Below are 57042 nucleotides of genomic sequence, written 5' to 3'. Positions count from 1 at the left end.
CGTATTTTCAGGTAATACACGAGGAATATTTTCCCAGAATCCGCCACCTGTAATATGTGCCACAGCATGGATATCCACATTTTCAATTAATGAAAGTAGTGACTTTACATAAATACGAGTAGGGGCTAATAGGTGATCAGCTAATGATTTATTGCCTAATGATGTGTTTTCAGCTTGTGTATTGCTGACTTCAAGAATTTTTCTGACTAATGAATAACCATTAGAATGAGGACCACTTGATGCTAAAGCGATTAGAGCATCGCCAGCTTTAACTTTGCTGCCATCGATAATTTCTGATTTTTCAACCACGCCGACACAAAAGCCTGCGATATCATAATCATTACCGTGATACATTCCTGGCATTTCAGCAGTTTCACCACCGACTAATGCACAACCAGATTGCTTACAACCTTCTGCAATACCTGTTACTACGCGTGCTGCGGTATCGACATCTAATTTTCCTGTGGCATAGTAGTCAAGGAAGAAAAGGGGTTCTGCACCTTGAACAATTAAATCGTTGACACACATTGCGACTAAATCAATCCCGATGTCATCATGGCGATTTAAATCCATCGCAAGGCGAAGTTTAGTTCCTACGCCATCTGTGCCTGAAACTAAAATAGGTTCGCGGTATTTAGATGGAATTGCACAAAGTGCGCCAAATCCACCTAAACCCCCCATAACTTCAGGACGGCGGGTTTCTTTTACTACACCTTTGATACGATCGACTAAAGCATTACCTGCATCAATATCGACACCGGCATCTTTATAGCTGAGAGAGGATTTGTTAGTCACGTAGAGCCCTCACGGCAAGTTGCTGTTAAGAAAAAATGTGTGCGGGCGCTATTCTAACAGGCAAAGCAAACGTTTGCGAGGATCTTCTTTATAGGTCACAATTATTCATGTTGGTGTAGTTAAAAGCTGTGCGCTTGATCAATATCAATAGAAAAACGATGGAATGTTGGCAAAAAAGCGGTATAATCTCGCGATTTTTTTGTCAGGCTGCGTCGTACATTAGGAGAAATTATGAAGATCGTTGAGGTAAAACACCCACTCATTCAACATAAATTGGGGCTGATGCGAGATCATGATATAAGCACTAAACGCTTTCGTGAACTGGCTTCAGAAGTTTCCAGTCTACTGACGTATGAAGCTACCGCCGATTTAGAAACAGAGACGGTAACAATAGAAGGTTGGTGTGGTTCGGTAGAGATAGAACAGATTAAAGGAAAAAAAATCACAGTAGTTCCTATCCTCCGTGCAGGTATCGGGATGATGGACGGAGTATTAGAAAATATTCCTAGTGCCCGAATCAGTGTAGTTGGCGTTTACCGCGATGAAGAAACATTAAAACCTGTCCCTTACTTCCAGAAATTAGCATCCAATATTGAAGAGCGTATGGCTCTTGTTGTTGACCCTATGTTAGCAACAGGCGGCTCTATGATTGCCACAATTGATTTATTAAAAAATGCGGGTTGTACTTCAATTAAAGTATTAGTACTGGTTGCTGCTCCAGAAGGTATTAAGGCATTAGAAGAAGCTCATCCAGATGTGGAATTATATACTGCATCTATTGATAGCCATCTTAATGAGCACGGGTACATCGTTCCAGGTCTTGGCGATGCTGGTGATAAGATATTTGGTACAAAATAATAATTAAGCCGACTTTGATAGTCGGCTTTTTTTTGAACCTAATTATCTTGTTCTATAGTTAGAAATATACAAACCAATTTCACATTCATATTAAAGAGAGGTCGTAAGCATGACTCGTCGTGCAATCGGGGTAGAAGAGCGCCCACCATTATTACAAACAATCCCGTTGAGTCTTCAGCATCTGTTTGCAATGTTTGGCGCCACCGTACTTGTGCCAATTTTATTTAAAGTTAATCCGGCAACAATATTATTATTTAACGGGATCGGAACCCTGCTTTATCTCTTTATTTGTAAAGGACGCATTCCTGCTTATTTAGGTTCAAGTTTTGCGTTTATCTCACCTGTGCTTTTGTTGTTACCTTTAGGGTATGAATTAGCACTTGGGGGATTCATCGTCTGTGGTGTGTTATTTTGTATCGTTGCTGGTATTGTCAAAATAGCAGGGCGAGGCTGGATTAATGTGATGTTCCCGCCTGCGGCAATGGGCGCAATCGTTGCCGTCATCGGGCTTGAATTAGCAGGAACCGCAGCGGGAATGGCAGGATTATTACCAAGTGCAGATGCACCAGTTGATAGTCAGACACTGCTTATTTCTATGGTGACTTTAGGTGTGACTATCTTAGGCTCTGTGATGTTTAGAGGATTCCTTGCTATTATTCCTATTCTTATTGGGGTATTAGCAGGTTATGCACTCTCTTTCTTCTTGGGCGTTGTTGATATTACACCAATTAAAGAAGCTAACTGGTTTGCACTACCGACATTCTATTCACCGCGTTTTGAATGGAGTGCTATTTTTATTATTCTACCTGCCGCATTAGTTGTTATTGCTGAGCACGTTGGACACCTTGTTGTTACAGCAAATATTGTACAACGCGATTTAATGAAAAACCCAGGTTTACATCGTTCTATGTTCGCAAACGGTTTCTCTACCATTATTTCGGGTTTCTTTGGTTCAACACCTAATACCACTTATGGTGAAAACATTGGTGTTATGGCTATCACTAAGGTTTATAGCTCATGGGTTATTGGTGGTGCGGCAATTCTCGCTATCTTATTATCTTGTGTCGGTAAACTGGCTGCGGCTATCGCTGCTGTACCTGTTCCTGTTATGGGTGGGGTTTCATTACTGCTTTACGGTGTTATTGGTGCATCAGGTATTCGTGTCTTGTTAGATTCAAAAGTGGATTATAATAAACCGCAAAACTTGATATTAACTGCCATTATTCTGATTGTCGGTGTGAGTGGTGCTTCCATTCAAATTGGTGCTGCTGAATTAAAAGGTATGGCATTAGCAACCATCGTGGGTATTGTTTTAAGCTTGATCTTTAAATTAGTGAGTGTTGTTCGCCCTGAAACAGAATTAGTGGATAACACCATTGAATCGGTTAGTGGTACAGCAAACAAAAAGTAATCGATTAAGTAAATCTAAAGCAATATGCTGAAATTAATAAAAAAGGTGGATGATCTCCACCTTTTTTATTGTGTTTTATTTTTATGTCATATTAAAAACTAAGATTTTTGATATTTTAAGTATTAAAAACTTAGAAAAGCATGATTAATTCAATCATGATGTTTATTTAAATAAAATAAATGAGACAATGGGGGTCTGTTCTTATGCGAAATAGGCATTTTATCTGCTATTTAAGTGATATTCGTTTTAAGGTTGGGGTGTTTCAAAAAAGGTATAACGTAATTTATGGAAAAGCTGATTGAAATTTATGATTTCATTACATCAAAGCAGATTTTTACCACAATATTTTTAGTTATTGTGTTGCTGGTGGTGTGGTTTCTCGCCAAAATGATTTTCCGCCGAATAGCAAAGCGTTTACTTTTTTTATTTACTGAGCTTTCAGATGAAGAAACCATAGAAGATATTGCTAAAAAGAGCGCATCTATTGTTGCAGTTACACTTGTTCTCTATATTAATCAGCTACTACCGTCTTTTTCAGCTGAAATGAATATTATCTTTGAAACGGTTGCTCGCGCCTTTATTATCATCAATATCGCTTCATTGCTTAATAACGCTCTTGATATCTTCAATATTAGGCACGCTAAAAAAGCGTGGCATCGAAATAATTCCATCAAAGGCTATATTGAAATTGCCAAAATTGTGGTCTGGATTATCTCTTTTATCCTGATTATTGCGTTATTTACTGAGCAATCACCACTTATTATTATCTCAAGCTTTGGTGCCATTGCTGCGGTGTTAATGTTTGTTTTTCAGCATACACTTATCTCTTTTGTTGCCAATATTCTTATCTCTAACGGAAAAGTATTAAAGCTTTATGATTGGATTGAATTACCCAGTAGTAATATCAGCGGTGAGGTTATTGATATCGCATTACATACGATCACTGTACGTAATTGGGATAATACAATTTCCCGTATTCCAACCAAAGACTTTTTGACCGAAAAATATACTAACTGGCAACCGATGTTTTCATCGGGAGGGCGTCGGATTAAACGTAGTTTTTATATTGACCAATCTTCGATTTCATTTGCAACGCAAGAGTTAGTATTAGAATTAAAAAATACAGCGCCGCTTCGTAAAAGCATAGAAACGATGCTTGAAGGAAAAGAAGAAGAAATTGGCGATATTAATGAGTGGTTAGAAACAAAAGGCGTGACTAACTTACAGTTATTTCGTAAGTACATGCTAAATTGGATAAAAATGCGTGGTGATGTTCGACCTGATATGTATTTAGTGATCAGAACAATGCCACCTACACCAATGGGACTACCTGTAGAGTTATATTGTTTTACTCGTGCAACCACTTGGGTTGAATATGAAGAAACTCAATCTGAAATTTTTGAGTATATAAATGCATCAGCCAAATATTTTAAGCTCGACATTTATCAGCAACCTTCTGGTAATGATGTTGCGAAATTAAAATTCAGATAATAAATTAAAACTAATTAAACACGGAATGCTTTCTGATTTGGCTCTAAATAACTCGAGGTACAGTTAGGAAACCCTTCAATGAGGTGATAGGAGTATATAAAATAGGCTTATCTCGGTGATCTTGCTGTTATCTTAATCAGTGCAATGTGCTTTTTTAATATTGGTTCTGACCTTGTGAGAATTTGTGTTAGAATCACCACGTTTATTAAACTATTCAGGTGAGGTGCTTCTGAATACGCCGTCACAGCTATCATTACCACTATCTCTGCCCGATGATGAGACATTCGATAGCTTTTATGCAGGGGAAAACGCGTCGTTAGTCGCGGCAATTCGAACCGCCATTCATCAATCTCATGGCAGTTATATCTATTTCTGGTCCCGTGACGGAGGTGGAAAGAGCCATCTATTACATGCCGCTTGTGCTGAGCTTTCATTAAAAGGTGATGCTGTTGGGTATGTTCCCCTTGATAAACGTGCCTATTTTGTTCCCGATGTTCTTGAAGGCATGGAACATTTATCCTTAGTTTGTATTGATAATGTTCAGTGTATTGCTGGTGATGAAGAGTGGGAACTCGCCTTATTTAACCTTTATAACCGTGTTTTAGAGCATGGACGAACCTGTTTATTAATTACAGGGGATAGACCGCCTCGCCAAATAGAGTTACAACTTCCTGATTTAGCATCTCGCCTTGATTGGGGGCAAATCTACCGTTTGCAACCTTTAAGTGACGAAGAAAAAATTCAGGCGCTGCAATTAAGAGCAAAACTTCGTGGGTTTGAATTACCTGAAGATGTGGGTCGTTTTGTATTAAAACGTTTAGATAGAAAAATGCGCACCTTATTTGAAATGCTTGATGAACTTGATCACGCTTCTATTGTTGCTCAACGTAAACTGACCATCCCATTTGTGAAAGATATACTCAAACTTTAAATAGCCTCACTCATTTCGTTAGGTGAGGCGAATAATCCCAATCCTACCTCTCTTTTTCAAATTCAACACCCATTGAAGGTAACAAATTTTTGTTATTTATTAAGGGTGAATTTTCTATTTTTGTCTTTTCTAATAAAAACACAAGATAAAAAAACCGCTTGTCTTTATACAAGGCAAGCGGCGAGAGACACAAACAATAAAGGAGGAGGGTTAAATAATTAGTTTGCTTCTACTACTTTGGCTTTCTTCTGAGGAACCAGTAAGAAAATCAGATAAAGTGCAGTGATTGCAACCGTGTAGCCAGTGAAGATTAACCAGAATGATTTCCAATCAACCGCACCATTGGTGGTATATAAATCAATGACCCAGCCACTTAACATTGCACCTAAATAAGTACCAAAACCGTTCACTAAGGTCATAAACATACCTTGTGCTGTTGAACGATATTGTAAAGGGATCTCTTTTTCTAAGAACAGTGAACCAGAGATATTAAAGAAGTCGAATGCACAACCATACACAATCATTGATAACAATAAGACGATTTGACCTAGTGATGTGTAGTCACCGTAGGCAAAGAAGCCGAAACGTAAGATCCAAGCAACCATACTGAATAAAACGATCGTTTCGATTCTTACACGTTTTAATAACAGTGGCAGAAATAGAATAAATACGACTTCTGAAATCTGTGAAATAGATAAGAACACAGAAGGATAACGTGCAAAGAATGAATCATCTGCATTTGGAGATTGTGCGATATCTTGTAGGAATGGCACACCAAAGGTATTGGTAATTTGCAGTACAGATCCTAACAGTGTTGCGAAGAATAAGAAAACAACGACATTTTTCTTTTTAAATACTTGCAAGATATTAGTGATACTAAATGCCACTTCTTCGGCTTTAGTTTCATTTTTGTCAGCTGCTTTAGTTGCAGGTAAGAACATTGCAAATACAGCTAAAACAATAGAAGCGATCGCTGCAACGAAGAGCTGGTGGTAACTATTACCTAAACCTAAGAAGCTAATAACCCACATGGCTGCAATAAAACCAACAGTGCCGTAAACACGAATTTTAGGGAAATAGTTATTAGGCTCTAAATGTTTTTGTTCTAACAGTTCGAAAATGATGCTGTTTGCCATTGAGATACTTGGCATAAAGAACAATAAATGTAATAAAGTTGCAAAAAATAGTGTGGTTACTGTCGTCATTTGCGACATTAACACTAATGCTAATGCAGAAAAAATATGCAGGGTAATAAACACTAATTTGCGGTTGTTTATTTTATCTGCAATAAATCCCATGATGACGGGTGCGATAAGTGAGGCAAGTCCAAGAGCACTGAAAATAAGCCCAACATCACTACCTTTAAAATGCAGCTCTCCAAAGAGATACGAGGCAAATGTTACAAGCCAAGATCCCCATATAAAGAACTGGAGGAATGAGACAAGTTTTAATCTAAGTACGATATTCATCTGTTTTCCTATTAGCCTAGCAATCACCCGACACCAATAATGGCGATTGGTTAGTTTTAATTGCCCATAATGTTGGCTATAACGTTGTTTATTTCATATACATCTACAACTTCGTTTCACACTGACTAATTGTTATCAAGTTAAAAAAACAACAATAAAAGAAGAGATAGAGTAAATAACAAATTGAAAGCTTATTGCTGTGTTGCAGTATTGTTTTAAATGTGTGTTTTTTGTTAATTTCTTTCTTGGATGATAATGAAAAAATATTTTGGCGAGAATTTATTGTTTATCAATTCTGCTATCATATTTTCTGATATCCATGATATGTAGGAATGCATTTGTGTAAAGAGACTTGAGTCACAATATAAATGAAATACATGATTATTTTTTTCTTATAATTGTGAGTTTATACGATGTCGTGTGATCTCGATAGAAGTTTTCAAAAATGGCGATTTCTTACTCATAAAAAATATGAGGTTGAGATGAAAAATTTTGAAAGCATAAAACGATTGGTTTTTTTCTATTGTGGAAATAAGAAACACTTTGCTAATTGTAATGTTTACAATTTAACAACATTTAATAATTTATTTATTAATTGAGAAAAGAGAGTAAACGGTTGCGGGATTAATAGTGAAGTAAATAGAGAGAAGCCCATATATGTAAGAACATAAATATGGGCTTTAAATTTTGAAAATTAAATAAACAGTTCTTTTACTTGCTCTGGTGGACGGCCTAAACGGGCTTTATTACCGACAACCACAATAGGGCGTTCAATAAGTTTAGGGTTTTCATGCATTGCTTGAATTAATGCATCTTGTGATGTTTCATCAGCCAGTTTTAGCGTTTTATAAATTTCTTCTTTTGTGCGCATTAACTCTCTTGCATCATTAAAACCTAATGCTTTGAGCAGTGTTTTAAGCTCCGTTACTGAAGGTGCTGTATCTAGATAGTGAATAACATTAGGCGTTATTTGCATTTCTTCGAGTAAATGTAAGGTTTCACGGCTTTTTGAACAGCGTGGATTATGATAAATCGTCACTTTTTTGGTCATGATTGTCCCTTATTTAAATTGGCTGTCTCTTTGCTGAATTTTTCTTAATTGGTCTATGCGAGCATCAAAGCGAGCTTGATCATTGCTACCCAGCTTAACTTGTCTGCTTGCATCACCTAAGTAACGGATCGCTGTTTCAAAGTCACCTCTGAGTGCTAAATCTTCCGCATAAGCAGCTAATTCATGAGCTCTATCACCTTGTTTGGCTGAATTTTCTGCCATTAATTGCCAGCCGATAGGATCGTTTGGGTTATCAAAGGTATAACGATAAAGTAGGCGATTAGCTTCGTTATATTGCTTATTATGCATATATGAGTTCGCTAAGTTGGCAATAAGGACATTGTTATTGGGCCTTTGCTTTAATGCGAGTTGTAATCTTGCGACCGCATCACCTGCACGGTTTTGTTCTAAATCGATATCTGTCATGGCATCAATAAGCCAAATATTGTTAGGTTCTTTTTCTAACATCGGAGTGAGCAATTTTCTTGCGTCATCAAATTTGCGATCACGAGAATAGAGCAGTATTAGCGCATAATTTGCGGCTGACTTTTCAAGAGCAGTACCTTGCTTAAACTGATCAAGTATCGTTTGTAATGCATTCTCTGATGTTGGGTTTTTCGTCAGCATGGTTAATACACGCATTTTAGCAAACAGAAAGTCAGCTGACTGTGGAACCTGCCGAGCAGGAAATTGACTGGCTCGGCTTCTTGCATCGGATAAACGGCTATCAGGTAAGGGGTGCGTTAATAACATTTCAGGCGGTTTAGAGCTATATCGTACTTGGTCAGCAAGAATTTGCATAAAGTCAGGCATCCCTTTGGGATCAAATCCTGCTCGATAGAGTGTCTGTATTCCGATACGGTCTGCTTCTTGCTCGTTCATTTGTGTAAATGTGATCATATTTTGCTGCATACCCGCCATACTTCCCGTAAAGGTTGCAAGACCTGCATTCGGGTTTGCCATAAATATCAAAATAGAACCTAATACACCTGCAAGAGCAAGAGGTGTTGTTTTAGCCTGATCTTCAAGCATTCTCGCTAGATGTCGTTGAGTAACGTGTGTGATTTCGTGAGCCATAACAGAAGCTAATTCACTTTCTGTTTGGCTATATCGAAAGAGGGCAGAATGCAAAACAATGTTTCCCCCAAAATAAGCAAAGGCGTTAATATTGGGGTTGTTAACTAAGTAGAAGTGAAAAGGGGTTTTGACTGAGCTGGCGTTAGAAACCAGTTTTTGTCCCAAATTATTAATATAGTTAGAGAGTAATGGGTCAAAAACTAATGGTGCACTATTTCGCAGTTGGCGAGTATAGTAATCACCCATAGCAATTTCTTGATTGATGCTTAATGTTGAACCTGCGGTCGTTCCCATATCAGGTAAAGAGTCTTCAATATCAATCGCAGCATTCGCTGGCACTACTGATGTTGATAGCAACGCAGAAACAAGAAGCGCGACTAAGGGTTTTTTAAGTCTGAGTTTCATACAACTGTATCCTGATGGCTATCTTAACGAATAATTAATAATTAATGATGTATGATAGCAAAACCTAACGTAAAATCTGTCAAAAGATTATTGCTTATGTAAATGAATACATATAGCTCTATTGTTCTGATTATTATAAAGGATCTTTATTTTCATGCTGGACTTGCTTGTTCAATGGTACAAACGCCGATTTGCTGATCCACAAGTTATCGCCCTTGTGGTCATTTTGATTGCCGGCTTTTCAATTCTGTATTTTTTCAGTGGCATACTTGCTCCTTTATTGGTGGCAATTGTGCTTGCTTATCTTTTAGAGTGGCCAACTCATTTACTTGAAAAATTAGGATGTGCCCGTATATGGGCAGTATCGATAATTCTGACACTCTTTATCGGTATTAGTGCCATTGTTATTTTGATTTTAGCGCCAACGGTGTGGCAACAAGGGATGACACTGATTTCAGATATCCCAAATATGATCAATAAGTTCAATGCATTTGCACATGAATTACCCGATCGCTTCCCTGCATTAATGGATGCCGGCATCGTTGATATGATGGCAGAAAATTTACGCAGCAAGTTCTCAACGGTGGCTGAATCTGTATTAAAAGTATCTTTAGCTTCGTTAATCGGAATTATTACACTGTCGATTTATCTTATTCTTGTTCCTTTAATGACTTTCTTCTTACTTAAAGATAAGCAACAGATGCTTAATGCGGTTCGTCGTGTTTTGCCGAAAAACAGAATATTGGCAGCACAAGTTTGGATTGAAGTTAATCAGCAAATTACCAATTATATTCGCGGTAAAGTCACTGAAATGATAATTGTGGGTATTTTCACTTATTTTGTATTTGCTTTCTTTGACTTACGCTACTCTGTATTACTTGCTGTTATTGTCGGTGTTTCTGTTTTAGTTCCTTACGTTGGTGCTGTTTTAGCAACGATCCCAGTTATTGTGATTGCATTATCTCAGTGGGGATTAGGCTCTGATTTCTGGGCGTTATTTATCGCTTATCTTGTTGTTCAAGGATTAGATAGTAATTTATTAGTACCAATTCTGTATTCTGAAGCCGTAAATATGCACCCGTTAGTCATTATATTATCAGTGATTATATTCGGTGGAATGTGGGGATTTTGGGGCGTTTTCTTTGCTATTCCATTAGCAACGCTGATAAAAGCAGTATTGCATGCATTACCCGATGAAATTGCGAATGAGCAAAATATAAAGAAAAGCTAAGTACCTCATTGAATATATTAATTAAAAACAGATAAAAAAACAGACAGTGTAAGCTGTCTGTTATCTTATCAATTCGAAGTATTAATTATGGATGTTGAGCGAGATAGTCGAGAACGACTTGATGGTGGTTACTGGTTTTAAAGTTATCAAATACGTGTTCGATAACACCATTTTTATCAATTAAGAATGTTGTACGATGAATACCATCGTAAGTTTTTCCCATAAATTGCTTTTCTCCCCAGATACCAAACTCTTCTGCGATCTTATGATCTTCATCTGAAAGCAACGTAAAATTTAACATCTCTTTTTCAGCGAAACGGGAAAGTTTTTCTGATTTATCTGTACTGATACCTAATACTTCAACTTTGGCTTTTTTTAGTGCATCCATTTCATCACGTAAGCCACAAGCTTGGGTTGTACAACCTGGTGTCATTGCTTTAGGGTAAAAATAAACGAGCACACGTTGGCCAGCGAAATCAGATAAATTAATCGTTTCTCCATCTTGGTCGGGCAGACTGAATTGAGGCGCCTTTTCACCGGCTTTTAATGGGTTCATTAGGTCATTCTCCATTTTTTACTGTTTCATCATCAGACTATTTACGATACTTATTGTGCCTTGAGCGTTCAGCTCTGTACATAATTGATTAAATTTCTCATTAATAACAATACCATGATCATCTAATGGATTATGCGCCGTAATCTGTATTTCTAAACGGGCAGGTGAGCCATCTTCTGATGGATGTGTTTTAGATATTAATTCAGCAAGATTAAAATTATGTTGGCTAAATAGATTAGTAAAGCGTTCTACAATACCGGGCGCATCTTCAATATCAACTTTCGCTGCAATTGTTGAAGGATAGGTAATTGGTGCACCATTGGTCGTTCTTTTCATTACGGTCAATAAATCCAGTTCCGCACTTTTAATGGGCAACAACGCTTCTAACTGTGCAATAGCGTTCCAGCCACCTGAAAGTAGCATGATAAACGTAAACTCTTGACCAAACATCGCAAGTCGGCTGTCCTCGATATTACATCCGCATTGGCTGACTAATTGTGTAATGGTATCAACAATACCAGGACGGTCAGCACCTAATGCAGTAATGACGAGAAAATGTTTATCAGGTATGGGCAAAATAAGGTTCCTTTTGACTTTCAGTTTATTCTTAACAGGTAAACACAAATTTCGATTTCTGCCAAGATCCCTTGCTCACTATCTTCAATTATTATATCTCTTTAATTCATATCAAAGAATATTAGCAAATTTCATTAGAAACCTAGAGTTAAGTAGTTTTCAATAGAGCAATGAATGAGTACCATTGAGTATACGTCTATCTCGGAGCAATGATTATGGTGAATAACGAATTTAATTTTACAGGCAGTATGGTGGCATTGGTGACACCAATGGACGCAAAAGGCAACGTTGACCGGGTTAGTTTACGTAAATTAGTTGATTATCATGTTAAGGCAGGCAGTGCTGCAATTGTTTCTGTCGGTACAACTGGAGAATCTGCAACATTAGGTCATGACGAGCATGTTGATGTCGTTTTAATGACATTAGATATGGCTGATGGGCGTATTCCTGTCATTGCCGGTACGGGCGCTAATGCAACATCTGAAGCAGTCTGGTTTACACAACAGTTTGAAAATAAAGGTATTGCAGGTTGTTTAAGTGTAACGCCATATTATAATAAACCTTCACAAGAAGGGTTATATCAGCACTTTAAAGCGATTTCTGAAAGCACCGAGTTACCACAAATCCTGTATAATGTACCGGGTCGTACTGGATGCGATTTATTGCCTGTAACTGTTGCACGTTTAGCCAAGTTGGATAATATTGTGGCAATTAAAGAGGCGACAGGGAACTTAAGTCGTGTTAGTCAAATCCAAGAGTTGGTTAATGATGATAGTTTTATCTTATTAAGTGGTGATGACGCATCATCATTAGACTTTATGCAACTTGGCGGTCAGGGTGTTATTTCGGTTACTGCTAACGTTGCTGCGTCAGAGATGGTAGAATTATGTCGATTAGCAAATGCGGGTGAGTTTGCGAAAGCACGTGAACTTAACCGACGTCTGATGGACTTACATCATCAGTTATTTGTTGAACCTAATCCAATCCCAGCTAAATGGGCGTGTCAACGTATTGGATTGATTGAAGACGCCACATTGCGCTTACCTATGACTCCGTTGACATCATCAGGTCAGCAAATTGTTGAGAAAGCGCTGTTAACAGCGGGAATACTGTAAAACTTAGGGAATTTTAATGGCAACACTATTGCATAAATCAAAGATTATGAAAGTCGCGGGTCTGTCGCTGGTGGTCTTACTGGCAGCCTGTTCAAGTGATCAGCGCTATAAACGTCAGGTCAGTGGTGATGAGTCTTATTTAGAGACAGCAGGGCTAAAGAATTTAGCGATTCCGGCGGGTATGGTGTTGCCTTTGCAAAATGGGGAATATGACATTCCAACCCCTAAAAGAACTGAACCTGTTGGTTTAGCGCTTGATATTCGTCCACCAACTCAAGCATTGAATCTATTAAGTGGTTCTCGTAGTGAAAATAATGCAGATAACAGCCGTTTGCTATTACCAAACTCACCTGAAAACACAACACTATATGAACAAGTTAGCTCTATCTTAAAAGAGAAAGGTATTGCGATTGTTAAAAGTGATGCTGGACAAAAAGAGCTCCATACTGATTGGATCACATGGTTACGTGCTGATGAAAACGTACCTTTCCAAACACGCCAGCGTTTAGTAATTGCTCAGGCAGGTAATGTTATTTCGTTAACAGTGACTAATGAAGGTTTACGCCAAGGCGAAACTGAAATGACTGATCCGGCTGAAGTGAAGCGTTATAATATTTTAATGCTTAACGAATTGGTTGATGGCTTAAACCGTATGCGTAATTTAAGCGAAAATACGGCAAGCAGCAACATACAAGGTATTATCGATGTCCAAAGCGGCAGTGATAATGCTGGCCTTCCAGTGATCATCGTTCGTGCACCATTTGATGTGGTTTGGGATAGATTACCTATTGCATTAGAAAGTGTTGGTATGAAGATGGGCGATCGCACACGTTCTAAAGGTTCAATTGAAGTAACCTATAAAGGAATGAGCAGTGCAAACTGGAGTGCGTTAGGTGTTGATAGACCAACTGTTGAAGAAGCGGATTATAAATTACAAGTCGGCGATTTAAATAACCGCAGTAGTTTACAATTTATCAGTGATAAAGGTAAACCATTAACACAATCACAAAATGATCAAATGGTTGCTGCACTGAAAGCTGCTTTCAGTAAGCCTGTAAAATAAGTATTCTTCTTTAAAAATATGAGAAGCCGCACAATATATGTTGTGCGGCTTTTTTATGATCTTAACTTAATTGTATTAATTTAAATTAAACATCATTAATTGAATGCTCTTTTAATGATAGGGTTTAATTTAAATTTATTAATAATATTAATCTTAATGCAATACGCTTAATTTTATGCAATATTGCGTCAATTCTTATTCTTAAATAAAAATAACAAAGCATTCTCTGACTATATGAAGGAGTATTTATGAGTGCAGGTGATATGATTATTCACTTGATATTAAGTGGGATACTTATTGTAGGTGTTTATCAATTTTATTTTTTTACTCAACGATATACATTGAGAGAAGTGAAAATTATTAATTCACCGATTGATGAAAAGATCCCTTTCTGGCCATGGTGGTCATGGATCTATAGCTTTTTATATTATCCTGCAATTTTATATCTTAATTGGATCATTCAAGACTCAAGACAATTTATTATGATTGTTTTTAGTTATATTGTTTTGTTAGTTATGCAAATGTTTTTCTTTGTTGTGTTCCCTGTTGCAACCCCAGCACATTGGCGTACCTTAAACCCAGGAAAAACAGCGTCAGAGAAATTTCTTAAGTTTGTTCAGTATTTTGATGATTCCTCAAACTGCTTCCCAAGTATGCACGTTTCTGTTGCAACACTCACAGCGTGTCTTGCTTATGCAACTTTAGGACCATGGGTTTTCTTATTCCCATTATTTATTGCATTATCTTGCATGTTTACAAAACAACATTACTTAATTGATTTACCTGCCGGCGCTTTATTAGGTTGGTTTGCTTATGAGATCTACTGTTTTATTATTTAATTAAGCATTATGTTATTACGAGATAACATGAATTTTTTTAATATAAAAATAGATAAGAGATAAATCATTAAAACTTGTTAATGCTAATATTGATAACCAGATTAATTTTCAATAAAAAGAAATTAATCTGGTTTTTTTATTATTGATTACTCAAAATAGATGTAATCTGAAACACATCTAAGGTCTATTAAGAATATCATCTGAAAATAGAAATAATAAGGTGATATAATCTATAATTATTCTTATTCTGACTTTTTATATTTTATATATCCTAATTTTACTAAACCACTCTTTATATTGATTATGATAACTTTAGTTATTAGCGCAGTTATTCAATAGAATTAATTGAAATATGATTTCTAATTATGGTGTGGTTTTCAACAAAAAAACGTTGTGAGCAATGCGTTGTCGCTGAGATTTTTTAGTGATAGTACTCACGTTTTAAAAGCTTTTTTATCTAATCTAGAGTAGAGTATGGGAAGCAAATTTCTTGTTAAACCTATCACATCTTTGGAGTGTGTCAGATGCAGAAAAAAGCTGAGTTGTATCGTGGAAAAGCCAAAACGGTCTACGCCACTGAATCTTCTGATTTTCTTATCCTTGAATTCAGAAATGATACATCAGCGTTAGATGGCCAACGTATTGAACAGTTTGATCGTAAAGGAATGGTAAATAACAAATTTAACCATTTCATTATGAATAAACTGGAAGAAGCGGGTATCCCAACGCAGATGGAACGTTTGCTTTCTGATAATGAAGTGCTAGTAAAAAAACTCGATATGGTACCTGTTGAATGCGTTATCCGTAATCGTGCAGCGGGATCATTAGTCAAACGTTTAGGTATCGAAGAAGGTACACTTTTAAATCCACCAATCTTTGATTTATTCTTGAAAGATGATGCTCGTCATGATCCTATGGTCAATGAATCTTATTGTGAAACCTTTGGTTGGGTGTCTAAAGAAAACCTCGCAGAAATGAAACGTTTGAGTTATAAAGCAAACGATGTCCTTAGCGAACTCTTTGATAAAGCAGGACTTATTTTAGTCGATTTTAAACTTGAGTTTGGTCTATTTCATGGCAAAGTTGTATTAGGAGATGAATTCTCTCCTGATGGAAGCCGTCTATGGGATAAAAACACCTTAGATAAAATGGATAAAGACCGTTTCCGTCAAAGCTTAGGCGGATTAATTGAAGCATACGAAGAAGTTGCACGTCGAATCGGTGTTTCTTTAGACTAAATACGCAAACGATTACGTCAAGTTAAACAAGATGTAATTAGAAAAGGTCAGCTTAAAAGCTGACCTTTTGTTTTAAATATCACGTTTTAAATGAAAATGTATTAAAGAACATAATTAAGTAACTATGCAGATAGCTTGATTGAATTATGTTTAATAATAAGAAAATTTATCGTAATCCTAAGCTTTCTAATAATTGTTTAATCTCATTATTAAGCGCAAGGCTATCAATATATTGATTAATCAGAGGTGTAGGCTGGATAAGCGCATACTTGCACAAAAATATAAGGAAATAACCCACATAAATATCAGCGGCAGTCAGATTTTTACCACAAAGATAAGGTTTGGCGCTGGCTAAGCCCGTTTCTAAGCAATGAAAAGCGCGTTCAAAAGAACCAAAACCAGATGATTTTTGCTGTTCTTCATTAAGTTCAATACCAAGCTCTTTCACCGTAAATGCAGATTCAATAGGGCCTGCTGTAAAAAAGAACCAACGATAATAAGCAGCACGCTCAGGTGAATTAAGGGCAGGAGCAAATCCTTTTTCAATAAACTTATCTGCTAAATAAGCACAAATTGCCGCCGTCTCTGTAACAACGGTTTCGCCATCGACTAATGCAGGAACTTTTGCCATCGGATTAATAGCAAGATATTCAGGGGTGCGCATTGGTTCGCCATATTCTAATTCAACACGCTGATAAGACACATCTAATATTTTTAAGAAAAGTTCAACGGTGTTACCGCGAGACATTGTATTAGTATAAAGAATAAGTTCACTCATAATGTTTCCTTACTGTGTTGATTAATATGAAGTTGTTTAAACTGAAACTATAGCTAAACAAAGAACAGCGAACAGCAAGGAAGATATTACGCAAACGGTGCGTCAGTTTTTGTCAGGAGCCTCTTTGAGGATCTCTTTTTTCCATCGAGAGAGTAAATAGTTTTTAGGGTAAGGCAAATTCTCACTTAATACTTCATAAGAGATAATTCTATCGAGCCTAAAATGGCGATAGCTTTGGCGTAGTTCACACCATGCAGCAATCACTTGTGAATCTTGAAAGTAACCCACAGCAATAGGCCAAATAATTCGAGTGCTTAATTGTTTTTGAGCATCTTTATAATCTATTTTGGCTTTTTTTTCTTCGCGTAAACTAAAACGCATATCTTTAGCAATGGTATGATCAACTTCAATAATTCGGTTAGTGGGAACAAACAATGTATTTTGTTCAAGCAATGTTTGATGCTGTGTTGTTATTACAGCATTGATTTTATTAATTGCCCGTAACGCCGAGTGACTTAACTCTTTATCTGTATTACTTTCTACCCAACGTAAACCTAAAATAAGTGCTTCAAGTTCATTAATATCAAAGGTTAATGGCGGTAGGAGTAAACCTGATTTTAGCTGATAACCTATACCTGCTTCACCCGTAATTTCAGCACCTTGATTACGTAAAGACTCAATATCACGATAAATAGATCTAACACTAATTTGTAATTTATCTGCTAATACCTCTGCCGTTATCGGATAGCGATTTTCTTTTAAAATCTGCAATAAAGTGAGTAAACGTTGAGTTCGAGTCATTAAATTATCTATTTATTAGTGAAGAAAAAATACAAAGGCAAGAAATAAGAATTCTATTATGAAATCGTTAAAAAAGCAGTTTTAATTCCTTATGATGCTTATTTTTTTCGTTGTGACAACGGGTACTAGCTTACTCTGATAGTCTCTATTATCTTGCTCTTAAAAAATAGGGAATAGAGATTGCAATTATTTGTTATTATCTCAAATCAAGTGATAAATTTGTTCATAATAAATCTAAAGTCGTCTATTTAAAATGTGGGGATAAGTTATGCGTTGGAATGATCGCCGAAGAAGTGACAATGTTGAAGATAGAAGAGGGCAATCTTCTCCCGCATCAGGCGGTGGCAATCTCCCATTAGGATTAATTGCACTTTTGTTACGCACTAAATATGGGTTTGTGGTTATTATTGTTTTAGTGATAGCCAGTTTTATGGGATTTGACTTTAACTCATTAACGGGTGAAACCGACCAATCGCCACAACGCAACGAACAACAAAGTGCCCTTTATAATGAAGCCGCAGATTTTAGTAGCGTCGTTTTAGCCAGTACAGAAGATTTTTGGCAAACTATTTTTGCACAAGCAGGCAAACAATATAGCTATCCTAAACTTGTTTTATATACCAACAGCACCACAACGCAATGCGGTACAGGTACAAAAATAATGGGGCCTTTTTATTGTCCCGCAGATAGAAAGATTTATCTCGATCTCTCTTTTTATAATGAAATGAAACATAGCCTAGGTGGTGGCGGTGAATTTGCTCAAGGTTATGTGATTTCACATGAAGTAGGGCACCATGTTCAGCATTTATTAGGTATCACTAATCAAATGCGTGAAAAACAACAAATGGCGCGTTCAAAAGCAGAGGCAAATCGTTTATCTGTAAAATTAGAGTTGCAAGCAGACTGTTTTGCTGGAATGTGGGGACATTTTATTGCAGGTGAAGGTCGTATTGATGAAAGCGATTTATTAACCGCGATCAAAACGGCGCAAGCGATAGGTGATGACAAGTTACAGAAACAACAGCAAGGTTATGTAGTGCCCGATAGTTTTACACACGGCACAGCAGAACAGCGCAAGACTTGGTTTATGAGAGGCTATAACAGTGGCAGTATTAAATCTTGCGATACATTTGCTTCTTCGTCTTTGAACTAATACCATTTGTCGGTAAATAAAAGATAATTAACGCTATAAAGAGAAAGGCTTAGGAACAAACATGAGTAACGTTGATCCCTCACTATTAATTTTGCTGGTTCTCGCAGGACTTGGCATTATTAGTCATAATATGACTGTAACGTTAGCAATGCTTGCTTTGCTAGTGATTAAAATCACACCTCTAAATCAATATTTTCCTGTTGTTGAAAAATATGGCATGACTATCGGGATCTTAATTTTGACCATTGGGGTAATGACACCCATAGCAACAGGACGTATTTCAGGGCAAGAAGTTCTTAACTCATTTTTAAACTGGAAATCATTACTAGCAATTGCGATAGGTATCGCGGTTTCTTGGTTAGGCGCACGGGGCGTTTCTCTAATGAATAACCAGCCTTCAACGGTTGCTGGCTTATTAGTGGGAACAGTCATTGGTGTCGCACTTTTCCGAGGTGTGCCTGTTGGACCATTAATTGCAGCTGGTATTCTTTCATTGTTAATCGGTAAATCCTAGCTGTGCCATTGTCTCATTTACATCAATATCAGCAAAAATTAGCTCAATTAGGGCAACGCCAGTTACTGCTATTAGCGGGTGAACCAGCATGGCAAACGGCACAGATCCAGCAAATTACTCAATTATGCCAAGGTGATTGGGTCACTATTTCTTCCAATCAACCCCATGCTATTTTACCTGAACAAGCTATTCGCCTATTGGGACGTGAGTTCCTACATGCGGTTTTTGATGCTAATGAAGGATTTAATACTGATGCTTTAGCCATGTTAACGGGCACATTAAAAGCAGGTAGTGTATTGATTTTGTGCTTGCCTGATATTGAACGTTGGGATAGTTATACCGATAACGATAGTCAGCGATGGAATGATGCTCAAGGGGTGCTTTCAACACCAAATTTTATGGCATGGCTAAAAAACATCACTTTAGGTGATGACAAAGCAATTGTCTGGCAACAATCAACGCCATTTCAATTACCCAAATTGATTGAAAAGGCTAAACCTTGGGCACTTCCACAAGGTAAACCAACCGCAGAACAGCAAGTAATTTTAGATAATTTGCTATTATCGACATCGGGTATTTGGAGTGTTATTGCACCAAGAGGCAGAGGAAAGTCAGCGCTGGCGGGAATGTTTATCGATCAATATCAAGGAAATGTACTGGTATGTGCACCTGCTAAAAATAGTATAGATGTTTTATCTTCACACACCAATAAAGCTATTTCATTTTACTCTCCTGATAATTTATTAGCGCTGTGTATAAATAACGAAATCCAAAGTGATTGGCTGATTATTGATGAGGCTGCTTCTTTGCCTATTGCACAACTAGAAGTGCTGTGTGGTTATTTCCCTAATGTCTTAATGACAACTACAGTACAAGGCTATGAAGGAACAGGGCGAGGTTTTATGCTGAAATTAGGAGACAACATTCCTAATTTGCATACCTATCAATTACAAACACCAATTCGTTGGGCTAAAGATTGTCCATTAGAAAATTGGCTTAATCAGTTGTTATTGCTTGATGAGCTTGAGTCTGATTTTGAGCGTCAGAAACAAGGTGGAGTCGATATCCACCAGCTTCAAGGAAATTGGCATAACAATATTTTACAACTACATGATTTTTATCAGTTACTTACCAGTGCGCATTATCGAACAACGCCACTTGATCTACGACGTTTACTTGATGGTCAAAAGCAGCGTTATTGGTCAGCATCAATCAATAAAAAAATCGTGGGTGCTGTGTGGTGTATCGAAGAAGGAGGATTACCTTTCGAACTTGCTTATGATGTCTGGCTAGGTACTCGTAGGCCAAGAGGTAATCTGGTTGCTCAATCATTAGTAACTTATGGTTTAACACCCGATGCAATGTGTTTGAACTCATTGCGTATTAGCCGCATTGCTGTTTTACCTCAATATCGACGCCAAAAAATTGCCGCAACTTTAATTGCTAATATTGTAAAAGAGAGTCAAAAACAGACTATTGATTATCTTTCGGTGAGCTTTGGTTATACCGAAGTGTTAGCACAGTTTTGGATGCAATGTGGCTTTCAAATAGTGCGCTTAGGGGTACATAAAGAGGCAAGCAGTGGATGCTACGCTGCAATGGCAATTTATCCACTAACAGAAAAAGGCGAACAGTTATTACGCTCGTCTTTACGTGCTTTTGCTTTGCAATATCCGCAGATAGAACAGCAAACCAAGCTCTGCTTAGCGGATAATTTAATACCAAATCATATCGCTACATCACAAGACCGTTGGTTAGTGATGGCGGGTTTTGCATTTGCTCATCGTCCAGCACTGACTGTTTATGAGAGTGTTGCTAATTTTTTAGCAGGTTATGAGCAACACTACCCGTTATTAGTGGCTTTTTTTGTAGACAATAAGTCAGTCGAGCAGTGTGTGGCTGAGTTTTCTTTATCAGGAAAAAAAATCTTAACTAAGCAATTAAGAGAGCAATGTGCGCAATTAATGGCTGAAAAAGATCCTCAATTAACATCGCGTTATCAACAGTGGTTAGCTACTTATTCTCATCCTTCTTGTTTTGATTTTGTTTAGGCCAATCATCTTCATCATCCCATTTATCATTAAAATCACGATGTGGAGGCAACTTTCGCTTATTTTTAAGAAATTGCTTGGGATCGATTTTGTTCATATCTTTAATAGCGTTAATGATAATTCCTACTAAAAGAATTAAAATTACCCACCAATAGTCAGCAATCCAGTGCATAAATAAGCCTTATATTTTAAAATTGTTGTTGAGAATGAGGATCTTTTTTATTTACTCTATAAAATAACACAATAAAGCATAGGTTGGAAAAGCACAGCATGAAACGGATATTATTGATTATAGCAGGTTGGTTATGTGTTGGATTAGCTACATTAGGTGTTATTTTGCCTGTGTTACCCACTACACCTTTCTTATTGCTTGCTGCATGGTGTTTTTCTCGTTCATCGAAGCGCTTCCATTATTGGTTACTTTATCGCTCTTGGTTTGGTCCTTATTTACGATATTGGCAAACTTATCACGCTATGCCTAAAGGGGCGAAACCTAAAGCTATCTTAGTGATCTTAATTACCTTTGCGATTTCACTGTGGCTAGTGTCTATGCTTTGGGTCAGAATATTATTGCTGATAATCTTAGTGTGTTTGTTGATATTTATGTGGAGACTTCCTGTTAATGATCAACAAGAAGTCCCATGTGAAAAATAACGTTATTCAGGCAAAACAATGTAACGTGCAAATATTTCGTCAAGATTAGCTAATAGCCACTGTTTACCATAAATATTCTCTTCTTCTAACACAGATTTTAGAATATCAGGTGTATAAGCAAGAGAAGCTTCATGGGAAAGAGGCCAATAACTGATATGCCATGGCTCGTAAGCAATATCGCTCTCTTTATGAGTAAAAGGGCGATAAAAGTCATACGCTGACATATTCTCTGTTAACCATTCATTAAGCTCTGCAAAATAGCCACCATCTTCGTATTCCCAAGGTTCTAATTGTAATGATTGCCCTTCAGGTAAACGAAAAGGATCGTAAATATCAATCTCAGTGCCCCAATGGTGGCGACTTGCACCAGGCAATGCTGACCATTTTAAAATAGCGATACAGCGCTTACCATCTGATAATGCATGAATATCTATTGGCTGGCTTTGTGCATCTAAAACAGGACGAGTACCTTCAAACTTTCCATTCCATATAGCTAATTGGCGATTAAAATCACGAAAAGAGCTGGCTGGCATTAATTTAAAGCCTGCTTTTGTGGCTTGTTGTTGTAATGCTAAAAAAGCTTTAGTGGCATTAAATTGTAAGCGATGCTGACCAGATAAAGTGACTAAATGATCAGTAGAACGGCCAGTTAGCATTAAAGGCGTTATCATAAAATAAGTTGCTCCATAACCCGCTGATAAATTCGGCTAAGCTGTTGTAAATCTGCCGCATTAACACACTCATTAACTTTATGAATTGTTGCATTAACAGGGCCTAATTCGACAACTTGCGCGCCCATTTGGGCAATAAATCGACCATCAGAAGTGCCTCCACTGGTGGAAAGCTCTGGCTCTAAATTGGTGTAATGCTTAACGGAGTAACGGACAGCTTCAAGTAATTTACCTTGCCCAGTAATAAAAGGCTGACCAGATAAAGACCATTCCAACTGATAGCGAAGTTGATGCTTTTGTAATAACGCTTCTGTACGTTGGCGAATTTCTTCATCTGTAATGGCAGTACTAAAGCGGAAATTAAATTGAATAAGCAGCTCACCGGGGATCACATTATTGCTGCCTGTACCTGCATGGATATTAGCAATTTGCATTGTGGTTGCTGGGAAAAACTCGTTACCTTCATCCCAAACAGTATTAACGAGCTCTTGGATAAAAGGGGAGGCAAGATGAATAGGATTTTCTGCAAGGTGAGGGTAAGCGACATGACCTTGCACACCTTGAATAATTAAATTTGCTGTTATTGAGCCTCGACGACCATTTTTTACCATATCGCCTAAATGATGTTGGCTTGAAGGCTCACCCACAAGGCAATAGTCGAGACGTTCGCCACGTGACATTAACGATTGTACGACTTTAACCGTGCCGTCTGTGGCTTTGGCTTCTTCATCCGATGTAATTAAAAAGGCTAGTCGTCCACGGTGATCAGGATAAGAGCGAACAAAACGTTCAGCAGCGACAATCATGGCGGCAAGCGAGCCTTTCATATCCGCCGCACCGCGTCCATATAACATACCATCACGAATAGATGGTTCAAAAGGCGGGTTATCCCACAAATCAAGATCACCTGTTGGTACAACATCAGTATGACCAGCAAAAGCTAGTGTTTCGCCTTCACCACCACGACAAGCCCAGAGATTTTCAGTTTCACCAAAAGGCATTCTTTCAATCGTAAAACCAAGAGGGGCAAGCCTATCGATAATCAGTTGCTGACAACCTTGATCATCAGGGCTGATTGAGGGACGCGAAATCAGTTGTTGTGCAAGCTCAATAACAGGACAGGACATAAAAATTAGGCTCCTGTAAAGGACGAATAATCATTGACATCAAAACCAACAACAAAGCGGTTGTCTGATGACACAAGAATAGGGCGTTTAATGATCGCGGGTTTATCTAACATAAGTGAGATTGCAGAGGTAACATCAGTGATTGCGTTTTTTTCTTCATCAGATAATTGACGCCAAGTTGTTCCTCTTTTATTCACAAGTGTCTGCCAATCTAAATTTTCTGTAAAGGTGCGTAATAATGCTTCCGTCAAACCCTCTTTGCGGTAATCATGAAACGTGTAGGGAACATGATTATCATCTAGCCATTTACGTGCTTTTTTGATTGTATCGCAATTTTTTATGCCGTACATGGTATATGTCAGGTTTGTCGTGGACATGATATTTTCCTTATATGACAATACGTAATATTAGTATTGATGAGAATGAGTGTTATACAATTCCAAAATAACAGCTTTTGTTGTAGTGAAAAATCCTATTTACATTATAAAATATATCGGATATTAAACTGTCACGTTAGTGTAACGAATTGTGTAGCGTAGAGTAATACAAATACGAATAAAGATTTCCGTTGGTAAAAGAGAATATGAAAAGTATTTCACTGAGTCTTATATTGCTTTTACTTTCTTCTTTTAGCTGGGCAGATGAAGAAAATGACAGTCAAAAAGTTGATGAGTATAAAATAGCCTTAGAGGCTTTTTTTAACAGTGATTATTTATTGTGTTTGGGCGAAGGGAAATGGCCTGTGTACAGCAATGAAGATGATGCACCTTGGGTGCTAGAAAGAATGCATGCATTAGTTGAGGCAGGATTGATTGAACAAACCGCAAATGGAGAAGAATGGGTGTTCAATCTCAGTGAAAAAGGGCGTAGAGCATGGCAACCTTATCAAGACTTCTGTTATGGTCACCTGTTCATTAGCCAAATTAAAGAGATCCAACCGATAGGATCAGGCAAAAGTAAAATTTATTTTTATTATGGTGTAAAAGGTATTCCTTCATGGGCAACCAATGAAGAAATACAATCCGCTTTTAGCGAACTTGATATTGTGATTAATGGAATAAATCGAGAGCTGTATCAGTTAAATATCGAAAAATTACCAGATAACCATTTTAAAGTATTAAGTTATCCAGTTCCTATTGAGTAGAGATGATTTAATATAGCACTAAGCAGAATATTCAATAATAGCTCTGATTACCCCGACCCTGTGTCGGGGTAAAGCGTTTAGTACTGATGCTTAATAAGAATAAGACTGGCAGCTAAACGAGAAGTGACTTGCAGTTTCTTTAAAATATTACGAATGTGGACTTTCACTGTTTCTTCAGAAATAAATAAATTCTCAGCAATTTGTTTATTTTTCATTCCAGCAGACACTTCATGAAGAACATCCAACTCTCTTTTAGTCAATGCTGAAAGTGGATCAGAATAGTTTTGCCTAAGCTGAATATATTGCCACACTCGCTCACTATAAACAGGATGCCCAACAGCTGCTTTGCGTAGGCTAAGTAATAGCATGTCTAACTCACACTCTTTTAAAAGATAACCGTTTGCGCCAGCATCCAACGCAGCGTAAACATCATTACGTGAATCAGAAACGGATAAAACAAGAACATAAGATGTTAAACCAGAGCGGCGAAGTGTTCGAATAATATCGATACCTGAACGCCCTTGTAGATTTAAATCCATCATAATTAAGTCTGGATTTAACTGTTTTGCAGCGGTTACAGCCTCTTGAGCATTGCCACTTTCGCTTACTACGACAAAGTCCTTGTCTTTTTCTAACAATAGCCGTAATCCATATCTCATGATAGGGTGATCATCCACTATCATAATTGAGTAGCTAGGCATAACCCCTCTCCCTAAAAAAAAATAATAATGTGCGTAATCTTTCCAATAGCAGAAAATAAAAAAGTAAATTCCAAATGAGGAATAAAAATTAGAATCAGACATCTTATTAAAATAATAAGAAAATAAAATTGACGGTTCGCAATATTACACCAATTATTGTTACGGGTAAAAAAGAAAATAACCAAAACGACTAACAAAAAATCTAATTCTATAAAATCTTTATAGTTACAATGAGTTGTGCAGAGATAAGGCTATTTAAAAAATAATCAAAAAGTGAAAATAGTTATTGTTTTTTTAAACAATATAAAAAAATTAATTATTTTAAATGTTAATTTAATATCTGGTAAATAATAAACAAATATTGTCTTTTTTCTGTTCGAGTTTATTACACCGGTGAAATTAAATAGTGTTAATAATATACCTATAACTAGGTATTAATTGTTTATAATAAATCTTGTTTACTAATTTGAAAAAAGTGTCGGAGCCGTCATGATTTAACGCTCCATTACCATTATACTAACGAAGCCCTTACCCTATTGATACAAAGGATATGAAGATGGAAGACAAATTAAAACAAAGCGCTCTAGATTTTCATGAATTTCCCGTACCTGGCAAAATCACAGTAACACCAACAAAACCACTCATAACCCAACGTGATTTAGCATTAGCTTATTCACCAGGCGTCGCCGCTCCTTGTTTAGAAATTGCAGCAGATCCTCTTGCTGCTTATCGCTACACAGCCAAAGGTAACCTTGTCGCGGTGATTTCAAATGGTACTGCGGTACTTGGACTTGGAAATATCGGTGCCTTAGCAGGTAAGCCTGTGATGGAAGGTAAAGGCGTTTTGTTTAAGAAGTTTTCTGGCGTTGATGTTTTTGACATTGAAGTTAATGAGACAGATCCTGACAAACTCGTTGATATTATCGCATCATTAGAGCCAACATTTGGTGGTATTAACCTCGAAGATATTAAAGCACCAGAGTGTTTCTATATTGAGAAAAAACTGCGTGAGAAAATGAACATTCCTGTATTCCATGATGATCAGCATGGTACAGCGATTATCTCTACAGCCGCAATTCTCAATGGCTTGCGTATTATTAAAAAAGAAATTAGTAAAGTAAAATTAGTGGTATCAGGAGCAGGTGCCGCGTCTATTGCTTGTATGAACTTATTAGTTGCTTTAGGGCTAACACGCGAAAACATCACTGTATGTGACTCTAAAGGGGTTATCTACCGTGGACGTGAAGCTAATATGGCAGAAACCAAAGCTGCTTATGCAATCGAAGATAACGGTACTCGTACATTAGATGACGTTATTAATAATGCTGATATTTTCTTAGGTTGCTCAGGGCCTGGCGTATTAACGCAAGAAATGGTCAAGAAAATGGCTCGCGATCCACTTATTCTCGCGCTTGCAAACCCAGAACCTGAAATTTTACCGCCGTTAGTAAAAGCTGTACGTTCAGATGCGATTATCTGTACAGGGCGTTCTGACTACCCAAATCAGGTTAATAACGTATTGTGTTTCCCATTCATCTTCCGTGGCGCATTAGACGTTGGTGCGACAGCAATTAATGAAGAGATGAAACTCGCTTGTGTTCATGCTATTGCAGAATTAGCACTCGCGGAACAAAACGAAGAAGTTGCTTCTGCCTATGGTGATCAGGAACTCTCTTTTGGTCCTGAATACATTATTCCGAAACCGTTTGATCCACGTTTGATTGTGAAAATTGCGCCAGCAGTTGCAAAAGCGGCGATGGATTCAGGTGTTGCAACTCGTCCAATTGAAGATTTTTCTGCTTATATTGAACACCTTAATGAGTTTGTTTATAAAACGAACTTATTTATGAAACCTATTTTCTCGCAAGCGAAAAAAGAGAAAAAACGCATTGTGTTAGCAGAAGGGGAAGAAAACCGCGTACTGCATGCAACACAAGAATTAGTAACATTAGGATTAGCCACTCCAATTTTAATTGGTCGTCCTAGTGTGATTGAAATGCGTATTCAGAAATTGGGTTTACACATTAAAGCTGGTAAAGACTTTGAGGTGGTGAATAATGAAAACGACCCACGTTTCAAAGAGTATTGGCAAGAATATCACCAAATCATGAAACGTCGCGGTGTATCACAAGAGCAAGCTCGCCGTGCAATGATTGGCAATCCAACACTTATTGGTGCCATTATGGTTCGCCGAGGTGAAGCAGATGGCCTGATTTGTGGTACTGTGGGTAGCTATTCTGAACATTTTGAAATCTACAAAAATGTGTTTGGCTTACGTGAAGGAATGGAAACCGCAGGAGCAATGAATGCTCTGCTATTGCCAAGTGGTAACACCTTTATTACAGACACTTACGTTAATGAAGATCCGACCGCAGAACAACTAGCCGATATTACGATTATGGCTGCTGATACTATTCGTCGCTTTGGTATCGAGCCAAAAGCAGCGCTGGTTTCTCGTTCAAGTTTCGGCTCATTTGATAGCCCATCTTCAATCAAACTCAGAAAAGCGTTAGAGATAATCAAGCAACGTGCACCTGAATTAGAGATTGATGGTGAAATGCATGCAGATGCAGCATTAGTAGAATCTATTCGCCGTGATGTGATGCCAGATAGTCCATTAAAAGGCGCTGCAAACCTATTAGTTATGCCAACAATGGAAGCTGCACGTATTAGCTATAACTTGCTGCGTGTGACAAGCTCTGATGGTGTGACAGTAGGACCAGTATTAATGGGTGTTGCTAAACCTGCCCACATCTTGACGCCAATTGCATCAGTACGTCGTATCGTGAATATGGTGGCATTAGCTGTTGTGGAAGCTCAGGCACAATCTCAAAATTAATTGTTACTAATTAAATAATTCCATTCATAAAGCGCCTTTTATTGAAGTGACCCCCGATAGTTGGACAACCGATTATCGGGGGTTTTTTATGCTCATCAAATCAGTACAAATAATATTAAATACAAATTAATATAAGAATGATATTGATAATTATTAGCAACAATATTAACCTATGCGTCTAACTAAAGTAAGTATATATAACTAATAGGATGATTATGTTTTTCTCAATATCAAAAAGGATCTTACTACTAGTTTCATTAATAAGTCTTTCAGCATGTCATTCAATAGAAAAACAACCTGTATCAACCGTAGATCTGGCAATTATTCAGTCAGCAAACATCATTGATACTCAGACTGGGCAATCCATCACAGCAGACACACTGTTAACACGATTAGCAAGTCAATCACATGTGATTATTGGTGAAAAACATGACAATGCTTATCATCATGATATTGAATATTGGTTAATGACAGAGCTACCTAAAAAACGCCCTCAAGGAGCGGTTTTACTTGAGATGCTAACGCCAAGCCAGCAATCATTAGTGGATAACACAAAGAAACGTTATTCAGGCTCTGAATATCTACGAGATGAGCGACTAATGGCTGCATTAAAATGGAATTCAGGTTGGCCTTGGAAATGGTATGGCAATATAGTTAAAGCAGGGCTAAGCGCTGATTATCCTTTATTAGCGGCAAATATTGATCGCAGTGAAATATCTAGTGCGTATAAAAATCCTCCTATTATTGATGGTGTGCATTCAACTGATACATCTGTTCGCCAACTTATTCAAAAAACAATTGAGCTTTCTCATGGCGGTGAGCTTGATAAAACACAAGCAGAAAAAATGACGGTTATTCAGCAATTGCGTGATCGTGCAATGGCTAAAAGTTTATTAGATGCTCCGACACCCGCACTGTTAATTGCTGGCTCTTTTCATGCCACAAAAGTAATGGGTGTACCTTTACACGTTGCTGATCTAGCGCCGAATGAAAAAGTAACTGTGGTGATAATGACGGAAGAGGGAAGTGATGTGACTTCCGTTCATGCCGATTATCTTTGGATAACACCTGTCGCCTTACCTTAATTTATTGATAACACGAATATGCTTATTTCTTCTTGTATGGATCAAATGCCAAAATTTCAGCTTTGTAGTTCTAAAGCATTTATTTTGGCTCTCGGTGTACATGCTATTTTTGTCATGGCTTATTTTTATTTCAATAAAGAGAATACGGTACTTATACAAGAGCCAGAATTAGCTGTAATGATGAGCTTAAGTGAAAACGTACAAGCACTCAGTGATGAAAAACAGGTTGTAGGCGTCGATCAACAATTGGCGGTAGCAAGTCAAAAAAAGGTAGAGCAAGATATTGCTGAAAAACAGCCTGATCTGATTGTGAATGAAAATGCAGATATTTTGCTCGAAAAACCTAAAAAAAGAGTCAATGTAGAGCAAACAGCTAAAGTGACACCTATAACCTCTCCGGTAAAGCCCGCGCCTACTATTAGCGAAAATGTGTCTAGCCAATCAGCACCATCAAGCAGTCGCTCTGCGGCGAAACAGCAATCTAATGATGTTAGTGCAAATTATGATAGCGATTCAGATAGCAGGGAAAGCGCATTAGCATTATGGCAAGCTAAAACAAAAGGGCATCTTAATCGCTATAAAGCCTATCCCGAAGAAGCTAAAAGTAAAGGTAGAACAGGGATTTCTAAAGTACGCTTTATTGTTGATGAACAAGGTTATGTCATATCGAGTGAATTAATTCTTAGTAGTGGCGTGCGTTCTTTAGACAGAGAAGCACAACGAGTACTCAAACGTGCAGAGCCCTTACCGATACCGCCAATTGAGTTATTGTCGAAAGGTAAAATAATGGTTGAAATGCCAATTGAGTTTTCTACACTAACGTTCTAACAACAGGTCAAAAAGGAAATAAAACGTTATGCTAGTCGCAACAAAAAAACGGATGACGTTGCAATTAACGAGTGTGATCATGGCATTGTTAATTTCAGCAACACCTGCATTGGCTCAAAATCAGAAGGACTCCCTAGTGATGCCACCAAAAGCGAATAAAGTGCCTCATGTGATGACAGAACATGGAGACACGCGCACCGATAATTACTATTGGCTAAGAGATGATTCACGTAAAGATCCTAACGTGCTTGATTATCTGAATGCTGAAAATGCCTATACTGAATCAGTGATGAAAGAAGGCAAGGCGCTCGAAGAAACGCTCTTTAATGAAATGGTGAGCCGTATGGCTCAAAACGATGAATCAGTGCCTTATATTTATAATGGCTATACTTATCGTACTATTTATCAAGAAGGTAAAGATTTCCCTATTTATCAGCGTAAACCAGTAAATAGCGAAGGTGAATGGGAAGTTCTCGTTGATGGAAACGAACGTGCTAAAGGGCACGAATTCTATCAATTAGGTGATTTGACAATCAGCCCAGATAACAAACGTATCGCTATTGCAGAAGATAAAGAAGGGCGCAGAAACTATAATGTTGCCTATAAAGATTTATCGGATAATACATGGAAAGAGAATGTGTTAACCAATATCTCAGCAAATCTTGTGTGGGCAAACGACAGCAAAACACTATTTTATGTTGATAAAGATCCGCAAACCTTACTGCCTTATCAAATCTATCGCCATCAATATGGCACTGATCGTAAACAAGATGTCAAAATCTTCGAAGAAAACGACGATCGCTTTTATACATGGATGGGTAAAAGTAAATCTGAAGATTACATTCTTGTCTCTATTGAAAGCTCAACAACCTCAGAATCTCGTTTAATTGATGCGAATGCGCCAGAAAAACCAATGGTAATATTCTCTGCGCGTCAAGAAGGGCGTGAATATGATATCGACCATTTTAATGGTGAATTCTATATTCGTTCGAATCATGAGAGTGAATTGTTTGGTCTTTATAAAACGGCATCAATCGATAAGCCTTGGGAAACCGTCATTGCACCACAAAAAGAGGTCGATTTAGAAGGTTTTGATCTCTTTAATCGCTGGTTAGTTGTGGAAGAAAGAAAACAAGGACTAGTGTCATTACGTCAAATTGATTGGAAAACAGGTCAATCGACAAATGTGACCTTTGACGATCCTGTTTATATGGCATGGCTAGGTTTTAACCCTCAAGCAGATAGCGAAGAGCTTCGCTTTGGTTATACTTCCATGACAACGCCTTCTTCAACTTATCAATGGAATATGCAAACGCATCAAAAGCAATTGCTTAAACAGCAAGAAGTGAAAGGCTTTGAACGCAATTTATATGAAAGCGAGCGTATCTGGGTAAAAGCACAAGACGGTGTTGAAGTTCCCGTATCATTGGTTTATCGCAAAGACTTATTTAAGAAAGGTGAAAATCCTATCTTAATTTATGGCTATGGCTCTTACGGTAGCAGCATCGATCCTTCGTTTAGTTCACCTCGTTTAAGCTTATTAGACCGAGGCTTTGTGTATGCCATTGTGCATGTGCGTGGTGGCGGTGAATTAGGTAAACGCTGGTATAACCAAGGTAAAATGGAACATAAAGTTAATACTTTTACAGACTTTATTGATGCCACTAAATATCTAATTGCCAAAGGTTACGGAGCACCCAAACACGTTTACGCTATGGGTGGCAGTGCGGGCGGATTATTAATGGGCGCCGTTGTGAATATGGCACCTGAATTATACCGAGGTGTTGTATCTCAAGTTCCATTTGTGGATGTTGTGACAACAATGCTTGATGCTTCAATTCCTTTAACAACAGGGGAATATGAAGAATGGGGAAATCCTGCGGATAAAGACGTTTATTTCCGCCTAAAATCGTATAGCCCATATGACAATGTGGTTGCCAAGGCATACCCTCATTTATTAGTCACAACAGGGTTACATGATTCACAAGTGCAATATTGGGAGCCTGCAAAATGGGTTGCGAAATTGCGTGAATTAAAAACAGATAATAATCTGCTATTACTTGAAACTAATATGAGTGCAGGGCATGGTGGTAAATCAGGGCGTTTTAATCGTTTACGTGACACAGCAAAAGAATATGCCTTTATTCTGATGTTAGAACAGCCTGAAGTCTATTTTAAAGCTCAAAATATAAAATAGAATAATCAGTAATAGTAAATCAGTTTAATAAATTAGCCTGTCTCTCTTTAAGGGAGACAGCGCTATTATTTAAAGCAAACATAACAATAATAATATTTTCTAGTTTAATTACTTTATATAAAGCAACGTGAGCCTATTTAAATAAAAATAAAGAATAGGTTTATTATGAAATTTACAAGGAAAATACTTAGCACTCTTATTTTATTTTCGGGTGTTAATCATCTTGCCATTGCATCTGAAACAGATAAAGCGATTCAATTTAGTAGCTTAAAAGTTTCATCAGCACAAAAAGAAACGCCTGAACAAAAAGCATTGGGAAAACCGGGTGCTTATAGCTCTATTGGTGAAATTAATAATCTTGAATCTGTTGAACAAACATTACGTTCAACGCCGGGAACATATACTCAAATGGATGTGAGTCAGCCGGGCATTGGTGTTAATATTCGCGGATTAAGTGGTTTTGGTCGCGTTAATATGATGGTTGATGGTGTCACTCAAACTATGTATAGCACATCACCTAGCCAATATGCGCATGGCGCGCAACCTTACAACCAATTTAATAGCATGATCGATCCGAATTTTATTATTCAAATCGATATTTCTCGTGGTCAACAAGACGGTGAAAATAGTATTAATGCCCTGGCAGGAAGTGCTAATTTTAAAACTATTGGTGTAGAAGATATTTTATTTCAAGGACACACTTGGGGTGTCAGAAGTAAAGCAGCTGGTGGTACAAATGGCTTAGGTTATAACGGTATGGTTGCTTTTGCAGGGCAGCGTTCATTATTTAATGATAATGGTTCTGTTGGTGCAATGCTTGCGTTAAGTGGACATAAAATAGAATCGTCTTATAAAAATGGCGCTGGCTTTAATAGTGAAGAATTTTCTACAAGTAAAGAATTTAATCAAAGACCACACTCAGAACTTACCAAAATAAATATAAAACCAAATGATTCTCATGAATTAGAATTAAGTGGTCGTTTTTATAACAATGATTTTAATCGCCGTAAAATTGATGCTAAAGATTATTATGCAAAATATCGCTATACACCATTAAATGATCTATTTGATAGCGAAATTCTGCTTAGCCATAGTCAAGCATCGCAAAAGTTTGCGGGTGATTCTCTTGTGAGTTTACGTGAAGCAAATGCAAAAAATATATCTGATTCACTAGTCGCTAAAAATACCAGCCGCTTTAATTATGATGAATTGGATATGGCATTAACACTGGGCACAAAATTAATGTCAACAGAATACAAACGCAGTGTTATTGCACCTTCTACTGATCCGTGGCAAGCACAAAATATGGTTGAATATAATACGTTTGCACCTCAAGGAAAAAATGATTTAACCAGCTTCTTTTCACAAATGAAATTTGAATATGATATTTATACTCTCGACCTTAATTTAAATTATGTCGATTATCATATTAAAGGGCGAAAACCCGCTTGTGATCCACGAGCCGCATGTTTCCCCGAAGGTGAAATGAACCTCAGTCGCCATGATAGAAATTGGGATCCAGGCATGTTGTTTTCTGCCGAAATTATTCCTGAATTTCAGCCTTTTGTAAGCTATGCACACACCATGAGGGCACCGACATCACAAGAGATCTTTTTTGCCAATGAAGGTGGTGCTTCAATGAATCCATTTTTAAAAAGTGAAAAAGCCGATACCGTCCAAATTGGTTTTAATAGTTATCACCCAGATTTAATGATAGAAGGTGATAGTTTACGATTTAAAGGATTGTGGTATCACACAAAAATCAAAGACTACATTTCCAGTGATTCTTATTTGGTATGTAAAGGTGGGGTGCGTTGTAAAAATGACGGTTCTTTAACTGGCGAGGATTACGTGGGGATAGAATACGATGGGAATATTTTCTTGTACACCAATAGCCTTGATCCTGTGACTTTACGTGGTTATGAGCTACAAGCAAATTATGACGCAGGGGTGTTTTACACTAACCTTTCATACAGTGATCAACGAACTTCACAGCCGACTTCGATTGCCAGTACAGACTTTGGGCAAACGCCCGCTTCTGAATTACCTAAATATTATGCCACTATTGATACTGGTGTTCGCTTCTTTGATGACCAGTCATTAGAACTAGGCACTGTGATCCAAATAACGGGAAAAGCACGTAAATCCTCACCAGAAGGGGTAGATTACGATACAGGTAAAGTACCAATGGTACAGCAAGATGATATCCCAACGGTTGTCGACGTTTATAGTAATTACAGAATTAATAAAAATATTTCTTTAAAATTTGCCGTGCATAATTTAATGAATAAAAACTATTCTAATGCGCTTGATAGAAGTAATTCAGCGCCGATTATGCAAGATCCGAGTGCAAATACACAAACTGCCCGTGGCAGAAGTTATCTTTTTGCAGGAGAAGTACGTTTTTAATGTAGCGTAATGATTATTTTAAAGTATAAATAATAAAAAACGGCATCAAAGGAAGATTGGTGCCGTTTTTTGTATCACGGTTTCACTAAACAATAATATTTAAGTTAATCGTCACTTTTAGGTGTTGTTTTACGTTTAGCTCTTATCTTTTGTGTTTTAACTACTTCACTGGTGATCCAACCATCTTCAACGCGTGTTTTCAACGGATCGCCAATTTTCACTTGTTTGGTATTTTTCAGCACTTCTCCAGACTCTGTTTCGCTAATACTGTAACCGCGAGAAAGTGTTGCGAGAGGACTCACACTTTCTAAACGAGAGCAACTAATAGCGAATTGTTCACGTTGACGAGATAACTGTAGTGAAATACTTTCTCTCATACGGTAAATCAACTGCTGTTGTTGGCGAAGTAATGCTTGAATTTGTGAACTAGGCTCTTGGTAATTAAGGCGTTTTTGTAGTTGTGTTTGTTGATGTTGCTTGGCTTGCAATAGCCGCTGAAAACTAGTGACTAAACGCTGTTGTGTGGAAGCTAATACATTTTGCTGACGAGCAAGACGTAAATGAGGATGCTGTTGCTGTAAACGATGATGGAGCTGTGTTATTGCGCGTAATTTTTTCGCTAAATAGTAATCCATCGCCATTTCAAGGCGTTGTTGCTGTGATTGTAGTTGGCGCAATAGCTCAAGTTTGTTACGACTAATGAGTTCTGCCGCCGCAGAAGGGGTTGGCGCTCTAAGGTCGGCAATAAAATCAGCAATGGTCACATCGGTTTCATGACCAACTGCACTTACAATTGGAATTTCACTGGCAAAAATAGCACGAGCAACGCGTTCATCATTAAATGCCCAGAGATCTTCTAACGAACCGCCACCACGACCAACAATTAAAACATCACACTCTTTACGGCGGTTAGCAAGTTCGATGGCATGAACAATCTGCATAGGCGCTTCAGCACCTTGAACAGCGGTTGGGTAGATAAGCACTGGCAAAGAAGGATCACGACGACGAAGAATATTTAAGATGTCGTGTAGTGCTGCTCCGGTTGATGAAGTGATAACACCAATTTGTTTAGCGGGAGATGGCAGGGGTTTTTTATGAATTGCATCAAATAACCCCTCCGCACTGAGTTTTTGTTTTAATAGCTCAAATTGTTGTTGTAATAGCCCGTCACCAGCAGGTTGCATACTCTCAACAATCAATTGGTAATCGCCTCGTGGCTCATACAATGTAATTGTTGCGCGAACTAAAACTTGCTGACCATGCTGAGGGCGAAAAGTAACTTTAGTATTTTGCCCACGAAACATCGCCGCTCTGATTTGGGCATTCGTATCCTTTAACGTAAAATACCAGTGACCAGAAGAAGGTTGAGTAAAATTGGAAATTTCAGCGCTGATCCAAATGCGACCCATTTCCATTTCTAATAACTGGCGAACGGTCTTATTTAGACGGCTAACAGTAAAAATATTATTGTTTATCGGTAGTGTCATGTGAGCCAGATCAAATTTTAAAACAAAGACTTAATTGATTGATACTACCTAAGTTAGTGGCAGGATCAATAAAAATTTTGAAAAAAAGCTAGAAGCAACCGATTACGGTGTGTATAATTCCGCGGCAATATTTTCTATTTCCTAAAAGCCGCCTTGGTGAGATATTGCTATGTTACGAATTAAAAAAGAAGCACTTACATTTGATGATGTTTTGTTAGTTCCTGCACACTCCACTGTTCTTCCTAATACTGCCGACTTGTCTACTCAACTGACTGAAACAATCCGCCTAAATGTTCCTATGCTGTCTGCTGCAATGGATACTGTGACTGAAGCGCCTTTAGCTATCGCATTAGCTCAAGAAGGTGGAATTGGTTTTATCCACAAAAACATGTCTATCGAACGCCAAGCTGAAGAAGTTCGTCGTGTGAAAAAACATGAAAGTGGTGTTGTCACTGATCCTATCACCGTAACACCAGAAACTTCTTTACGTGAAGTTCAAGCAATGACTGAACGCAATGGCTTTGCGGGTTACCCAGTTGTGACTAATGACAACGAATTAGTGGGTATTATTACTGGTCGTGATGTTCGTTTTGTTACTGATTTAGACCAACCAGTTACTGCGGTAATGACACCAAAAGAGCGCTTAGTGACAGTACAAGAAGGCGAAGCACGAGATGTTGTCATGCAAAGAATGCATGAAAAACGTGTAGAGAAAGCCTTAGTGGTTGATAACAACTTCCATCTGAAAGGTATGATCACTGTAAAAGATTTCAAAAAAGCAGAACGTAAACCAAACGCATGTAAAGATGAACACGGTCGTTTACGTGTAGGTGCTGCTGTTGGTGCAGGTGCAGGTAACGAAGAGCGTGTAGCAGCATTAGTTGCCGCTGGCGTTGACGTTTTACTTATTGACTCTTCTCACGGTCATTCTGAAGGCGTATTACAGCGCATTCGTGATACTCGTGCATTGTATCCAAATCTCCCTATCATTGGTGGCAACGTTGCAACCGCAGAAGGTGCTTTAGCACTGGCAGATGCAGGTGTAAGTGCGGTTAAAGTTGGTATTGGTCCTGGTTCAATTTGTACAACACGTATCGTAACTGGTGTTGGTGTACCACAAATTACCGCTATTGCAGATGCAGTTGAAGCACTGAAAGATCGTAACATTCCTGTTATTGCAGATGGTGGTATTCGTTTCTCTGGCGATATCGCAAAAGCATTAGCAGCAGGTGCAGCTTGCGTGATGGTTGGTTCAATGTTTGCAGGTACTGAAGAATCTCCGGGCGAAATCGAACTATTCCAAGGCCGTTCTTATAAATCCTATCGTGGCATGGGCTCATTAGGTGCGATGTCTAAAGGTTCATCAGATCGTTACTTCCAAACTGACAATGCAGCAGACAAATTAGTACCAGAAGGTATCGAAGGCCGTGTTGCTTATAAAGGTTTATTAAAAACTATCGTTCACCAACAAATGGGTGGTTTACGCTCATGCATGGGCTTAACAGGCTGCGCAACAATTAAAGAATTGAATACTAAAGCTGAATTTGTTCGTATCAGTGGTGCCGGTATTCAAGAAAGCCATGTCCATGATGTGACCATCACGAAAGAATCACCTAACTATCGCTTAGGTATGTAATTTATTCCGAGAAAGGCTTGTTTTGATTATAAATTAGCAAGCCTTTCAACTTTATGACTTTATCTGTTTTGGAATTCACCACAAATGACAGCAAATATCCATAATCATCGCATTCTTATCCTTGATTTCGGTTCACAGTATACGCAGCTTATTGCTCGTCGTATTCGTGAAATCGGCGTTTATTGTGAACTCTGGGCATGGGATGTTACAGAAGAACAAATTCGTGAATTTAATCCTAATGGTATTATTCTGTCTGGTGGCCCTGAAAGTACTACTGAAGACAACAGCCCTCGTGCACCAGAATACGTATTTAATGCAGGCGTTCCTGTATTAGGAATTTGTTATGGTATGCAAACGATGTCAATGCAATTAGGTGGCGACGTCGAAGTTTCTGGTGAGCGTGAATTTGGTTATTCACAAGTTGAAATTCGTGAAACTTGTGCTCTGTTCAATGATATTCAAGATTCAGTTAGCGAAGATGGCAAACCACTATTAGATGTGTGGATGAGCCACGGTGACAAAGTTACTGCTATTCCATCAGACTTTGTAACAGTAGCCAGCACTGAAACTTGCCCATTTGCTATTATGGCGAATGAAGAGAAACGTTTTTATGGTGTTCAATTCCATCCAGAAGTTACACACACCCATCAAGGTTTAGCGATTTTAAAACGTTTCGTTTTAGATATCTGTGGTTGTGATGCTCTGTGGACTTCTGCTGCAATTATTGAAGACACTGTTGCTCGTTTAAAAGAGCAAATTGGTGATGATCACGTTATTTTAGCATTATCAGGTGGTGTTGATTCTTCAGTGACTGCATTATTGTTAAACCGTGCGATTGGTAAACGTTTAACATGTGTATTTGTTGATAACGGCTTATTGCGTCTGAATGAAGCAGAACAAGTCATGGAAATGTTTAAAGGTAAATTTGACCTAAATATTATCCATGTTGAAGCAGAAGAACGTTTCTTAACTGCGTTGAAGGGCGAAAACGATCCTGAGAAAAAGCGTAAAATCATTGGTCACACATTCATTGAAATCTTTGATGAAGAAGCGGTTAAACAGCCACAAGTTAAATGGTTAGCGCAAGGTACTATTTACCCAGATGTGATTGAATCTGCCGCATCTGCAACAGGTAAAGCTCATGTGATTAAATCACACCATAATGTGGGTGGTTTACCTGATGATATGAAACTGGGTTTAGTTGAGCCATTAAAAGAACTATTTAAAGATGAAGTTCGTAAAATTGGTCTAGAGTTAGGCTTACCTTACGACATGCTTTATCGTCATCCATTCCCAGGTCCTGGTTTAGGGGTTCGTGTATTAGGTGAAATCAAAAAAGAGTATTGTGATTTACTGCGTCGTGCTGATGCTATCTTTATTGAAGAATTGCATAAAGCTGACTTATATAACAAAGTAAGCCAAGCATTTACCGTGTTCTTACCTGTGCGTTCAGTGGGCGTTATGGGTGACGGTCGTAAATATGACTGGGTTGTTTCATTACGTGCAGTTGAAACTGTGGACTTTATGACAGCACATTGGGCACATTTACCATATGACTTCTTAGGTCGTGTTTCTAACCGCATTATCAATGAAGTTAGTGGTATCTCTCGTGTTGTTTATGATATCAGCGGTAAACCACCAGCAACAATTGAGTGGGAATAAAATACCGTTTATCAGCAATAGTTGATAAAGGTTAAAAAACCAAGAGCCATCAGTAAGTTACTGGTGGCTTTTTTGTTTTCTATGGTTGGCAATGGTTGACAAGAACCGAAAAAAATGACGGTATAGGAGACGGTATCAAAATATAAATTATAAAATTAAGGCACTGATACCGTCATGAATTTGCTGTCATTTGACGGTATCAGTATTGAGGTTATAGCATGCTGACCGATACAAAACTAAGAAGTTTAAAGCCACAAGACAAGCTTTATAAAGTGTCTGATCGAGATGGTTTATACGTTGCAGTGACAAAAAATGGTGTTATTTCATTTAGATATGATTATCGCTTTAATGGAAGGAGAGAAACGGTTACTTTTGGTCGATACAGTGCTGACGGTATCACGCTTGCAGAAGCAAGAGCCGAATTAATTGAAGCAAAAAGGCTACTAAACGCAGGTATATCGCCAGCTTCAAAGAAACGTGACGGTATTGAGAGTAAAAAAATAGGGACGGTATTCAAAGACTATACCGTCAATTTTCTTAATGATGCCCAATATGCTGACTCTACAAGGGCCATGAAAGAAGCAATTATTGAAAAAGAAATCTATCCCGTATTCGGCAACCTTCAACTAGAAGAGATCACCACACCACGGCTTAGAGCTTTGTGTGAAAAGATAAAAGATAGAGGCGCAAAAGCGACCGCATTACAAGTACGTGAGATTGTTGGATCCGTTTTTACTTATGCCATAGATAGAGGTTATGAAATTAGTAACCCAGCAGATGCAATAAAGGCATCTTCGATAGGGACTTTTCAAGCGCGCGAAAGGGCAATGTCGTCGAAAGAAATTGGTATCTTATTTCGTGAACTAGAAAACTATAGTTGTTATCCAACCTTAAAATTGGCCGTTAAATTTGTCTTGCTGACATTAGTTAGAAAGTCTGAATTTATTCATGCTACATGGGATGAAATAGACTTTAAAAATAGACAATGGGTGATCCCTAAAGGGCGAATGAAGGGGAGAAAAGAGCATGTTATTTATCTCTCTGATCAAGCAATGGATATCCTAACTGGTATGAAAGTTTGTGCGATGGGAAGCGATTACTTAATGCCTGGTCGATATGATATTAAAAAGCCACTTTCTAATGCTGCATTGAATAACGTGATTGATGGCACCGTAAAACGTATCAATGAGAAAGGTATTGAGTTCGAACCGGTTACTGTTCACGATTTACGACGCACAGCAAGCACGCTATTGCACGAAGCCGGTTATAACTCAGATTGGATAGAGAAATGTTTAGCACACGTTCAAAATGGAGTTAGAGCCGTTTACAACAAGGCTGAATATGCTGAACAGCGCAGGAAGATGTTACAAGAATGGGCTGATATGGTGGATGAATGGATAAAAGAGAAAGATTAACGCTCAGTCATTCTTCGCCAAGTGTTTTATAAGCAAGTAGTGACGATAGGTAAAGCACACCGACAACAGGCCAGATTGTTGAGTAAAACAGTCTGGCCACAATATCTTTTATATTGTCGCTTTCGTGTTTAGACTCTGAAAACAGATACCCAGCAAGCCATAAGTACACAGCTAATAACGTGAGTAAAATAATCATTAGCCGTTTTTCCTTTTGTACTGAGCATGATCATCACCACACTCTTTAGAACAGTAAGCACTGTTCTCTGTTACAGGCTCTTCACGACACCAGATACAAAACCCGGTTAAGCTTTTGGCTGGTGGCTCTCTATTTGCTAATGCGGTGTTGATTTGTAGATCCGTTAAGTCATTAGCATCATCTGCGACATCAGGCATATTTATTCCTTACAAATAAAATGGGAATTGATAAGTTCGATACTGTTGTTAGGACATTGATTGCCCCATGCATCCCAACCTTGTGACATGTCACGAGCAAATAGCTCAATGCGATTAACATCACCGTACAATTGTTCAAGGCGGTTTTTTACTTCCCACGGTTTTTCGCTATGCTCACCTAAACAACTAAATACGATTTGTTTAACGCTAGCACTAATGCGTTGTAATCCATTGCCTCGAGTAGCGATTAAAACATCTTCACTATTGGCTCTGGTGTAGTTTCCCCCATTCATTTTTGTTTCAGCATCTAATAGTTCAAATAGGTCGTGATAATCAAATAACTCGCTGTTTTGAATAGCTTTATCAATTCGTTGCCATGCTAAAGGATTAAACTTAACCCAAGTAAAAGCTTTCATTGTGCGCACTTTAAAGCCCCACGCTTCGGCTAATTTAATAGCCTCGAGTACAAAATTACCTGTATACCACATGGCAAGAACTGCGTTATCAGATGCAATAGAATGAATAGGGATATGGGTTAAATTGAAGAGGGAGGTTGTTGGATAATGATTTTTAGCAGCACCGTTTGAAACTTTATTTTTGTAATCCCACGGAGGATCACAATAGATAAGGTCGTATTTTTTCATTTAACTTCCTTAAGAAAAGAGATCCAGTGCGTCTTATCATTTTTCCCTACACGTTGTATTGCTGTTGGTTTTTGGTCTGTTAGTGCTAAAATTTGTTTAACGGGTATTTGGGTTTCATTCCATTTGAACAGCAATGTTCCTCCAGGCTTAAGCACTCTAAATGCTTCACTAAACCCTTTACTTAAATCTTCTCTCCATGATTCTTTATTTAACGAACCGTATTTTTTAAACATCCAGCTATTTTTACCAACTCTAATTAAATGAGGAGGGTCAAATAGCACCTGATAAAAGGTATTATCTGGTAATGGAAGGTTTTTAAAATCAGAAATAATATCTGGTGTTATATTTAAAATTCTTCCATCACATAAAATATGTTCTTCGGCTCTAATATCATTAAATAAAAGGCGGTCGTCTTGTTTATCAAAATAAAACATGCGAGAGCCACAACACATATCAAGTATTGGCTTCATTGTATCCTCTGAATTTTAGGTATAAAAAACCCTGCTAGTGCAGGGCATCGTTTCAAATTTTTTTTGCTCTTTTTTTTGCTTTCATTATTAACCTTTCATAACAATAATTCATAACAAAAAAACTAAGTAATGAGAAAATTGCAATTAAAAAACTGAAATATGATATTAGAAAAAACATCCCAAGAAAAGGAAATATAAATGATAACAACTTAAACAATCCAAAAACTCTATACTTAAAAATTATTATTTTTATTTTGTCAAGTTCATCACCAGAAGATATAAATAATGAAAAAATAAAAAATGAGTTTAATGAAAGAGACATGGAAAAGAAGAATATTGATAAATATATTTCCACTAACTCAATCATACTGGCTGTTTTAAAATTAAAACTAAGCATTCCTATAAAAAAAGTTGCTGAAATTATTGATAAGGATGCTGATGATATAAAATAAAAATTATACTCTTTGTTTCTATAGTGCTCATCGGATAGCAGATCGATATCTTCTCGCACGGAAGGCGTATGTGAAAATAGCTTTCGATAAAGTTTTATACATTTATTTTTCATACTGTTGATAAATATTTTTCAGAATTACATTACTATGACTTTACTTCTTTATATAGTAAAACTCAATCACCCATACCCATTCGTTATTTACCCAGCTATCAATTCCATATATTGCAATCCATTCCACAGCAAAGTCAGAAGTATGTGCATTTAATTTCCCGTTAAATCCCTCGGCTTCTGCATCACTTTCGCTGATATCGTTTACTTGCTGAACCCAAACATCAGTAATTTCAATTTTTCCTTTGATATTACCGTCCTTGTTTGCAATGTTGATAATGTCGCCAATCTCACCATACGGGCAATCAACATCAACAAATCCATGACGCCATGCTACACATACTTGCTCTGATAGTGTGTAACCATCTTGCCATGCACCAAACTTGCGTAACTCATCCTCGGTTACTTTTGGTTTTGGCTCAATTGGTCTGCGCGTCTGCGTTTTTCTGCCCTCCATGACTGCCGCTAACATGGCATCGTTAAACTTGATTCTGTCTTTCATATATCTATCTCCTGTTTGCATCCTTGCACTGAGTCCATGAGCTATTTAAATTTGCGCTCTATTTCTTCCGCTGCTTTATTTTCGTAATAATCAAAAGCGACGCTTTCTATTAAATCATCCTGTTCTCGCTCAGATAATTTATTAAAATCTTCTTCTGATATAGCGACCGTTAAAATAACTTCTTCGTCCGTATCTGAATCTCGCATTGTTAGATTCATAGTTATATCCTTTGGTTAAACGGGTAGGGGTTAGGCATTACTTACAAACTGCCCAGCTTCATTACGCTTACGTTCGGTGTAACACTTAGGTGTCTCTCTTGATTGAGAACGTTTTTTCAACCACTCATCAACTTCTTCCGCTTCCCAAGCAACACAACGCACCGATAAATACATACGTTTTGGAAAATCGCCGTTCTTTTCTAATGTGTAAATGGTTGAACGAGAAAGCCCTGTTAGCTTTAAAACATCAGGCATACGAATAGGTTTGGTAGGTAATTTAATATTCATATTTAAACTCCTTGCGGAGCTGTATCGCTCCGCTTTAAATAGGATCACTGGTATTCAGGGCGCATATCATTAAGTGTGATAGAGAAAGATTCGTATAACTCATCACCAAGTTTTCTTTTGCTTGATTTAAGTAGCTTGTCTACTTTTTCAAATGCTTCGGTAGCTTCAGGTGAGCCAGATTCAGGAAGTGAGTTAATAGAAGCTTCTAGAGCATTACGTGCATCAATGCGGTGATATGCCTGTACTGCTTTATTTTTTAATTCAGTAAACAGGTTGATCCCCATTTCATTCTTTAAGTTCTCAATTTCTGCACGAATATTTTTAGCTTCTTCGACAGTTTGAACATCATCAATAGCTAATCTAAAGGTTTCAGCATCAAACTTAGGTATAAACTCGCCTTGAGCTTCTTTTACAGGTTCAGCATTATTTGGTTGTTGCAGGGTAGTGATTTCATTAATGCTTACACGTTCTTTCTGTGGGGTGATGTCTTTAATCGGACGATCTTCAAGTTCTTCTGGCGTATACACACCAAGAATAACTTCAGGACAATAAAGACGAGCCCAATATTTTACAGCGAGATACGCGATTTGTTGCTTAGGCATTGTTTTCCAAAGTGGTGAGTTTCTAGTCTGTACATCAGCAAGGTAAACAGGTTCACCCCATGTAACTTCTTCTTCACCTCTTAAAATTGCACCGACTTCAATAAATAAACCCGATTCATCACGTTTATCTTTCATGCCTACAATCTTTTCCCAGTCGCCACCGTATTTGTAATGGAATCGACCTACAACAGCATTTGAACTGGTAATAACTGCATTTACTAATTGGGCTTCATAACCAAGCACACCATTGATGACATGAGTTTTTTGACCGACAACGAAAGGATCCATTCCCCAACGTGCGGACTGCATTGTGATAGCAAGACAATCAGATGGTTTACCTTGCAGATGTCTTGGCACCGTTGCTGTACCTGATGCCATTAGCTCAGCAAATTTGACAATACGGTCTAATGATTCAGGATTAAAAAGTAATGATGTGTTATTCATTACTGATTGATTTCTTTCGATAGTTGCTACTTCTGACATAATATTTACTCCAAACGTGCGCCTGATTGTTCAAGCGCAGTTTTATTAAGCGACTTCGTTTTGCAGTTCTTCTAATTTTCTCTGCTCAAAGTCAGTGATACCGATAGTGAGAGTAGTGGTGATAGGCGCTGGCCAATATCCTGTATCCATAGCTTCACGGATATCACGCAGTGTCTTTTTGTACTCAGCGCGACCCAGTTCAAGTAATTCAGGAGAGGCTTCAACGATAGCAACCCAGTGGTAATGCTCGTCTTTGTTAACGAATATCCAGAAGAACTGATCCAGCATTGCCACATCACAATACATAGCTGCACTGATGTGATAATCGCGATTAATGATTTCTCTGCGGATCATGGCTTCAATGGCATCTTGTTTAAATCGACCAAGTGCTACTGATTTGAGGTCAAAACCTAATCGGTTATTTTCTGTTTGAATTTCGATATCAGGACGAACACGAATTTCAAGACCAGTATCTTCATCAATGCCGTAGTAACTCACTTCTGATATGCGGTTAGGGTGGTTTAATAAACTGGATGTTTCTTTGTGGTTCATAACAGCGTTACGCATGTTATTTGCCATTTCATAATCAACGGTTTGAACGTGAATTTTTGAATCATCACTAAGCCATTGGCTAATGATTTCATCTTCAAATACAGCATCAGGGTTCACTTCTTTAATGACCTGCATGAGGTCATCTTTTTTGACGGGTTTTCTAAGTGGCTCAGGTTTATTTGTTTCTGCCAAATATAATTCAGGGTTGATGTGTTGGTACATCTGCACAAGTAATGCATCTGCATTACCTGAGGTTTTCAATGGTGTTGGCAAAGTATCGTTATAGGCTTTGATACAGGCTTTCATTGCTGTACCAGTAAATTTTCCATCTTCAGGGATGGTTTTAAATTCATCGGGCAACTGCATGTATATCTGACCTAGCTCTTCGGCTTTTCCGCTGGTGGAAAGTTGCGGTGTCAGAGTGGCATTATGTTCTTCAATAATTGCTTTTAACTCATCTTGTGAGAGCTTCTTAGGCAACTTATTGTTGTATTCGTCAATCCATGACTTCATTGTTTCCGTTGTTGTAAAGGCACCTTCTGGAATAATTGGCTTAACACTGAATTCAGCATCAAACTTTTCAGGTTCCATGGTTAACGTGTGGAATGCGCTACCTAAGTCGAAACAACGCTTATTTTCACGCTCAATGACTTTTGTTACATGGCGTAACTCGTAATACATCAAACTAATACGAGCATCTTTTAGCATCGAACTACTGATGCCGTTTGAACTGTGATACACCTCGTTAGGAATATCAGGATAACGACCAGGTTCAAAATAAGCAGGTTGGTCATTTTCTTCCTTTGGAATATCTTCCGCTTCCTTACATTGACCGTTTTGGTTATCTTTACTGACGTTAAAAATCACCTCTTCCTGAGGTACTTCCTTTTTTTCTACCTCAATTGAGGCGGTTTTTGGATTTATTAATGAGTTAAAGTGATTAACTCTATGGCGAACGCTACGCATATCAGGGTTATCAATAAATGACATAATAGCGTTAACGATTTGTTCTTCACTGAGTTCACTACTGATATTAGGAACCAATGAAAGTGCAAGTAGAGTGATATTAATAAAGTGGCCATATTGCTTAAACTCTTCTTTTTCAATATCACCATTGATATGAGCAGTTAGCGCATCTACTTGTTCACTATCAGTAATATCTTGGTTAAGTAAAAGAGCTTTTGCAATCAACACATTTAAGTGCTTAGTGTCTGACATTTTGTTTACCTACTAATTGTTCTGTTTGTAATGCGAGCTTTCTTACATAAGCCCACTCAATACCGGCTTTAAAATTGTCAAATGACTGTGACTCATTTAAGCCAGATAAGGTAAATACATGCTTACCGTCTTTGATATAAAAGATCATGACTAATCACCAAATTGGTTATGTCTGAGCGCATTAAAAAATCAGTCTCTTTTATCCATATTGTTAAAGAGCAAATTAACCGTATTGGTTAACTTATGTTTTTAATCATAACCATAAATTAACCATTGTCAACCATGAAAAACAAATAAATCACCAATATGGTTATGTTTATTTTTATCACTATGAAATTTAATGATTTATTAAGAGTAAAAAGAAGCCAGTATATGACTTCTTTTTAATGGAAAGGGTTAGTCGTGGGAGATAGGCTGGTTTTTATTAATGATAAATTCAATGAAGTTTTCAATAGCAGCTTGTTCGCTGGTGGGAAGTTTTGAATAGGCTCTTCTATCATAGTTAATAGTGCCTTTATCATTTTTAGGGATCAGTAATTCATAGGCTTGGCGACCCATTGCTTTTGCAATGGCATCAATGCTTTCAGCGGTGGCACTGGCTTCACAATTAATAATGCGGTTAACTGTTGACTGTGCAAGCCCTGAATCGACAGAAAGCTTAACTCTTGATTTTATTCCATCATTTAACATAAATGTTGTGATGTTATCTGAGAGTATCTTGCCAATTTCAGTCGGAATATATTCTTCTTTTTCTGACTCCGCATGACCTTCTTTTAAGTGGTCTACATCCATCCAATATTTGCTAATTCTAGTCACATATTCAATTTTGCGTGACATTGGATCGGTGAGTTCACGATGACTTTTTAAATCTTTTGGTGATAGGTAACGAGAGATCATACTTGGGGCTACTCCTAACGCATCAGCAAGTAATTTTTGTTTGCCGTTGTAGTAGCGTTCAATAATATAAATCAGGTTATCTTTTCTAATTTCAGCAATGCTTTTCATTTCTCCAAGTCCTTTGGTGTCTATTCTTTATACAAATTTGATTAAGTTATGGTGTATTAAACAAACAAATAACCCTTTTGGTAAAGTACCTAAATGGTTACTATTATTTATTGGTTAATCAAATTGGTGAAATTATGGAAGTTTTCGACTTTAAAAAATTTTGGAATGGCTTAACGATTAAGCAAAGAGAAGCATTCTCTCAAAGAACGGGGTATAGCCAACTGTATCTATCACATCAGCTACGCTATGCAAAACGCAAACCGTCATTAAGTAAACTCAATAGGTTATATGATATTTGTATTGAATTTGGTGCAGATACAACCAGAGGGCAATTAATCAATTTCTTTATTCGATAATAATTCAAAGGCTGTTTATAGATAAGGATCACTTCGGTGGTCCTTAATTTTTTATTGATAACCAATAAGTCTTTTTAGGTTGATCTATTTTAAAATAACGGATAATCTTATTGCTAACTAATCATAGAAAAAGAGGTGATGATGAAAATTGTGACTAGAAAGCAAGCCATTGAAAATGGTTTAAGTCGTTTCTATACGGGAAAATTATGTAGACATGGTCATGATTCTGAGCGTTTTACCAGTAATGGTGTTTGTGTTGAATGTTCTGCAATTAATTCATCCAACTACAGAAAAGAAGTCAGCCGATTATTAAAGATGGCTCGTAATAGAAATATTGCTTATGAAGACAATATCAGGGGGTGATATGGCCCGTATCAGGACTATTAAGCCAACATTTTGGACTGATGAGGATATGGCTGAAATATCTGAGTCAGCGTGTTTATTGGCGATAGGGCTATTAAATTACGCTGATGATGAAGGCTATTTCAATGCTAATCCGAAGCTAATAAAAGCGGCTATTTTTCCAATACGTGAAACCTCCAGTAGTATTCCGGTACTACTACAGGAGCTTTCCAACTGTGGCTATATCAGCTTATTTTCTGCCCAAAATGGGAAGCACTTTGGATTAATAAATAATTTCACAAAACATCAAGTCGTAAACAAGAAAACGCCAAGTAAAATCAAAGAGATGAATCTACTACCATATGACTACGGTAGTGATACGGTAGGACTACCTTTAGGAAAGGAAGGGAAAGGAAGTATTAAAACAACTCTCTGTAACGCGCGCGAAGGAAATTTGCCTGATGTGGATAATGCCATTTTAAATGACAGAGTTCCTGCTGGTGGTTTTAGCGTTGACGGTAAATTTGTGATGTTTGATGAATGGGAACCTGATAGCGATTTTTTACGTAAATCTGCTTTTTGGGGATGCTCTTTAACAGAGCCAATTAAACCAACTGAACTTGCCGAGTTTATTACGTACTGGAAATCCGAGGGGAAAGCTAAACATCACGAACAATGGGAAATGGCATTGGCAAAAAGTATTAAATTCCAACGTGCTAAAGCGAATAACAGCAATACTGGAGTAAATAATAATGGCAAATCAGAATTTAAATTCGATCCAAACAGTGGCAAATCAAGAGCCGTACAACTCGTGGAACACAAGATCAGAGAAAAACATGGGCAAGAGTATCTCGACTCTTTGGCTACAAATGACGGAGTTCTATGGGGAGAAATGGGCAAACAAGAACGGGACGGAACCATCATTGATGTGGAAACGAGCACTCAGAGGATTGAATAGCGATCAATTCGATTTGATATTTAAATTCTGCATTGAGCGTTGTAGCAATGGTAATCCGTGGCCACCAGAGTTATCTGATGTCATTTCAATGCTTTCTGACAAGTTGGTAGATGCGAATGCTTTTGGAATTCCATTTGATGAAATGCTTAGAGATTTCAATAAATACCTAGCCAGACGGTGTAATTATCATAGTGCTGAAATGTACCCATTTAGACACCCAGTGCAATATTGGATCTTCACTGACCTTAGGCAAAAGGTATATGACCTTAGGCTGACAGAAGCAGAGGTTGAGAAGCGATTAAATAAAATGATCCGTATGTGGTCTGAGCGAGTGCAACGAGGAGAGGTCATACCCAAGCCTACGTTAAGACTTGAAGATAAAACCAAGCCAAGACCAGCATGGATAGATTTATTAGAAAATGCTGAAAAACGTAAACATAAATCGGCATGAGGTTTATTGGATATCAAAATCCTTAGCGTAATAAACACTGGTGAGTTTTATTTGTTGTAGGTATGCGATTGGGTGTCTGAGTAGTGAAAACAGCGTATAGACGACTTGAGAGCGTTTTAAGTAGGTATGAGTTTAATTAAAAACTCTGTTTTTTTATACTTGAAAACATAACCAAATTGGATATATTAACCATAATGATTAATCTCTTAAGGGTTATCGTATATGAAATTTATGCAGGATTTTGTTGTTGAAATATTACATGACAAGAAAAAACCGTTATCAGTTAACGAAATAACCGAGATTGCCTCAGAGCTGGATGGTAAGAAAAATCGCTCAACGACCAATTATGCGTTGATCAAGTTGATTGAATGCGCCGTTGTTGAGCGCAGAGCGGTAGTCGGCATTGGTTATTTATACACTCTAGCGCCTGATTACATGGAGCGTCTACGTGATTTAGATATCAAAAAAGAAGCCTCTTTAATGACCAAGAAGCCAGTAAAACCTACGGATAAGCATGTTATCTGTCAGAAAGGCTCACTAACCTACGTCAGAAAGAGTTTACCGCCGTTACAGCATGGAAAGATTGCTGATATTCATAACCGTATGAACGCAATGCTGGTGGCGGTACGCGTATGAAACAGCAAATTTATTATATCAATCCTGTACCGAAGCCACGTATGACACAACGTGACGCATGGAAGAAAAGACCCGTTGTCGTTAAGTACCACGCTTTTTGTGACGAGATGAGAGCTAACCGTTTTACGCTACCTGAAAGCGGTGCTCACCTAACGTTTGTTATCCCTATGCCTAAATCATGGAGTAAGAAGAAACGTATTGAGATGAATGGCAAACCCCACCAGCAACGTCCAGATGTCGATAACCTGATTAAAGCCGTTATGGACGCCATCTTTGATGAAGATTGCCGAGTGTGGAATATCAGCGCGTCAAAGCTTTGGGGTGAGCAGGGAAAGATAGGGATAACGTTACCTGAAAATACAGAAAATCATGAACTTATTACCATTCGTTAAGTTCGTGACTGAGTTAATTAATCGTTGAATGAGTTTGGGAAGAAATTATGAGCCAAGAAATTGATGCTATTAGGCTTATTCAATAACTCAAACAACTGTGACATGTCACGCAAGAGGATTTTTATATGAATGAACGCAAACCAGTTTTTGGCGACTTAATGCAAAATAAATACGCAAGTGAAGATAATCCTCATCGCTACGGTTATTTTGTTCGAGCTATTCGTAGGAATGTAGGCCTCCATTATGAATTGACTGACAAGAAAGGGCATTTTTGGGAAACAGACGCTGAAGCAATGGTTTTAGTTGGCGAGAAGGGAAAATGATGAAAATTAAAACCTCAAAACTAAAAGGATTAGCGCTTGATTGGGCAGTAGGTAAAGCCGTTGGCGTTGATGCTCGTATTGGCAAAGAATTTATTGTTGATGTTAATAACTGCGTATATAACCCATCTAGCGACTGGTTAAAGTGTGGTGAGTTTATAAATAACTACTGGATTGATTTAATGTTTGAAGAAGTTGACGGGGTTAATTATTGCTATGCATCACCGCCACATTTAATGGGTGATTATGCCACTGCTAATACTGCTCAAGAAGCTATTTGCCGAGCGGTTGTTATGCTTGAGATAGGTAATGAAGTTGAGATGCCTGAGGAGCTAGTAAATGCTAACTAAATACATTTTATTCGCTATATTCTGGTGTGTCGTTGTTACTGTGATTGGAGTGTCACTTAATGGCTAAATCACCTGCTGAACGTAAGGCACTACAACGTAAGCGCCAAAAGGAACTTGGCGTAACGAAGATTGAATTGCTGGTGGATAATCAAGAGCTGGAGATGTTACAGCGTAATTGTGTTCTGCGTATGCCTGGTCGCGAGCCGTATGATGTTGTTGAATACATACAGATGCTTATTCGTAAAGATGATGCGGAGTATAAGCGACAAGCTGAGGAGCTATCTAAGTGTAAGTGTGAGCGTTGTGGCGAACAGTTACCCGTTCAGCAATGCTGTTTATCAGGTGATGCTAAATGTTGGGTAACAAAGGGCTGGCGTGAAATGATGTTGAAGGTAGAATGATGTAAATTTCTTATAAGTGGATCTCTTAATGCAAGATTTTTTTAAAAATTTACCTCAGTATGCAGCTCTTATCACTGCCAGCATCGCAATTTTTTTATTTTTATTGAAAGAGTTTTTAGAATCAAGAAGAAAAAAGAAAGAAAGAGAACAAAATAGATTTGCAATAAACATGGTTGCATCAATTCAAGGAATAAAAATATTGAAGCAACTATTGTTTATACTCCAAATATCAAATGAATTTAAAAATATTAATTCAGAGTCAAATATTGTCATTAAAGTAGATCATTTAAGTAAAGCAAGAAAGATAATTATTAATGAAGATAGAATAATTATTGTTCCAGAAGCTACAGATAAATTTAGTTATGAAGTTATTCTTTTAGTGGCAAAGTTAGGATATGAAAAATTTGCTCTTTTTTCAAATATGAATGATGCTAATACTTATCTAAGTGATACCATTAATGTATTCTTGAAAAAGATAGAAAAAAATGAGATTAAAAGAGTTTGTTATGAACTGAAACAAACAAAAGGGCTTAAAAAAATGGTGGGAACACATCTTAATGGGCTAGCACCAATCTCTGCGAGTATGGAGAAAAATAAAGACTATAAGTCTATTATGAAAAAAATAGAGGAAGAACTAAATAGGCTTTTATGATTTGAGGTTTAACTTATTGGCGGTCATAATAACCAAAGAGGTGATGATTATGACTATCAAAAGACCAAGAAAGAAACCTGTCCGACAGCCAACGCCTATCAACGACAAGATGGAACGTTTCTGTCAGGAATATATCAAATCCCCCGACAATCAAACTGATGCTGCAATCTCTGCTGGATATGCGTCTGGCAGTGCTTGCAAACGCGCATCACAGCTAATGGCTGATCCCCGAATTCAAGAACGTATCGCGCAACTTATGCAACAGCGCAATAAGCGCACCAAGATGAGTGCTGACAATGTTCTCAAGCGTTTGGTCGATATGCTTGATGCGGATATTGCCGATATTCTTAATGAGAAAGGCGATATTAAACCAATATCCGAATGGTCACCTATTTGGCGTAAAAGTGTTGCTGCATTCGATATTATTGATATTGACGGTGATACTCGCATTAAAAAAGTAAAGTTACTGGATAAAATCAAGGTGCTTGAACTGATTGGTAAACACGTTGATATCAATGCCTTTAGAGACAGGGTACAGGTTGATGTAAATGTATCGCTTGCTGATAAGTTGGCATCTGCTCGTAAACGTGCTCAGCAAGGGAGCATTGAGTAATGTCAGAAGCTTTGCAGAAGTCACCAGAAGAACAACTCATTGAAGATATCGCATCATTTACGCATGATCCATTAGGCTATGCGTATTACGCATTTCCGTGGGGGGATGCTGGTGGAGAGCTTGAAGAATACAAAGGTCCTCGTCAGTGGCAAGCCGAAGCATTAAATGAAATCGGTGAACATCTACGCAATCCAAAGACACGCCACCAGCCATTGTTACTTGCTCGTGCTTCTGGTCATGGTATCGGTAAATCTGCCTTTATTTCAATGATCATCAAGTGGGGTATGGATACCTGCGAAGATTGTAAGGTAGTCGTCACTGCCAACACCGAAAATCAGCTACGTACTAAAACGTGGCCAGAAATAGCGAAGTGGCAACGCCTATCGCTGACTAATAATTGGTTTACTTGTACTAAGACAGCTATCTACTCAAACGATCCTAATCATGCTAATGCTTGGTGTGCTGATGCGGTGCCGTGGTCAGAGAACAACACGGAGGCATTCGCAGGGCTTCACAACAAAGGTAAGCGCATTATCTTAGTGTTTGATGAAGCGTCTAACATTGCCGATCTTGTATGGGAAGTTGCCGAAGGGGCGTTAACGGATGAAGGTACCGAAATCATTTGGATAGCATTTGGTAACCCAACCCGTAACACAGGGCGCTTTCGTGAGTGCTTTCGTAAGTTTAAACATCGTTGGAATACTAAGCAGATTGATAGCCGTACCGTTGAAGGTAGCAACAAAGAGCAGATTAAAAACTGGGAAGAAGACTACGGCGAAGATAGCGACTTCTTTAAAGTCCGTGTTCGTGGTGTGTTCCCGTCAGCATCAGAACTACAGTTTATTCCAACAGGCTTAACGGATGAAGCCATGAAGCGTATTGTCACACAGGCAGAAGTTTCTCATGCGCCTGTAATCATTGGTGTTGACCCTGCCTATTCTGGTATTGATGATGCGGTGATTTATCTGCGCCAAGGTTTATTTAGTAAATGTTTGTGGACGGGCTTTAAAACAACAGACGATGTTGTTATGGCAAAGCGTATTGCTGACTTTGAAGATCAATACAAGGCTGACGCTGTTCATATCGACTTTGGATATGGTACCGGCATTCACTCTATTGGAACAAGTTGGGGGCGCGTGTGGCGTTTAGTTAAGTTTGGTGGTGCATCAACCGATCCACAAATGCTGAACAAACGCGGTGAAATGTATAACAGCGTTAAGACATGGCTAAAAATTGGTGGGGCTATTGACGATCAAGAAACCGCAGATGATTTATCATGTGGTGAATACAAAGTTCGTGTTATTGATAGCAAGATTGTACTAGAAGATAAAACAGAAATTAAAAAACGTCTTGGTCGTTCACCGGGTAAAGGTGATGCACTAGCACTGACATTTGCCTATCCAGTCACCAAAATAGATAGAAATTACTCCTCACCTCATTCTGGCGTTAATGTTAGCAATTCAGATTACGATCCATTCGCATAAAAAAAACCCTCTGGAGTAGAGGGCAAACAGTCCTAAGGTAAAGCACGCTGTCGTGGTAACAATACCGAGAAAAATGCAGTGGCATTGCATAACCAAAATGGTAGTTATAATTTTCAATATTGTCAAATAACATGTATTATTAATTTAATGTGCAATATTGGTTAATTATAAAGGTGTGTCGATATGTGTAATCCATTTGGCAATACTCCAAAAATTACAACTCCTCCTGCTGTTCAGGCAGCACCTCAAGAACAAGATGCGGCAGTAACGGGTAGTCGTGATGATGAAATGCGTCGTCGCCGTGCAGCCGCAGGTCGTAAGTCTACATTACTAACGGGTGCGCAGGGTGCGACAAGTTCAGCATCCACTAGCGGTAAAACCTTACTGGGTCAATAAGGGGTGACTATGTCAACGCCATTGAAACAACAGCTACTGCAACAGCTTAATCAGTTGGAAACAGAGCGTAGCTCATTTGAACCGCATTGGCGTGAATTGTCAGATTTCACTCGTCCTCGTAGTACGCGTTTTACTGCGTCTGATGTTAATCGAGGTGATCGCCGTAATAGTAAGATCATTGATCCTACGGCATCTTTAGCTTCATCGGTGCTTTCCAGTGGCATGATGTCAGGCATTACAAGTCCTGCTCGTCCTTGGTTTCGTTTAGCAACACCTGATCCTGATTTAATGGATTATGGTTCTGTAAAACTTTGGCTAGAAACCACCGAACAACGCATGAACGAAGTGTTCAATCGTTCTAACCTCTATCAGTCATTACCGTTGATGTATGGCGATTTAGGTACCTTTGGCACTGCTGCAATGGCCGTTGTTGAAGATAGCCAGCGTATTATCCGTACCGTTCATTTCCCCCTTGGTAGTTATTACATTGCGAATAGCCCAAGCCTGAGTGTTGATGTTTGCTATCGCAAGTTTACGATGACCGTTCGCCAGTTGGTGATGGAGTTCGGGACTGATAGTGTCAGCGATACTGTTAAATCAATGTGGAATTCAAGCCAGTACAGCCAATGGATTGAAGTGGTTCATGCCGTATATCCAAACCTTGAACGACAAACAGGAAAGTTAGAGGCGAAGCATAAGCCTTTTAAATCCGTTTATCTTGAAGTGGCTGGCGATAACGAGAAAGTGTTACGTGAATCTGGTTATGATGAATTTCCTATCATGGCGCCGCGTTGGGAAGTGAATGGTGAAGATGTTTACGGTTCATCTTGCCCTGGTATGTTTGCGTTAGGTGGTACTAAAGCACTTCAATTAATGCAAAAACGTAAAGCGCAGATGATTGATAAGCTGACCAATCCACCTTTACAAGTACCTGCATCATTAAAAAACCAACGGGTAAATACCATACCCGGAGGCATTAACTATCTTGATGAAGCAAATCCCACTAATAAAATTCAAACGATTTTTGATGTTCAACCCGTAGCATTGAAAGCACTACTTGAAGATGTTCAAGATACCCGTCAACTGATTGATACCGCTTACTTTGTTGATTTATTCCGCATGATGCAAATGGTGAATACGCGCTCTATGCCGATTGAAGCCGTTGTTGAAATGCGTGAAGAGAAGCTATTGCAATTAGGGCCTGTTCTGCAACGCCTTGATTCTGAGTTACTCGACAAGCTGATTAATCGTACTTTCTCAATCTTGGTAAACAAAAATTTACTTCCCGTTGCGCCTGATGAAATGCAGGGAATGGATCTAAAGGTTGAGTACATTTCTGTAATGGCTCAGGCACAGAAAGCGATTGGCGTTGGCAGTATCGAACGCTTTGCGGGCTTTGTTGGCAATCTGGCAAAAGTTAAGCCAGAGGCCCTCGATAAACTTAATGCTGATGATGCCATTGATAATTATGCGTCTGCTATTGGTGTTTCTCCAAC

Annotated in this window: 62 protein-coding genes (2 of these 62 only partly in view); 37 read left to right on the top strand and 25 right to left on the bottom strand. The window is 38.0% G+C overall.

Translation table 11 applies throughout. The annotated features are described in order from the left end of the window. On the bottom strand, window positions 1–795 hold the 5' portion of the coding sequence (purM, locus tag ACNARN_RS03300) for a phosphoribosylformylglycinamidine cyclo-ligase (RefSeq protein WP_349443324.1). The gene continues 246 nt to the left of window position 1, outside the view; 795 of the gene's 1041 nt are visible here — the first part of the coding sequence; its start codon is at window positions 793–795; the stop codon falls past the left edge of the window. 231 nt (window positions 796–1026) lie between these two features. On the opposite strand from purM, the gene upp reads away from it, so the two are divergent. The 4 genes from upp (at window position 1027) to hda (ending at window position 5486) form a co-directional block, all read left to right on the top strand. After that, window positions 1027–1653, top strand: coding sequence for a uracil phosphoribosyltransferase (gene upp, locus ACNARN_RS03295; protein ID WP_023581896.1), 627 nt, complete (start codon window positions 1027–1029; stop codon window positions 1651–1653). A gap of 109 nt (window positions 1654–1762) precedes the next feature. Next, window positions 1763–3064, top strand: coding sequence for a uracil permease (gene uraA, locus ACNARN_RS03290; protein WP_109373660.1), 1302 nt, complete (start codon window positions 1763–1765; stop codon window positions 3062–3064). 285 nt (window positions 3065–3349) lie between these two features. Beyond that, a complete protein-coding gene (locus ACNARN_RS03285) occupies window positions 3350–4555 on the top strand; it encodes a mechanosensitive ion channel family protein (RefSeq protein WP_088495294.1) in 1206 nt (401 codons plus the stop codon). Window positions 4556–4778: 223 nt separating this feature from the next. Continuing rightward, the gene (gene hda, locus ACNARN_RS03280) at window positions 4779–5486 is read left to right on the top strand and encodes a DnaA inactivator Hda (RefSeq protein ID WP_006533048.1); all 708 of its coding nucleotides are present in this window, start codon (window positions 4779–4781) and stop codon (window positions 5484–5486) included. A gap of 218 nt (window positions 5487–5704) precedes the next feature. On the opposite strand, the gene ACNARN_RS03275 is transcribed toward hda, so the two are convergent. The 3 genes from ACNARN_RS03275 to ACNARN_RS03265 all read right to left on the bottom strand — a co-directional run bounded on the left by ACNARN_RS03275 (window position 5705) and on the right by ACNARN_RS03265 (window position 9488). After that, complete coding sequence (locus ACNARN_RS03275; RefSeq protein WP_109373658.1) at window positions 5705–6955, bottom strand: MFS transporter; 1251 nt, start codon at window positions 6953–6955, stop codon at window positions 5705–5707. 694 nt (window positions 6956–7649) lie between these two features. Next, window positions 7650–8006, bottom strand: a complete 357-nt coding sequence (arsC, locus tag ACNARN_RS03270; protein ID WP_109373657.1) for an arsenate reductase (glutaredoxin) — start codon at window positions 8004–8006, stop codon at window positions 7650–7652. A gap of 9 nt (window positions 8007–8015) precedes the next feature. After that, window positions 8016–9488 (bottom strand): M48 family metalloprotease, encoded by a 1473-nt coding sequence (locus ACNARN_RS03265; RefSeq protein ID WP_198619853.1) that lies wholly within the window; start codon window positions 9486–9488, stop codon window positions 8016–8018. A 154-nt stretch (window positions 9489–9642) separates the two neighbouring features. Here ACNARN_RS03265 and ACNARN_RS03260 point away from each other — a divergent pair, with 154 nt between their 5' ends. After that, the gene (locus ACNARN_RS03260; protein ID WP_109373655.1) at window positions 9643–10719 is read left to right on the top strand and encodes an AI-2E family transporter; all 1077 of its coding nucleotides are present in this window, start codon (window positions 9643–9645) and stop codon (window positions 10717–10719) included. An 85-nt stretch (window positions 10720–10804) separates the two neighbouring features. On the opposite strand, the gene bcp is transcribed toward ACNARN_RS03260, so the two are convergent. Next, window positions 10805–11275, bottom strand: a complete 471-nt coding sequence (bcp, locus tag ACNARN_RS03255; RefSeq protein ID WP_151435413.1) for a thioredoxin-dependent thiol peroxidase — start codon at window positions 11273–11275, stop codon at window positions 10805–10807. A gap of 18 nt (window positions 11276–11293) precedes the next feature. Next, window positions 11294–11851 carry a glycine cleavage system transcriptional repressor gene (locus ACNARN_RS03250; protein WP_088495300.1) on the bottom strand — a complete coding sequence of 186 codons (558 nt, stop codon included), beginning with the start codon at window positions 11849–11851 and terminating at the stop codon, window positions 11294–11296. A gap of 215 nt (window positions 11852–12066) precedes the next feature. Between ACNARN_RS03250 and dapA the strand changes: the two genes are divergently transcribed. The 4 genes from dapA to purC all read left to right on the top strand — a co-directional run bounded on the left by dapA (window position 12067) and on the right by purC (window position 16106). Then, entirely contained in the window at window positions 12067–12966 is a 900-nt protein-coding gene (dapA, locus tag ACNARN_RS03245) for a 4-hydroxy-tetrahydrodipicolinate synthase (RefSeq protein ID WP_198619854.1), read from the top strand. A 16-nt stretch (window positions 12967–12982) separates the two neighbouring features. Further along, complete coding sequence (gene bamC / locus ACNARN_RS03240; protein ID WP_416304146.1) at window positions 12983–14029, top strand: outer membrane protein assembly factor BamC; 1047 nt, start codon at window positions 12983–12985, stop codon at window positions 14027–14029. 248 nt (window positions 14030–14277) lie between these two features. Further along, entirely contained in the window at window positions 14278–14868 is a 591-nt protein-coding gene (locus ACNARN_RS03235) for a phosphatase PAP2 family protein (protein ID WP_023581905.1), read from the top strand. Window positions 14869–15392: 524 nt separating this feature from the next. Next, the gene (purC, locus tag ACNARN_RS03230; protein WP_088495303.1) at window positions 15393–16106 is read left to right on the top strand and encodes a phosphoribosylaminoimidazolesuccinocarboxamide synthase; all 714 of its coding nucleotides are present in this window, start codon (window positions 15393–15395) and stop codon (window positions 16104–16106) included. A gap of 166 nt (window positions 16107–16272) precedes the next feature. On the opposite strand, the gene ACNARN_RS03225 is transcribed toward purC, so the two are convergent. Both ACNARN_RS03225 and ACNARN_RS03220 read right to left on the bottom strand, forming a co-directional pair. Further along, entirely contained in the window at window positions 16273–16884 is a 612-nt protein-coding gene (locus ACNARN_RS03225) for a glutathione S-transferase family protein (RefSeq protein ID WP_198619856.1), read from the bottom strand. A 102-nt stretch (window positions 16885–16986) separates the two neighbouring features. Next, complete coding sequence (locus tag ACNARN_RS03220) at window positions 16987–17685, bottom strand: helix-turn-helix transcriptional regulator (protein ID WP_198619857.1); 699 nt, start codon at window positions 17683–17685, stop codon at window positions 16987–16989. A gap of 268 nt (window positions 17686–17953) precedes the next feature. Here ACNARN_RS03220 and ACNARN_RS03215 point away from each other — a divergent pair, with 268 nt between their 5' ends. The 3 genes from ACNARN_RS03215 (at window position 17954) to ACNARN_RS03205 (ending at window position 21403) form a co-directional block, all read left to right on the top strand. After that, the gene (locus tag ACNARN_RS03215; RefSeq protein ID WP_198619858.1) at window positions 17954–18838 is read left to right on the top strand and encodes a neutral zinc metallopeptidase; all 885 of its coding nucleotides are present in this window, start codon (window positions 17954–17956) and stop codon (window positions 18836–18838) included. 61 nt (window positions 18839–18899) lie between these two features. After that, window positions 18900–19352 carry a DUF441 domain-containing protein gene (locus tag ACNARN_RS03210; protein WP_006533030.1) on the top strand — a complete coding sequence of 151 codons (453 nt, stop codon included), beginning with the start codon at window positions 18900–18902 and terminating at the stop codon, window positions 19350–19352. Window positions 19353–19354: 2 nt separating this feature from the next. Next, window positions 19355–21403: a tRNA(Met) cytidine acetyltransferase TmcA gene (locus ACNARN_RS03205; RefSeq protein WP_416304145.1), complete on the top strand. Its 2049-nt coding sequence runs from the start codon at window positions 19355–19357 to the stop codon at window positions 21401–21403. On the opposite strand, the gene ACNARN_RS03200 is transcribed toward ACNARN_RS03205, so the two are convergent. Beyond that, complete coding sequence (locus ACNARN_RS03200) at window positions 21366–21575, bottom strand: YpfN family protein (RefSeq protein ID WP_109373648.1); 210 nt, start codon at window positions 21573–21575, stop codon at window positions 21366–21368. The genes ACNARN_RS03205 and ACNARN_RS03200 overlap by 38 nt on opposite strands. Before the next feature lie 98 nt (window positions 21576–21673). Between ACNARN_RS03200 and ACNARN_RS03195 the strand changes: the two genes are divergently transcribed. Then, window positions 21674–22057: a DUF454 family protein gene (locus tag ACNARN_RS03195; RefSeq protein WP_109373647.1), complete on the top strand. Its 384-nt coding sequence runs from the start codon at window positions 21674–21676 to the stop codon at window positions 22055–22057. A gap of 2 nt (window positions 22058–22059) precedes the next feature. On the opposite strand, the gene ACNARN_RS03190 is transcribed toward ACNARN_RS03195, so the two are convergent. The 3 genes from ACNARN_RS03190 to ACNARN_RS03180 are packed head-to-tail and all read right to left on the bottom strand — an operon-like array spanning window position 22060 to window position 24232. After that, entirely contained in the window at window positions 22060–22728 is a 669-nt protein-coding gene (locus ACNARN_RS03190; protein WP_416304144.1) for a M15 family metallopeptidase, read from the bottom strand. Beyond that, a complete protein-coding gene (dapE, locus tag ACNARN_RS03185) occupies window positions 22725–23855 on the bottom strand; it encodes a succinyl-diaminopimelate desuccinylase (protein WP_416304143.1) in 1131 nt (376 codons plus the stop codon). Before dapE ends, ACNARN_RS03190 begins: the two co-directional genes overlap by 4 nt. Before the next feature lie 5 nt (window positions 23856–23860). Beyond that, entirely contained in the window at window positions 23861–24232 is a 372-nt protein-coding gene (locus tag ACNARN_RS03180; protein WP_109373644.1) for an ArsC family reductase, read from the bottom strand. A 206-nt stretch (window positions 24233–24438) separates the two neighbouring features. Between ACNARN_RS03180 and ACNARN_RS03175 the strand changes: the two genes are divergently transcribed. Further along, the gene (locus ACNARN_RS03175) at window positions 24439–24999 is read left to right on the top strand and encodes a hypothetical protein (RefSeq protein ID WP_100160343.1); all 561 of its coding nucleotides are present in this window, start codon (window positions 24439–24441) and stop codon (window positions 24997–24999) included. Window positions 25000–25076: 77 nt separating this feature from the next. Here ACNARN_RS03175 and ACNARN_RS03170 read toward each other — a convergent pair whose 3' ends face one another. After that, complete coding sequence (locus ACNARN_RS03170; protein WP_069368881.1) at window positions 25077–25700, bottom strand: response regulator; 624 nt, start codon at window positions 25698–25700, stop codon at window positions 25077–25079. Window positions 25701–26256: 556 nt separating this feature from the next. Here ACNARN_RS03170 and maeB point away from each other — a divergent pair. The 5 genes from maeB (at window position 26257) to ACNARN_RS03145 (ending at window position 35058) form a co-directional block, all read left to right on the top strand. Next, a complete protein-coding gene (gene maeB / locus ACNARN_RS03165) occupies window positions 26257–28539 on the top strand; it encodes an NADP-dependent oxaloacetate-decarboxylating malate dehydrogenase (protein WP_196532491.1) in 2283 nt (760 codons plus the stop codon). A 215-nt stretch (window positions 28540–28754) separates the two neighbouring features. Then, window positions 28755–29624, top strand: coding sequence for a ChaN family lipoprotein (locus tag ACNARN_RS03160; protein WP_196532492.1), 870 nt, complete (start codon window positions 28755–28757; stop codon window positions 29622–29624). Window positions 29625–29669: 45 nt separating this feature from the next. Further along, on the top strand, window positions 29670–30452 hold the full coding sequence (locus tag ACNARN_RS03155) for an energy transducer TonB family protein (protein WP_416304142.1): 783 nt from the start codon (window positions 29670–29672) through the stop codon (window positions 30450–30452). A gap of 28 nt (window positions 30453–30480) precedes the next feature. Further along, window positions 30481–32649, top strand: a complete 2169-nt coding sequence (locus ACNARN_RS03150; RefSeq protein WP_198619861.1) for a S9 family peptidase — start codon at window positions 30481–30483, stop codon at window positions 32647–32649. 165 nt (window positions 32650–32814) lie between these two features. Beyond that, window positions 32815–35058, top strand: a complete 2244-nt coding sequence (locus ACNARN_RS03145; protein ID WP_416304141.1) for a TonB-dependent receptor — start codon at window positions 32815–32817, stop codon at window positions 35056–35058. A 104-nt stretch (window positions 35059–35162) separates the two neighbouring features. Here the strand turns inward: ACNARN_RS03145 and xseA are convergent, their stop codons facing one another. Further along, window positions 35163–36545 (bottom strand): exodeoxyribonuclease VII large subunit, encoded by a 1383-nt coding sequence (gene xseA, locus ACNARN_RS03140; RefSeq protein WP_198619863.1) that lies wholly within the window; start codon window positions 36543–36545, stop codon window positions 35163–35165. A 169-nt stretch (window positions 36546–36714) separates the two neighbouring features. On the opposite strand from xseA, the gene guaB reads away from it, so the two are divergent. The 3 genes from guaB to ACNARN_RS03125 all read left to right on the top strand — a co-directional run bounded on the left by guaB (window position 36715) and on the right by ACNARN_RS03125 (window position 41258). Beyond that, window positions 36715–38181, top strand: a complete 1467-nt coding sequence (guaB, locus tag ACNARN_RS03135; protein ID WP_109373637.1) for an IMP dehydrogenase — start codon at window positions 36715–36717, stop codon at window positions 38179–38181. An 84-nt stretch (window positions 38182–38265) separates the two neighbouring features. Next, entirely contained in the window at window positions 38266–39843 is a 1578-nt protein-coding gene (guaA, locus tag ACNARN_RS03130; protein ID WP_100160335.1) for a glutamine-hydrolyzing GMP synthase, read from the top strand. 218 nt (window positions 39844–40061) lie between these two features. Beyond that, a complete protein-coding gene (locus ACNARN_RS03125; RefSeq protein ID WP_416304140.1) occupies window positions 40062–41258 on the top strand; it encodes a tyrosine-type recombinase/integrase in 1197 nt (398 codons plus the stop codon). Window positions 41259–41265: 7 nt separating this feature from the next. Here the strand turns inward: ACNARN_RS03125 and ACNARN_RS03120 are convergent, their stop codons facing one another. Genes ACNARN_RS03120 through ACNARN_RS03105 form a run of 4 tightly spaced genes read right to left on the bottom strand, consistent with a single transcriptional unit; the run spans window position 41266 to window position 42765 of the window. Next, entirely contained in the window at window positions 41266–41454 is a 189-nt protein-coding gene (locus ACNARN_RS03120) for a hypothetical protein (RefSeq protein WP_020945830.1), read from the bottom strand. Then, complete coding sequence (locus ACNARN_RS03115) at window positions 41454–41651, bottom strand: hypothetical protein (protein ID WP_416304139.1); 198 nt, start codon at window positions 41649–41651, stop codon at window positions 41454–41456. Before ACNARN_RS03115 ends, ACNARN_RS03120 begins: the two co-directional genes overlap by 1 nt. Window positions 41652–41653: 2 nt before the next feature. Beyond that, entirely contained in the window at window positions 41654–42295 is a 642-nt protein-coding gene (locus ACNARN_RS03110) for an MT-A70 family methyltransferase (protein ID WP_112843754.1), read from the bottom strand. Continuing rightward, window positions 42292–42765, bottom strand: a complete 474-nt coding sequence (locus ACNARN_RS03105) for a class I SAM-dependent methyltransferase (RefSeq protein ID WP_416304138.1) — start codon at window positions 42763–42765, stop codon at window positions 42292–42294. The genes ACNARN_RS03110 and ACNARN_RS03105 overlap by 4 nt, the downstream gene beginning before the upstream one ends. Before the next feature lie 320 nt (window positions 42766–43085). On the opposite strand from ACNARN_RS03105, the gene ACNARN_RS03100 reads away from it, so the two are divergent. After that, window positions 43086–43217 carry a hypothetical protein gene (locus tag ACNARN_RS03100; protein WP_258165033.1) on the top strand — a complete coding sequence of 44 codons (132 nt, stop codon included), beginning with the start codon at window positions 43086–43088 and terminating at the stop codon, window positions 43215–43217. Window positions 43218–43370: 153 nt separating this feature from the next. Here the strand turns inward: ACNARN_RS03100 and ACNARN_RS03095 are convergent, their stop codons facing one another. From ACNARN_RS03095 to ACNARN_RS03065, 7 genes are all read right to left on the bottom strand, one after another. Beyond that, complete coding sequence (locus ACNARN_RS03095; protein WP_416304137.1) at window positions 43371–43829, bottom strand: ASCH domain-containing protein; 459 nt, start codon at window positions 43827–43829, stop codon at window positions 43371–43373. A gap of 41 nt (window positions 43830–43870) precedes the next feature. After that, window positions 43871–44047: a hypothetical protein gene (locus ACNARN_RS03090; protein WP_164526237.1), complete on the bottom strand. Its 177-nt coding sequence runs from the start codon at window positions 44045–44047 to the stop codon at window positions 43871–43873. A 30-nt stretch (window positions 44048–44077) separates the two neighbouring features. Beyond that, window positions 44078–44335 carry a helix-turn-helix transcriptional regulator gene (locus tag ACNARN_RS03085; RefSeq protein WP_416304136.1) on the bottom strand — a complete coding sequence of 86 codons (258 nt, stop codon included), beginning with the start codon at window positions 44333–44335 and terminating at the stop codon, window positions 44078–44080. Window positions 44336–44379: 44 nt separating this feature from the next. Continuing rightward, window positions 44380–45420: a RecT family recombinase gene (locus ACNARN_RS03080; RefSeq protein ID WP_416304135.1), complete on the bottom strand. Its 1041-nt coding sequence runs from the start codon at window positions 45418–45420 to the stop codon at window positions 44380–44382. A gap of 45 nt (window positions 45421–45465) precedes the next feature. After that, window positions 45466–47190: a PD-(D/E)XK nuclease-like domain-containing protein gene (locus ACNARN_RS03075; RefSeq protein ID WP_416304134.1), complete on the bottom strand. Its 1725-nt coding sequence runs from the start codon at window positions 47188–47190 to the stop codon at window positions 45466–45468. Then, the gene (locus ACNARN_RS03070) at window positions 47177–47338 is read right to left on the bottom strand and encodes a hypothetical protein (protein WP_004243375.1); all 162 of its coding nucleotides are present in this window, start codon (window positions 47336–47338) and stop codon (window positions 47177–47179) included. Before ACNARN_RS03070 ends, ACNARN_RS03075 begins: the two co-directional genes overlap by 14 nt. A gap of 248 nt (window positions 47339–47586) precedes the next feature. Beyond that, window positions 47587–48195 carry a DNA-binding protein gene (locus ACNARN_RS03065; RefSeq protein ID WP_072068383.1) on the bottom strand — a complete coding sequence of 203 codons (609 nt, stop codon included), beginning with the start codon at window positions 48193–48195 and terminating at the stop codon, window positions 47587–47589. A 134-nt stretch (window positions 48196–48329) separates the two neighbouring features. On the opposite strand from ACNARN_RS03065, the gene ACNARN_RS03060 reads away from it, so the two are divergent. The 14 genes from ACNARN_RS03060 to ACNARN_RS02995 all read left to right on the top strand — a co-directional run. Next, window positions 48330–48551 (top strand): hypothetical protein, encoded by a 222-nt coding sequence (locus ACNARN_RS03060; protein ID WP_416304133.1) that lies wholly within the window; start codon window positions 48330–48332, stop codon window positions 48549–48551. Window positions 48552–48692: 141 nt separating this feature from the next. Further along, a complete protein-coding gene (locus tag ACNARN_RS03055; RefSeq protein ID WP_004250866.1) occupies window positions 48693–48914 on the top strand; it encodes a hypothetical protein in 222 nt (73 codons plus the stop codon). Window position 48915: 1 nt separating this feature from the next. Further along, window positions 48916–49851, top strand: coding sequence for a DnaT-like ssDNA-binding domain-containing protein (locus ACNARN_RS03050; RefSeq protein WP_416304132.1), 936 nt, complete (start codon window positions 48916–48918; stop codon window positions 49849–49851). Continuing rightward, window positions 49820–50302, top strand: coding sequence for a replication protein P (locus ACNARN_RS03045; protein ID WP_416304131.1), 483 nt, complete (start codon window positions 49820–49822; stop codon window positions 50300–50302). The genes ACNARN_RS03050 and ACNARN_RS03045 overlap by 32 nt, the downstream gene beginning before the upstream one ends. A 222-nt stretch (window positions 50303–50524) precedes the next feature. Next, a complete protein-coding gene (locus ACNARN_RS03040) occupies window positions 50525–50938 on the top strand; it encodes a hypothetical protein (RefSeq protein ID WP_416304130.1) in 414 nt (137 codons plus the stop codon). Beyond that, window positions 50935–51330 (top strand): RusA family crossover junction endodeoxyribonuclease, encoded by a 396-nt coding sequence (locus ACNARN_RS03035; protein ID WP_198619877.1) that lies wholly within the window; start codon window positions 50935–50937, stop codon window positions 51328–51330. Before ACNARN_RS03040 ends, ACNARN_RS03035 begins: the two co-directional genes overlap by 4 nt. Window positions 51331–51455: 125 nt before the next feature. After that, complete coding sequence (locus ACNARN_RS03030) at window positions 51456–51653, top strand: hypothetical protein (protein WP_075671823.1); 198 nt, start codon at window positions 51456–51458, stop codon at window positions 51651–51653. Further along, window positions 51653–52000, top strand: a complete 348-nt coding sequence (locus ACNARN_RS03025) for a phage protein NinX family protein (RefSeq protein ID WP_416304129.1) — start codon at window positions 51653–51655, stop codon at window positions 51998–52000. The genes ACNARN_RS03030 and ACNARN_RS03025 overlap by 1 nt, the downstream gene beginning before the upstream one ends. Window positions 52001–52059: 59 nt before the next feature. Then, window positions 52060–52401, top strand: coding sequence for a hypothetical protein (locus ACNARN_RS03020; protein ID WP_416304128.1), 342 nt, complete (start codon window positions 52060–52062; stop codon window positions 52399–52401). Window positions 52402–52429: 28 nt separating this feature from the next. Beyond that, the gene (locus ACNARN_RS03015; RefSeq protein ID WP_036976814.1) at window positions 52430–53053 is read left to right on the top strand and encodes a hypothetical protein; all 624 of its coding nucleotides are present in this window, start codon (window positions 52430–52432) and stop codon (window positions 53051–53053) included. 43 nt (window positions 53054–53096) lie between these two features. Next, entirely contained in the window at window positions 53097–53666 is a 570-nt protein-coding gene (locus ACNARN_RS03010) for a terminase small subunit (protein WP_416304164.1), read from the top strand. Then, entirely contained in the window at window positions 53666–55150 is a 1485-nt protein-coding gene (locus ACNARN_RS03005) for a terminase (RefSeq protein WP_416304127.1), read from the top strand. The genes ACNARN_RS03010 and ACNARN_RS03005 overlap by 1 nt, the downstream gene beginning before the upstream one ends. Window positions 55151–55333: 183 nt before the next feature. Further along, window positions 55334–55546 carry a hypothetical protein gene (locus ACNARN_RS03000; protein ID WP_004243356.1) on the top strand — a complete coding sequence of 71 codons (213 nt, stop codon included), beginning with the start codon at window positions 55334–55336 and terminating at the stop codon, window positions 55544–55546. Between the two features lie 9 nt (window positions 55547–55555). Next, a protein-coding gene (locus ACNARN_RS02995) for a portal protein (RefSeq protein ID WP_416304126.1) crosses the window boundary here: on the top strand, window positions 55556–57042 show its 5' portion. Its footprint extends 178 nt past the window's final position; only the first 1487 of its 1665 coding nucleotides appear in the window; the start codon lies at window positions 55556–55558; its stop codon lies beyond the right edge, outside the window.

It is taken from the genome of Proteus sp. TSJ240517 (assembly GCF_047921575.1).
Lineage (GTDB): Bacteria > Pseudomonadota > Gammaproteobacteria > Enterobacterales > Enterobacteriaceae > Proteus.
This window is presented reverse-complemented; position numbering and strand designations above follow the sequence as displayed.

Bases quoted from the DNA above. Each gene is read 5' to 3' on its own strand.
- upp (WP_023581896.1), top strand. From the start codon at position 1,027: ATGAAGATCGTTGAGGTAAAACACCCACTCATTCAACATAAATTGGGG.
- uraA (WP_109373660.1), top strand. From the start codon at position 1,763: ATGACTCGTCGTGCAATCGGGGTAGAAGAGCGCCCACCATTATTACAA.
- ACNARN_RS03285 (WP_088495294.1), top strand. From the start codon at position 3,350: ATGGAAAAGCTGATTGAAATTTATGATTTCATTACATCAAAGCAGATT.
- ACNARN_RS03275 (WP_109373658.1), bottom strand. From the start codon at position 6,955: ATGAATATCGTACTTAGATTAAAACTTGTCTCATTCCTCCAGTTCTTT.
- arsC (WP_109373657.1), bottom strand. From the start codon at position 8,006: ATGACCAAAAAAGTGACGATTTATCATAATCCACGCTGTTCAAAAAGC.
- ACNARN_RS03265 (WP_198619853.1), bottom strand. From the start codon at position 9,488: ATGAAACTCAGACTTAAAAAACCCTTAGTCGCGCTTCTTGTTTCTGCG.
- ACNARN_RS03260 (WP_109373655.1), top strand. From the start codon at position 9,643: ATGCTGGACTTGCTTGTTCAATGGTACAAACGCCGATTTGCTGATCCA.
- bcp (WP_151435413.1), bottom strand. From the start codon at position 11,275: ATGAACCCATTAAAAGCCGGTGAAAAGGCGCCTCAATTCAGTCTGCCC.
- dapA (WP_198619854.1), top strand. From the start codon at position 12,067: ATGGTGAATAACGAATTTAATTTTACAGGCAGTATGGTGGCATTGGTG.
- bamC (WP_416304146.1), top strand. From the start codon at position 12,983: ATGGCAACACTATTGCATAAATCAAAGATTATGAAAGTCGCGGGTCTG.
- ACNARN_RS03235 (WP_023581905.1), top strand. From the start codon at position 14,278: ATGAGTGCAGGTGATATGATTATTCACTTGATATTAAGTGGGATACTT.
- purC (WP_088495303.1), top strand. From the start codon at position 15,393: ATGCAGAAAAAAGCTGAGTTGTATCGTGGAAAAGCCAAAACGGTCTAC.
- ACNARN_RS03225 (WP_198619856.1), bottom strand. From the start codon at position 16,884: ATGAGTGAACTTATTCTTTATACTAATACAATGTCTCGCGGTAACACC.
- ACNARN_RS03220 (WP_198619857.1), bottom strand. From the start codon at position 17,685: ATGACTCGAACTCAACGTTTACTCACTTTATTGCAGATTTTAAAAGAA.
- ACNARN_RS03215 (WP_198619858.1), top strand. From the start codon at position 17,954: ATGCGTTGGAATGATCGCCGAAGAAGTGACAATGTTGAAGATAGAAGA.
- ACNARN_RS03210 (WP_006533030.1), top strand. From the start codon at position 18,900: ATGAGTAACGTTGATCCCTCACTATTAATTTTGCTGGTTCTCGCAGGA.
- ACNARN_RS03200 (WP_109373648.1), bottom strand. From the start codon at position 21,575: ATGCACTGGATTGCTGACTATTGGTGGGTAATTTTAATTCTTTTAGTA.
- ACNARN_RS03195 (WP_109373647.1), top strand. From the start codon at position 21,674: ATGAAACGGATATTATTGATTATAGCAGGTTGGTTATGTGTTGGATTA.
- ACNARN_RS03190 (WP_416304144.1), bottom strand. From the start codon at position 22,728: ATGATAACGCCTTTAATGCTAACTGGCCGTTCTACTGATCATTTAGTC.
- dapE (WP_416304143.1), bottom strand. From the start codon at position 23,855: ATGTCCTGTCCTGTTATTGAGCTTGCACAACAACTGATTTCGCGTCCC.
- ACNARN_RS03180 (WP_109373644.1), bottom strand. From the start codon at position 24,232: ATGTCCACGACAAACCTGACATATACCATGTACGGCATAAAAAATTGC.
- ACNARN_RS03175 (WP_100160343.1), top strand. From the start codon at position 24,439: ATGAAAAGTATTTCACTGAGTCTTATATTGCTTTTACTTTCTTCTTTT.
- ACNARN_RS03170 (WP_069368881.1), bottom strand. From the start codon at position 25,700: ATGCCTAGCTACTCAATTATGATAGTGGATGATCACCCTATCATGAGA.
- maeB (WP_196532491.1), top strand. From the start codon at position 26,257: ATGGAAGACAAATTAAAACAAAGCGCTCTAGATTTTCATGAATTTCCC.
- ACNARN_RS03160 (WP_196532492.1), top strand. From the start codon at position 28,755: ATGTTTTTCTCAATATCAAAAAGGATCTTACTACTAGTTTCATTAATA.
- ACNARN_RS03155 (WP_416304142.1), top strand. From the start codon at position 29,670: ATGCCAAAATTTCAGCTTTGTAGTTCTAAAGCATTTATTTTGGCTCTC.
- ACNARN_RS03150 (WP_198619861.1), top strand. From the start codon at position 30,481: ATGCTAGTCGCAACAAAAAAACGGATGACGTTGCAATTAACGAGTGTG.
- ACNARN_RS03145 (WP_416304141.1), top strand. From the start codon at position 32,815: ATGAAATTTACAAGGAAAATACTTAGCACTCTTATTTTATTTTCGGGT.
- xseA (WP_198619863.1), bottom strand. From the start codon at position 36,545: ATGACACTACCGATAAACAATAATATTTTTACTGTTAGCCGTCTAAAT.
- guaB (WP_109373637.1), top strand. From the start codon at position 36,715: ATGTTACGAATTAAAAAAGAAGCACTTACATTTGATGATGTTTTGTTA.
- guaA (WP_100160335.1), top strand. From the start codon at position 38,266: ATGACAGCAAATATCCATAATCATCGCATTCTTATCCTTGATTTCGGT.
- ACNARN_RS03125 (WP_416304140.1), top strand. From the start codon at position 40,062: ATGCTGACCGATACAAAACTAAGAAGTTTAAAGCCACAAGACAAGCTT.
- ACNARN_RS03120 (WP_020945830.1), bottom strand. From the start codon at position 41,454: ATGATTATTTTACTCACGTTATTAGCTGTGTACTTATGGCTTGCTGGG.
- ACNARN_RS03115 (WP_416304139.1), bottom strand. From the start codon at position 41,651: ATGCCTGATGTCGCAGATGATGCTAATGACTTAACGGATCTACAAATC.
- ACNARN_RS03110 (WP_112843754.1), bottom strand. From the start codon at position 42,295: ATGAAAAAATACGACCTTATCTATTGTGATCCTCCGTGGGATTACAAA.
- ACNARN_RS03105 (WP_416304138.1), bottom strand. From the start codon at position 42,765: ATGAAGCCAATACTTGATATGTGTTGTGGCTCTCGCATGTTTTATTTT.
- ACNARN_RS03100 (WP_258165033.1), top strand. From the start codon at position 43,086: ATGGAAAAGAAGAATATTGATAAATATATTTCCACTAACTCAATCATA.
- ACNARN_RS03095 (WP_416304137.1), bottom strand. From the start codon at position 43,829: ATGAAAGACAGAATCAAGTTTAACGATGCCATGTTAGCGGCAGTCATG.
- ACNARN_RS03090 (WP_164526237.1), bottom strand. From the start codon at position 44,047: ATGAATCTAACAATGCGAGATTCAGATACGGACGAAGAAGTTATTTTA.
- ACNARN_RS03085 (WP_416304136.1), bottom strand. From the start codon at position 44,335: ATGAATATTAAATTACCTACCAAACCTATTCGTATGCCTGATGTTTTA.
- ACNARN_RS03080 (WP_416304135.1), bottom strand. From the start codon at position 45,420: ATGTCAGAAGTAGCAACTATCGAAAGAAATCAATCAGTAATGAATAAC.
- ACNARN_RS03075 (WP_416304134.1), bottom strand. From the start codon at position 47,190: ATGTCAGACACTAAGCACTTAAATGTGTTGATTGCAAAAGCTCTTTTA.
- ACNARN_RS03070 (WP_004243375.1), bottom strand. From the start codon at position 47,338: ATGATCTTTTATATCAAAGACGGTAAGCATGTATTTACCTTATCTGGC.
- ACNARN_RS03065 (WP_072068383.1), bottom strand. From the start codon at position 48,195: ATGAAAAGCATTGCTGAAATTAGAAAAGATAACCTGATTTATATTATT.
- ACNARN_RS03060 (WP_416304133.1), top strand. From the start codon at position 48,330: ATGGAAGTTTTCGACTTTAAAAAATTTTGGAATGGCTTAACGATTAAG.
- ACNARN_RS03055 (WP_004250866.1), top strand. From the start codon at position 48,693: ATGAAAATTGTGACTAGAAAGCAAGCCATTGAAAATGGTTTAAGTCGT.
- ACNARN_RS03050 (WP_416304132.1), top strand. From the start codon at position 48,916: ATGGCCCGTATCAGGACTATTAAGCCAACATTTTGGACTGATGAGGAT.
- ACNARN_RS03045 (WP_416304131.1), top strand. From the start codon at position 49,820: ATGTGGAAACGAGCACTCAGAGGATTGAATAGCGATCAATTCGATTTG.
- ACNARN_RS03040 (WP_416304130.1), top strand. From the start codon at position 50,525: ATGAAATTTATGCAGGATTTTGTTGTTGAAATATTACATGACAAGAAA.
- ACNARN_RS03035 (WP_198619877.1), top strand. From the start codon at position 50,935: ATGAAACAGCAAATTTATTATATCAATCCTGTACCGAAGCCACGTATG.
- ACNARN_RS03030 (WP_075671823.1), top strand. From the start codon at position 51,456: ATGAATGAACGCAAACCAGTTTTTGGCGACTTAATGCAAAATAAATAC.
- ACNARN_RS03025 (WP_416304129.1), top strand. From the start codon at position 51,653: ATGAAAATTAAAACCTCAAAACTAAAAGGATTAGCGCTTGATTGGGCA.
- ACNARN_RS03020 (WP_416304128.1), top strand. From the start codon at position 52,060: ATGGCTAAATCACCTGCTGAACGTAAGGCACTACAACGTAAGCGCCAA.
- ACNARN_RS03015 (WP_036976814.1), top strand. From the start codon at position 52,430: ATGCAAGATTTTTTTAAAAATTTACCTCAGTATGCAGCTCTTATCACT.
- ACNARN_RS03010 (WP_416304164.1), top strand. From the start codon at position 53,097: ATGATTATGACTATCAAAAGACCAAGAAAGAAACCTGTCCGACAGCCA.
- ACNARN_RS03005 (WP_416304127.1), top strand. From the start codon at position 53,666: ATGTCAGAAGCTTTGCAGAAGTCACCAGAAGAACAACTCATTGAAGAT.
- ACNARN_RS03000 (WP_004243356.1), top strand. From the start codon at position 55,334: ATGTGTAATCCATTTGGCAATACTCCAAAAATTACAACTCCTCCTGCT.